This window comes from Burkholderia sp. Ac-20344 (assembly GCF_017104975.1).
GTDB lineage: Bacteria > Pseudomonadota > Gammaproteobacteria > Burkholderiales > Burkholderiaceae > Burkholderia.
The window spans coordinates 1-40,712 of sequence record NZ_JAAGPP010000081.1 but is presented as its reverse complement, the minus strand read 5'-3'; the positions used below and the strand labels follow the sequence as shown (position 1 = coordinate 40,712).

General features: G+C 67.2%; 32 protein-coding genes and 1 pseudogene. 17 read left to right on the top strand and 16 right to left on the bottom strand.

Going from position 1 to position 40,712, the window contains the following annotated elements:
- Window positions 1-214: 214 nt before the first annotated feature.
- Window positions 215-865, bottom strand: coding sequence for a GntR family transcriptional regulator (locus tag G3N64_RS23570; RefSeq protein WP_241021167.1), 651 nt, complete (start codon window positions 863-865; stop codon window positions 215-217).
- Window positions 866-918: 53 nt separating this feature from the next.
- Between G3N64_RS23570 and G3N64_RS23565 the strand changes: the two genes are divergently transcribed.
- On the top strand, window positions 919-2,085 hold the full coding sequence (locus G3N64_RS23565; RefSeq protein WP_205786062.1) for a pyridoxal phosphate-dependent aminotransferase: 1,167 nt from the start codon (window positions 919-921) through the stop codon (window positions 2,083-2,085).
- A gap of 174 nt (window positions 2,086-2,259) precedes the next feature.
- Here the strand turns inward: G3N64_RS23565 and G3N64_RS23560 are convergent, their stop codons facing one another.
- Window positions 2,260-3,606, bottom strand: a complete 1,347-nt coding sequence (locus G3N64_RS23560) for an MFS transporter (RefSeq protein ID WP_205786061.1) — start codon at window positions 3,604-3,606, stop codon at window positions 2,260-2,262.
- A gap of 295 nt (window positions 3,607-3,901) precedes the next feature.
- Between G3N64_RS23560 and G3N64_RS23555 the strand changes: the two genes are divergently transcribed.
- The 6 genes from G3N64_RS23555 (at window position 3,902) to dctA (ending at window position 10,760) form a co-directional block, all read left to right on the top strand.
- Window positions 3,902-4,939, top strand: a complete 1,038-nt coding sequence (locus G3N64_RS23555) for a LacI family DNA-binding transcriptional regulator (protein ID WP_205786060.1) — start codon at window positions 3,902-3,904, stop codon at window positions 4,937-4,939.
- Window positions 4,940-5,301: 362 nt separating this feature from the next.
- Window positions 5,302-7,083, top strand: coding sequence for an IlvD/Edd family dehydratase (locus G3N64_RS23550; protein ID WP_205786059.1), 1,782 nt, complete (start codon window positions 5,302-5,304; stop codon window positions 7,081-7,083).
- A 32-nt stretch (window positions 7,084-7,115) separates the two neighbouring features.
- Complete coding sequence (locus G3N64_RS23545; RefSeq protein WP_205786058.1) at window positions 7,116-8,297, top strand: fumarylacetoacetate hydrolase family protein; 1,182 nt, start codon at window positions 7,116-7,118, stop codon at window positions 8,295-8,297.
- Window positions 8,260-8,400 carry a hypothetical protein gene (locus tag G3N64_RS23540; RefSeq protein WP_205786057.1) on the top strand — a complete coding sequence of 47 codons (141 nt, stop codon included), beginning with the start codon at window positions 8,260-8,262 and terminating at the stop codon, window positions 8,398-8,400. The genes G3N64_RS23545 and G3N64_RS23540 overlap by 38 nt, the downstream gene beginning before the upstream one ends.
- 94 nt (window positions 8,401-8,494) lie before the next feature.
- Entirely contained in the window at window positions 8,495-9,418 is a 924-nt protein-coding gene (locus G3N64_RS23535) for a LysR family transcriptional regulator (protein WP_205786056.1), read from the top strand.
- A gap of 34 nt (window positions 9,419-9,452) precedes the next feature.
- Window positions 9,453-10,760 (top strand): C4-dicarboxylate transporter DctA, encoded by a 1,308-nt coding sequence (dctA, locus tag G3N64_RS23530; protein ID WP_205786055.1) that lies wholly within the window; start codon window positions 9,453-9,455, stop codon window positions 10,758-10,760.
- Window positions 10,761-10,785: 25 nt separating this feature from the next.
- On the opposite strand, the gene G3N64_RS23525 is transcribed toward dctA, so the two are convergent.
- The 4 genes from G3N64_RS23525 to G3N64_RS23510 all read right to left on the bottom strand — a co-directional run bounded on the left by G3N64_RS23525 (window position 10,786) and on the right by G3N64_RS23510 (window position 16,067).
- Window positions 10,786-11,568: a substrate-binding domain-containing protein gene (locus G3N64_RS23525; protein WP_205786054.1), complete on the bottom strand. Its 783-nt coding sequence runs from the start codon at window positions 11,566-11,568 to the stop codon at window positions 10,786-10,788.
- A gap of 65 nt (window positions 11,569-11,633) precedes the next feature.
- Window positions 11,634-12,929, bottom strand: coding sequence for an MFS transporter (locus tag G3N64_RS23520; RefSeq protein ID WP_205786053.1), 1,296 nt, complete (start codon window positions 12,927-12,929; stop codon window positions 11,634-11,636).
- 510 nt (window positions 12,930-13,439) lie between these two features.
- Window positions 13,440-15,257 carry a methyl-accepting chemotaxis protein gene (locus G3N64_RS23515; RefSeq protein ID WP_205786052.1) on the bottom strand — a complete coding sequence of 606 codons (1,818 nt, stop codon included), beginning with the start codon at window positions 15,255-15,257 and terminating at the stop codon, window positions 13,440-13,442.
- A 411-nt stretch (window positions 15,258-15,668) separates the two neighbouring features.
- Window positions 15,669-16,067, bottom strand: coding sequence for a nuclear transport factor 2 family protein (locus G3N64_RS23510; protein WP_205786051.1), 399 nt, complete (start codon window positions 16,065-16,067; stop codon window positions 15,669-15,671).
- A 78-nt stretch (window positions 16,068-16,145) separates the two neighbouring features.
- On the opposite strand from G3N64_RS23510, the gene G3N64_RS23505 reads away from it, so the two are divergent.
- The 9 genes from G3N64_RS23505 (at window position 16,146) to G3N64_RS23465 (ending at window position 29,870) form a co-directional block, all read left to right on the top strand.
- Window positions 16,146-17,102 carry a LysR substrate-binding domain-containing protein gene (locus G3N64_RS23505; protein ID WP_205786050.1) on the top strand — a complete coding sequence of 319 codons (957 nt, stop codon included), beginning with the start codon at window positions 16,146-16,148 and terminating at the stop codon, window positions 17,100-17,102.
- 275 nt (window positions 17,103-17,377) lie between these two features.
- The gene (locus G3N64_RS23500) at window positions 17,378-18,898 is read left to right on the top strand and encodes a sensor domain-containing diguanylate cyclase (RefSeq protein ID WP_205786049.1); all 1,521 of its coding nucleotides are present in this window, start codon (window positions 17,378-17,380) and stop codon (window positions 18,896-18,898) included.
- Window positions 18,899-19,355: 457 nt separating this feature from the next.
- Window positions 19,356-21,314: a phosphatase PAP2 family protein gene (locus G3N64_RS23495; RefSeq protein ID WP_205786048.1), complete on the top strand. Its 1,959-nt coding sequence runs from the start codon at window positions 19,356-19,358 to the stop codon at window positions 21,312-21,314.
- Between the two features lie 700 nt (window positions 21,315-22,014).
- Complete coding sequence (locus tag G3N64_RS23490; RefSeq protein ID WP_205786047.1) at window positions 22,015-22,959, top strand: helix-turn-helix domain-containing protein; 945 nt, start codon at window positions 22,015-22,017, stop codon at window positions 22,957-22,959.
- 285 nt (window positions 22,960-23,244) lie between these two features.
- Complete coding sequence (locus tag G3N64_RS23485) at window positions 23,245-24,684, top strand: APC family permease (RefSeq protein WP_205786046.1); 1,440 nt, start codon at window positions 23,245-23,247, stop codon at window positions 24,682-24,684.
- 243 nt (window positions 24,685-24,927) lie between these two features.
- Window positions 24,928-26,388 carry an aldehyde dehydrogenase family protein gene (locus G3N64_RS23480; protein ID WP_205786045.1) on the top strand — a complete coding sequence of 487 codons (1,461 nt, stop codon included), beginning with the start codon at window positions 24,928-24,930 and terminating at the stop codon, window positions 26,386-26,388.
- A 55-nt stretch (window positions 26,389-26,443) separates the two neighbouring features.
- Window positions 26,444-27,808: an aspartate aminotransferase family protein gene (locus G3N64_RS23475; protein WP_205786044.1), complete on the top strand. Its 1,365-nt coding sequence runs from the start codon at window positions 26,444-26,446 to the stop codon at window positions 27,806-27,808.
- 150 nt (window positions 27,809-27,958) lie between these two features.
- Window positions 27,959-28,522: a cytochrome b/b6 domain-containing protein gene (locus tag G3N64_RS23470; RefSeq protein ID WP_205786043.1), complete on the top strand. Its 564-nt coding sequence runs from the start codon at window positions 27,959-27,961 to the stop codon at window positions 28,520-28,522.
- 193 nt (window positions 28,523-28,715) lie between these two features.
- Window positions 28,716-29,870: a porin gene (locus G3N64_RS23465; RefSeq protein ID WP_205786042.1), complete on the top strand. Its 1,155-nt coding sequence runs from the start codon at window positions 28,716-28,718 to the stop codon at window positions 29,868-29,870.
- A gap of 63 nt (window positions 29,871-29,933) precedes the next feature.
- Here the strand turns inward: G3N64_RS23465 and G3N64_RS23460 are convergent, their stop codons facing one another.
- Window positions 29,934-30,989, bottom strand: coding sequence for a porin (locus G3N64_RS23460; protein ID WP_205786041.1), 1,056 nt, complete (start codon window positions 30,987-30,989; stop codon window positions 29,934-29,936).
- A gap of 314 nt (window positions 30,990-31,303) precedes the next feature.
- On the opposite strand from G3N64_RS23460, the gene G3N64_RS23455 reads away from it, so the two are divergent.
- Window positions 31,304-32,032: an IclR family transcriptional regulator gene (locus G3N64_RS23455; protein WP_205786040.1), complete on the top strand. Its 729-nt coding sequence runs from the start codon at window positions 31,304-31,306 to the stop codon at window positions 32,030-32,032.
- A gap of 54 nt (window positions 32,033-32,086) precedes the next feature.
- Here the strand turns inward: G3N64_RS23455 and G3N64_RS23450 are convergent, their stop codons facing one another.
- The 9 genes and pseudogenes from G3N64_RS23450 to G3N64_RS23410 all read right to left on the bottom strand — a co-directional run.
- Window positions 32,087-33,538: an NAD-dependent succinate-semialdehyde dehydrogenase gene (locus G3N64_RS23450; protein ID WP_205786039.1), complete on the bottom strand. Its 1,452-nt coding sequence runs from the start codon at window positions 33,536-33,538 to the stop codon at window positions 32,087-32,089.
- An 84-nt stretch (window positions 33,539-33,622) separates the two neighbouring features.
- Window positions 33,623-33,955 (bottom strand): NIPSNAP family protein, encoded by a 333-nt coding sequence (locus tag G3N64_RS23445; RefSeq protein ID WP_205786038.1) that lies wholly within the window; start codon window positions 33,953-33,955, stop codon window positions 33,623-33,625.
- Window positions 33,945-35,576: a bifunctional 3-(3-hydroxy-phenyl)propionate/3-hydroxycinnamic acid hydroxylase gene (locus G3N64_RS23440; protein WP_205786037.1), complete on the bottom strand. Its 1,632-nt coding sequence runs from the start codon at window positions 35,574-35,576 to the stop codon at window positions 33,945-33,947. Before G3N64_RS23440 ends, G3N64_RS23445 begins: the two co-directional genes overlap by 11 nt.
- A gap of 3 nt (window positions 35,577-35,579) precedes the next feature.
- Window positions 35,580-36,458: an alpha/beta hydrolase gene (locus G3N64_RS23435; RefSeq protein WP_205786036.1), complete on the bottom strand. Its 879-nt coding sequence runs from the start codon at window positions 36,456-36,458 to the stop codon at window positions 35,580-35,582.
- Window positions 36,459-36,484: 26 nt separating this feature from the next.
- Complete coding sequence (locus G3N64_RS23430; protein WP_205786035.1) at window positions 36,485-37,090, bottom strand: amino acid synthesis family protein; 606 nt, start codon at window positions 37,088-37,090, stop codon at window positions 36,485-36,487.
- A gap of 51 nt (window positions 37,091-37,141) precedes the next feature.
- Window positions 37,142-37,657 carry a VOC family protein gene (locus tag G3N64_RS23425; protein WP_205786034.1) on the bottom strand — a complete coding sequence of 172 codons (516 nt, stop codon included), beginning with the start codon at window positions 37,655-37,657 and terminating at the stop codon, window positions 37,142-37,144.
- A 12-nt stretch (window positions 37,658-37,669) separates the two neighbouring features.
- Window positions 37,670-38,707, bottom strand: coding sequence for a sialidase family protein (locus G3N64_RS23420; RefSeq protein ID WP_205786033.1), 1,038 nt, complete (start codon window positions 38,705-38,707; stop codon window positions 37,670-37,672).
- A 15-nt stretch (window positions 38,708-38,722) separates the two neighbouring features.
- Entirely contained in the window at window positions 38,723-39,535 is an 813-nt protein-coding gene (locus tag G3N64_RS23415) for an SDR family oxidoreductase (RefSeq protein WP_205786032.1), read from the bottom strand.
- 49 nt (window positions 39,536-39,584) lie between these two features.
- A pseudogene (locus tag G3N64_RS23410) lies at window positions 39,585-40,421 on the bottom strand (thiamine pyrophosphate-dependent enzyme); the annotation flags it as partial.
- Between the last annotated feature and the right edge of the window lie 291 nt (window positions 40,422-40,712).

The window sequence follows — 40,712 nt, the reverse complement described above, 5'->3', positions numbered from 1 at the left end:
TGCGGGCCGCTGGTAAACTCGGGCAATCCAGAGGCGCGCGGATGACGCTAGCCAACCTTGTGCATTGGCCGTCTTGCAAGCGTAAGGGGCCCATTCGTGAGCGCGGTCGACTGTCGCCTCATGGCCGGATGCCGCCCGACGCGTTTAGAAGACACCAGCCATTCCCAAAACCAGTCCTTTGAACCGCTTGATAACTGCGGCTCGGCCCACATCCCTACCGGCTCCGCAACGCCTGAGCCAGCGCGTCCCCCGCAGCCAGAATATGCGCAGACAAGGCCGCACACGCTGCGTCCACATCGCCGCCCCGTATCGCCCGAACGATGTTCCGATGCTCGTCGTTCGAGCGATCCTGCCAGTCAAGTTGCTGCCACGTCGCGTACAGATGCCGTGAGCTGGCCCGATGCATGTCGCCGATTGCGTCGATGAGCCGCGGCATCCCGCACCGCGCGGTCAATGCGCGATGAAACCGCAGGTTCAGCGTGCCGAGCACGGCTATGCCATGCGCCGCCGACTCCTGATCGAGGATCGCATCGAGTTCCTCCAGCGCACGTGCGTCGAGAGCGGGAATCGCCTCGCGCAGCGCCAGCGCCTCGAAAGCAGCACGCATCTTTGCCATTTCAAGCACGTCCGCCGGCTCGAGCGGCGCCGCCCGCACGCCCCTTCGCGGTTCCACCACGGCCAACCCTTGCGCTTCCAGCCGTCTGAACGCCTCGCGTACCGGCACATGGCTCGCGCCGAACTCTGCCGCGATGTGGTCCTGACGCAACCACTCTCCCGGCGCGATAGCGCCCGAGACGATGCGGTCCCCCAGCGCGACGGCGATCCGATCGGCCAGCGAGCGATCTTCCTTGACTTCAAAGTTCATGCCGACCACCATGCATATATTATCTATTAAATTGTAACAAAATCGGAGGCTCGATGCGCCACCACCGTCCTGTGCGTCTGCAGCACATTGCCGGCATCGGCGTCGATCGCATGGGTTCGATCGCCGATCATGCCGACGTCGATCTTTTGCGACTCGAAAATCTCGATACCGACATCCTGCCTACTTCGGAGGCGCTTGCCTTCACCCGAGAGGCCATCCAGCGAGACTCGGCCAACTCCTATTTGCCATTCGTCGGTCAGGATCGGCTACGCGCGAGCGCTGCCGCCCACGTGTCGGCGCTGTCGGGGCAGCGCTTCACGGCCGACCAGGTGGTGGTGTCGGCGGGCGGACTCTCCGGCATTCTGAATACGCTGCTCGCCACCGTCGAGACCGGCGACGAAGTCATCGTCACCGATCCGACGTACGCAGGCCTGCTGAACCGCGTCCGCCTTGCGGGCGGCGTGCCCCGGCAAGTACCGTTCGCCTTCACGCCGGGCGGCGAATGGAAGCTGGACCAGGCCGCGCTGCGGGCAGCAATTGGTCCGCAAACGCGGGCCATGCTGCTGATGTCTCCCTCGATGCCTTCGGGCGGGTTCTTCGATGCGTCCGACTGGCAACTGATCGCGAACCTATGTGTGCAGAACGATCTGCTGCTGATCCTCGACAGCGCGATGGAACGGCTGCTCTTCGATGGACGCATGGTCATCCATCCCGCCGGCCTGCCCGGCATGGCCGAGCGTACGGTCACGGTCGGCGCAGCGTCGAAAGAGCTGCGCATGATTGGCTGGCGGGTAGGCTGGATCGTCGCGCCGGAATGGCTGATTCCGGATCTTGTGGCCGTGTCGCTCGCCAATGTCGTGGTGCCGGTCGGCATTGCCCAGGAGGCTGCGGCGGTTGCGCTCGACCATTCCGCATCCGATCTGCCTGGCTACGTGAACGCACTCGAGAGGCGGCGGGACACGGTCGCCGCCGAACTGTCGGGGCTTCCGTTCGGCATGCCGGCGGGCGGCTGGTCGATGCTGCTGCGCGTCTCCGATTTCGGCCTGACCGGATCGCAGATGTCGGAGCGGTTGCTGCGCCGCGGCGTATGTGCGACGGCTATGACCGGATGGGGCGTCGCACACGGCGAGCAGTACGTCCGTTTCGTGTTCTCGAACGAACCGGTCGAGCGGTTGCGCACGCTCGGGGACAAGGTGCGCTTCGCACTGGAGGACGCATGACGGCCGCTCACGAGAAAGCGGCGTCGCGCGCAGGGTGTCGCTGGTTGGAATCCGGAATTCCGTCCATGATGGTCGAGCGAATTCACACGAGATCAATCCACATGACGTGATGCATCCGGCGCCGGGGCGGCGCGATGTCCCGGCCCCGGCCGAACGTAACGTCGCGCGAACGCCCTACCGCCCCACCGGCGGCCGCAGAATATCGCGCGGAATCGACGCGATCAGCACGCAGCTGACCAGCAGACACGCGCCTAACGCATAGGTCCCGTTGTTGATGTTGCCGGTCATTTCCTTGGCAATGCCGGTGATCATCGAGCCCGTGAAGCCGGACAGGTTGCCCACCGAGTTGATCAGCGCAATGCCGGCGGCCGCGGCCGTGCCGGACAGGATCTGCCCCGGAAAGGTCCAGTAGATCGGCATCAGCGCGAGGATGCCGCAGGTCGCGATGGTCAGGAATACGATCGACAGCGCCACGTTGTGCGCGAACGCCGCGCTCAGGATCAGGAAGACGCCACCGATCAGCGCGGGAATCGCCGCGTGCAGGCGGCGCTCGCCGGTCTTGCGCGAGTGCGACGCGTTCCACACCATCGCGAAGATGGCCGTCAGGTACGGAATGGCCGTCAGCACACCGATATGCAGCGGGCTGTGCACGCCCGACGCACGGATGATCGACGGCAGCCAGAAGGCCAGCCCGTAGAAGCCGGTATTGAAGGTGAGCAGGATGAAGGTGAGCAACCAGACACGCGGGCTGCGCAGCGCGGCCCCGATACTGTGCGACTTGTGCGTTGCCTCGGATTCGAGATTGCGCGACAGCAGCGCCTTTTCGTCCGCGGACAGCCACTTCGCAGACTGCGGGCCGTCGCCGAGGCAGGCCAGCACGATGAACGCCACCACGATCGACGGCAGCCCTTCGAGCAGCAGCATCCATTGCCAGCCGCTCATGCCCGACAGGCCGTGCGTCTGCTCCATCAGCCAGCCGGACACCACGCTGCCCAGCGTCAGGCTCAGCGGGATCGCCACCAGAAAGCCCGACATCGCCACGCTCTGGCGGCGCGCCGGGAACCAGTAGTTCATGTACAGGATGACGCCCGGGAAAAAACCCGCTTCGCACAGCCCCAGCAGGAAGCGCAACGTGTAGAACATGGTGGTCGTCTGCACGTGGAAGAACTGCGCGAGCGGCACGATGAACGCCATCGACGACGACACGATGCCCCACGTGATCATGATCCGCGCGATCCAGAAGCGCGCGCCGTAGCGATGCAGCAGCAGGTTGCTGGGCATCTCGAACAGGAAATAGCCCCAGAAGAAGACGCTGGCGCCGAGCGCATAGACGCTGTCGCTCAGGCTCAGGTCGTCGAGCATCTGCAGCTTCGCGAAGCCTACGTTGACGCGGTCCAGGTAGGCCACGACGTAGCAGAGCAGCAGCAACGGCAGGATGCGCCGCATGACCTTGCGATAGAGCGCATCTTCGGATGAGTCGGCCGCGGCCGGCGCGGCAGCGGTCTGCGTGATGGACGGCATCGGCTTGTTTCCTGATTGTGTAGGTCTTCTTCGTACCGGCGGGTTCTCTGATGCATCGATGTTACCGATAACATCGGGTGACCAAAAAAACGTCGACGAGGCGACGGGAGAAACGGACGCGCTGATACCGGTAACAAACAACACGGTAGCATGTCGCGACAAGCGAGTTCAAGCCCGGCCGGACGCGTGGTTTCCCTAGTGCGGACAGTGGCGCGACGGGCGCGCCGCGGGCGGTCTGCCCGGTACGCCGCACCGGTATGATGTAGCCTTTCCAGGTTTTCCCGATCGCGATCCGATGCCCAGCCCCACCGCCGTCCGGCCTGCCGGACCGCCCCGCATGTCCGACGTCGCGCGCCTCGCCGGCGTATCGAAGATGACCGTGTCGCGCGTGCTTGCCGGCCACAGCGTGGCCGCCGAGACGCGCGCGCGGGTCTGCCAGGCCATCGACCAGCTCGGCTACGTGGCCGACGCGGCCGCGGGTGCGCTGTCGTCGGGGCGGTCGGAATTCGTCGCGGTGCTGGTGCCGTCGCTGTCGAGCTCCAACTTCTCCGACACCGTGCGCGGCCTGACCGATGCGCTCGAACCGCATGGCCTGCAACTGCTGCTCGGCGACACCGATTACGACCTGGAACGCGAAGAACGGCTGGTTCGTTCCATGCTGCGTCACCAGCCGCGCTGCATCGCGCTGACGGGTGCGCAGCACACCGATGCGACACGCAAGGTGCTGGCGCGCTCGGCCATTCCCGTGGTCGAGATGTGGGACCTGCCCACGCATCCCATCGACACCGCCGTGGGCTTCTCGAACGTGCGCGCCGCCCGTGCGATGGTGCGGCACCTGGCCGAGCGCGGTTACCGGCGCATCGGCTTTCTCGGCGGCGCCAGCGAACTGGATCGCCGCGGCCTGGACCGGCTCAAGGGATACCAGGCCGAGATCAAGGCGCTGCGGTTGTGCGAGCCGCGCGTCGTGCGGCTCGGCGAATCGCCAATCACCATGAGCCACGGCGGGCCCGCGATGGCGGCCCTGCTGGCGCAGTGGCCGGACACCGATGCCGTGATGTGCGTCAGCGACATGTCGGCATTCGGCGCGATCATGGAATGCCACCGGCGCGGCCTGTCCGTGCCCGCGGATATCGCAGTGGCCGGCTTCGGGAACTTCGAAGTGGCGGCGTGGTGCCACCCGGCCATCACCACCGTATCGGTCGACGCATACGGCATCGGCCTGCGCACGGGCGAGGCGTTGCTGGCGGCACTGCAGGCGCGTGACGGCGGCGAGCGGGTCGACTCGCAAAGCATCCGGATCGACTACACGATCGTCGCGCGGGAAAGCGCGTGACACGCCGGCGGTAAGGCCGGTCGCGCGTTGCGAGAACCGGCGCGCCCTCGACGTACGCGCAACGTACGCGACTGCGTACCGCCCCCCTGCCCCACGCCGCCCGTCCATCGCATGAAGGAAAGGCCGGGTTGAAGGTCGATGCGGGTCGATGCGGGTCGATGCGGGTCGATGCGGGTCGATACGGCGCCGTTCGACCGGATGGAAACCGGTGCATCCTGCGCAGCGCTTGCTCCATCCCCGCCGCCACGCGCACGCAAAATTCCCTTCCGCCACGCAAAAACCCCGTGCTAACATCCGCTCGATGTTACCGGTAACTATCCGGCACGCAACAATGAACGAGGCCCCTTCGGAGACAGCCCGCCATGTCACAGACCCCGCGCCGTCTGCGCAGCCAGGAGTGGTTCGACGACCCCGCCCACGCGGACATGACTGCGCTTTATGTCGAGCGTTTCATGAACTACGGGTTGACGCGCGAGGAACTGCAGTCGGGCCGCCCCATCATCGGCATCGCGCAAACGGGCAGCGACCTTGCGCCGTGCAACCGCCATCACATCGAACTGGCCGAGCGCACCAAGGCGGGCATTCGCGACGCGGGCGGCATTCCGATGGAGTTCCCCGTGCATCCGCTGGCCGAACAAAGCCGCCGGCCCACCGCCGCGCTCGACCGCAACCTGGCCTACCTCGGGCTGGTGGAAGTGCTGCATGGCTTTCCGCTCGACGGTGTGGTGCTGACGACCGGCTGCGACAAGACCACGCCGGCCTGCCTGATGGCGGCCGCTACCGTCGACCTGCCCGCCATCGTGCTGTCGGGCGGCCCGATGCTCGACGGCTGGCACGAAGGCAAGCGGGTCGGCTCGGGCACCGTGATCTGGCATGCCCGCAACCTGCTCGCGGCCGGCAAGATCGACTACGAAGGCTTCATGCAGTTGACGACGGCATCGTCGCCGTCGATCGGCCACTGCAACACCATGGGCACGGCGCTGTCGATGAACAGCCTGGCCGAGGCGCTGGGCATGTCGCTGCCGGGGTGCGCGAGCATTCCCGCGGCCTACCGCGAGCGCGGCCAGATGGCTTACGCGACCGGCAAGCGCGCGGTCGAACTCGTTCGCGAAGACTTGCGCCCGTCGAGGATCATGACGCGCGCGGCGTTCGAGAATGCGATCGTCGTCGCTTCCGCGCTCGGCGCGTCGACCAACTGCCCGCCGCACCTGATCGCCATTGCGCGCCACATGGGCGTCGAACTGAGCCTGGACGACTGGCAGCGCTTCGGCGAAGCCGTGCCGCTGCTCGTCAACTGCATGCCGGCCGGCGAATACCTCGGGGAGAGCTTCCACCGCGCCGGCGGCGTGCCCGCCGTGCTGCGCCAGCTCGATGCGGCCGGCCTGCTGCGGCGCGACTGCCTGACCGTGTCGGGCCGCGCGATCGGCGAGATCGCCGACACCGCGCAGGACGCCGACCGCGACGTGATCCGTACGCCCGACGCGCCGCTCAAGCACGGCGCCGGCTTCGTGGTGCTGTCGGGCAACTTCTTCGACAGTGCGATCATGAAGATGTCGGTGGTGGGCGACGCCTTCCGCCGGACCTACCTGGCCGAGCCGGGCGCGGAGAATACGTTCGAGGCGCGCGCGATCGTGTTCGACGGCCCCGAGGACTACCACGCCCGCATCAACGATCCCGCGCTGAACATCGACGAACGCTGCATCCTGGTGATCCGCGGCTGCGGCACGGTCGGCTATCCGGGCAGCTCGGAAGTCGTCAACATGGCGCCGCCCGCCGATCTGGTGAAGCGCGGCGTGATGTCGCTGCCCTGCCTGGGAGACGGCCGCCAGAGCGGCACGTCGGCCAGCCCGTCGATCCTGAACGTGTCGCCGGAGGCGGCGGTCGGCGGCGGCCTGGCCCTGCTGCGCACGAACGACCGCATTCGCGTGGACCTGAATCGCCGCAGCGTCGACGTGCTCGTCGACGAAGACGAACTCGCGCGCCGCCGCGAGACTGCAAGCTTCACCGTGCCGCAGGCGCAAACGCCCTGGCAGGCGCTCTACCGGCAGTTCGTGGGCCAGTTGTCCACCGGCGGCTGCCTCGAACCGGCCACGCTGTACCTGAAGGTGATCGAGCAGCGCGGCAACCCGCGCCATTCGCACTGATCCCACCGTCCACGACTCCTGCCGAGCTGACCATGCGTACTCCTTCCGTTTCCGACTGCCTGCCGCACGACCTCGCACACGCACTGCTGATCGGCCGCGTCTGGCGGCACGACGGTGCCTGCGCGGGCCCGAGCGTCGTCGCCGTGCGCGGCGGCGAAGTGTTCGACATCACGCGCACCGTGCCGACCACCGCCGACCTGTTCGACCGCCCGGATGCAGTCGCCGTCGCGCGCACCGCGTCCGGCGAATCGCTCGGCCGCATCGAGCCGTTGTTGCAGGCGACGCTGGACGGCACGCCCGGCGCTACACGCCTGCTCGCGCCGTGCGACGTGCAGGCCGTCAAAGCGTGCGGCGTCACGTTTGCGGTCAGCCTCATCGAGCGCGTGATCGAGGAACAGGCCGGCGGCGATCCGGCCAGGGCGATGGAGGTACGCGAGACCATCGCCGCGACCATCGGCACCGATCTGTCGAAGCTCGTGCCCGGCTCGGAAGCCGCGCTGCGCCTGAAGGCGGAACTCGAGCGCCGCGGCGCGTGGTCGCAATACATGGAAGTCGGTATCGGCCCGGATGCCGAGGTGTTCTCCAAGGCGCAGCCGATGTCCGCGGTCGGCTTCGGTGCGGACGTCGGCCTGCTGCCCGTGTCGGTGTGGAACAACCCGGAACCGGAGATCGTGCTGGCGGTCGGCAGCGACGGCAGGCCGGTGGGCGCCACGCTCGGCAACGACGTGAACCTGCGCGACATCGAAGGCCGCTCGGCGCTGCTGCTCGGCAAATGCAAGGACAACAACGGCTCGTGCGCGATCGGCCCGTTCGTGCGGCTGTTCGACGACGGCTTCACGCTGGACAGCGTACGGCAGGCCAGCGTGTCGCTGCGCGTCGAAGGCGCAGACGACGGCTTCGTGCTCGACGGCATCAGCCACATGCGCGAGATCAGCCGCGACCCGGCCGACCTCGTCGCGCAGACCTACGGCGCGCATCACCAGTATCCGGACGGCTTCATGCTGTTCCTCGGCACGATGTTCTCGCCGATCCAGGACCGCGACGCGCCCGGCGGCGGATTCACGCATCACCTGGGCGACCGCGTCACGATCTCCACGCCCGCGCTCGGCGCACTCGTCAACACCGTGCGGCTGTGCACGGAGATCGCGCCGTGGACCTTCGGCGTGCGCGCGCTGTATGCGAACCTGGCCGCGCGCGGGCTGCTCGCACCGTAAAGCCCGGCGCCTCGACATCGACATCGACATCGACATCGACATCGACATCGACATCGACGGGCAGCGGATCGACGGCAAGACCACTGCGTCACGCGCGCGGTAACGATCACCGGTTGCGCGGATGCGTGCCACGCCGGCAAGGTACGACGGCGAGAATCATGCACAATACGCCGCATCTGAGATGCGGAGACTAGCCCGTGGGGATCAACTTCGATTTAACCGACTTGCAGGCGTTTCGCGCGGTAGTGGAAATGGGGAGTTTCCGCAAGGCCGCGGAGACGGTCAGCATTTCCCAGCCTGCGTTGAGTCGAAGGATCGACAAGCTCGAGGAAGCGCTCGGCGTGCGCCTCTTCGAGCGCACCACACGCAGCGTCACGCTCACCACCGTCGGCCGCGTGTTCGCCCAGAGTGCCGAGCAGCTGCTCGACGATCTCGACGCCGCGCTGCTCGGCATTCGCGACGTTTCGTCGAGCCGGCTGGGCCATGTGACCATCGCGTGCGTTCCGTCGGTGGCTTACTACTTTCTGCCCGCCGTCATCGCGCGCTATCATCAGCGCTTTCCCCGCATCCGGGTCAAACTGCTGGACGCGAGCGCGAACGAGGTGCTGGGCGCCGTGATCAGCGGCGAGGCCGATTTCGGCGTGAGCTTCATGGGCAGCCAGGAAGCCGAGATCGAGTTCAAGGTGTTGCTGCAGGAGCGGTTCGTTGCTGCCTGCCGCCGCGACCACCCGCTCGCGCGCAAGAAGCGCGTGACCTGGAGCGAACTTTACGAGCACGACTACGTGTCGGTGGACAAGACTTCCGGTAACCGTCTGTTGCTCGACCAGGCGCTGGCCGCCGTGGCGCCGCGCGGGCCGAGCGTGTGCGAAGCACGTCACGTCACGACCCTGCTCGGATTGATCGAGGCGGGGCTCGGCGTCGCCGCGGTGCCCTCGATGGCGATGCCCGGGCACGACCATCCGATTCTCACGAGCGTGCCGCTCGTCGAACCGGTCGTCAAACGACGCGTGGGGATCGTGAAACGACGCGGACGGCCGCTCACCCCGGCCGCCGAAGCGTTTCATCGGATGGTCATCGACGCGAAGCGCGGCGGTATCGCAAGCAGCGATGCACCGGTGTGACAACGACAAAAGAGACACGAAGGAAGACCGTCCCGTGAGGCTGGCCAGGCTGCTTAAATCGCTTTACGTGCAGGTCCTGCTCGCGATGATGCTCGGCGTGACCGTCGGTCACGCATGGCCGGGAGCAGGCGCGATGCTCAAGCCCCTCAGCGATGCGTTCGTCGGCCTGGTGCGGATGACCATCGCGCCGATCGTCTTCTGCACGATCGTCTCGGGCATCACGTCGCTGGCGAACGGGAGGGCCATCGGCCGCACGATCGTTCGGGCGCTGACGCTCTTCTATCTGCTGACCGCCGTCGCGCTCGCAATCGGGCTCGCCGTCGCGTTCGTGCTGCGACCGGGCGCCGGCCTGCACATCGATGTGCACCATCTCGATTCGAGCGTCCTGGCTCAGTACGCGAGGGAGGCGCAGCCACGCGGGCTCGTGGCGTTCGGGCTGAGCGTGATTCCCGATACGATGCTCGGCGCGTTCGAGCAGGGCGAAGTGTTGCCGGTGCTGCTGCTGTCGCTGCTGTTCGGCTTCTCGCTGAATGCGCACCGGGAGGCCGGCCGGCCCGTTCTTGCCCTGATCGACGGCATCGGCCAGGTCGTCTTTCGCGTGCTCGCGATGATCATGCGGCTCGCGCCGCTCGGCGCATTCGGCGCGATGGGGTTCACGGTCGGCCGCTTCGGGATCGGCTCGGTCGGCTCGCTTGCGAAGCTGGTGCTGTCCTTCTATGTGGCATGCGCGCTGTTCGTCGCGCTGGTGCTCGCACCGCTCGCACGGCTGCACGGCTTCGCGCTGTGGCGGCTCTTGCGCTACCTGCGCGAAGAGTTGCTCATCGTCCTGGCGACGTCCTCTTCGGAGCCCGTTCTGCCGCGCCTGATCGTCAAGCTGGAGGCGCTCGGTTGCGACCGGGGCGTCGTGGGGCTCGTGCTGCCGGCGGGCTATTCCTTCAACCTGGACGGCACCGCGATCTATCTGACGCTCGCCGCGTTGTTCATCGCGCAGGCGTGCGACGTGCCCCTTTCCGCATCGCAGATCGCGATGATGCTCGCCGTCATGCTGCTCACGTCCAAGGGCGCGGCCGGCGTTTCCGGTAGCGGGCTGGTCGCGCTGGTCGCCACGCTCGCCGTCATGCCCGACCTGCCCGTTGCCGGGGTGGCGCTGCTGGTCGGCATCGATCGCTTCATGTCCGAGGCGCGCGCGCTGACGAGCGTGATCAGCAATGCCTGCGCGGTGATCTTCGTTTCGATGTGGGAAGGTGCGTGCGATCGTGCGCGTCTTGCGCAGCGGCTCGCCGTGGCCGGTTCGGCATCCCCGAACGGGGCCGATGAAGACGGTAACGGGAAGGCCGTCTGACGCAAGCCTTCCCGCCGATCGACGCTCAGTGAGCGGAAACGGAATCCAGTCCGGTCGATTTCACGTCGGCCTGCACGTCGGGCGACACGAGATAGTCGAGCAGCGCCTTCGCTTCCTGCGGATGCTGCGCGCCGACGGGGATGCCGGCGGCGAAGCGCGTGACCGACTGCAGCGGTTCGGGAATCTTGCCGACGAAGATCGCCCCCTTGACGGGCAGCAGCTCGCTGACCTGCTGGAAGCCGATTTCGTAGTCGCCGCTCGCGACGACCGACGCCACCGGAATCCGCGGAATCATCTTCGCCTTCGACTTCACCTGCTCCTCGATGCCGAGCTTCTTGAACAGCTCGCGCTCGATATACACACCGCTCGCGCTATCCGAGTAGGCGATCGACTTCGCGTGCAGCAGCACCTGCTTGAGGCCTTCGGCGGTGCTGATGTCGGGCTTTGCCGCGCCGTCGCGCACGACCATGCCGATGCGCGAGTCGGCCAGCTCGACGCGCGAGCCGGGGATGACCTTGCCTTGCTTGATCAAATCGTCCAGCGCGTAGCCGACCATGATCACGGCGTCGGCGGGCTCGCCGCGCGCGAGCCGGTTCGGAATCGCTTCGGGCGACTTGCCCATCGACGGGCCGAGCGCGGTATCGAGCGTATTGCCCGTCGTCGACGCAAAACGGGGGCCGAGCAGTTTGTACGCGGCGGTGAAGCCGCCCGAGCTCATCACGTGCAGTTCGGCGGCCTGCACGTTGGCCGCAACCGCCGTGGTGACGACGAGCGCGGTTGCGCAACATTTCAGGAGAATATTTCTCATGGTCGTGGTCGTACGGATTCGCATGGGTTCGTGTGGGTTCCTGAACATTCCGGGTGGGCCGGGCGTCAATGCGCCGGCGTCAGCGTCGCGGTACGGTGCCGATAGAGCGCGAACGTCGCAAGAAGCGCGCACACCGCGGCGAAGCTCATCCAGTAGCCCGGGGCGGCCTTGTCGCCCGTCATGTGAATGAGCGCGGTCGAGATGGCCGGCGTGAAGCCGCCGAACACGGCCGTCGCGAGGCTGTAGGCGAGCGAGAAGCCCGCGACACGCACCTGCTCCGGCATCACTTCCGTGAGCGCGACGACCATCGCACCGTTATAGATCCCGTACATGAACGAGAGCCAGAGGAGGACGAGCAGCATGTTGACGAACGACGGCGCGTGCGCGAGCAACGACAGCGCCGGGTAGGCGGTCACGACGGCGAGCACCGTCATGCCGACCAGCAGCGGCCGGCGGCCGATCCTGTCGGACAGCGCACCGCCGATCGGCAGCCACACGAAGTTCGACACGCCGACGCAGAGCGTCACGAGCAGGCTGTCGGCAGTGCTCAGATGCAGCACCGTCTTGCCGAAGGTCGGCGCGTAGACCGTGATCAGATAGAAGCTCGTGGTGGTCATCGCGACCAGCATCATGCCGGCAACCACGACACCCCAGTTCTGCACCAGCGTACCGAACACTTCCTTCATGCTCGGACGATGCTTGCGCGCCTTGAACGCCTGGGTTTCCTCCAGGTTGCGGCGCAGCATGAAGATGAACGGCACGATCATGCAGCCGACGAAGAACGGCACGCGCCATCCCCATGCGGCGATGGCCGACGCGCTCAGCCATTGATTGAGCGCAAAGCCGAGGCCCGCGGCGACGACGATCGCGACCTGCTGGCTGGCGGACTGCCAGCTCGTGAAGAAACCCTTGCGGCCGGGCGTCGCCAGCTCGGCGAGATAGACCGATACGCCGCCCAGTTCGGCCCCGGCGGAGAAGCCCTGCAGCAGCCGGCCGAGCAGCACGAGCGCGGGCGCCAGCAGGCCGATCGTCGCATAGCCCGGCACGAACGCGATCAGGATGGTGCCGCTCGCCATGATGGACAGCGTGACGATCAGGCCCTTGCGGCGGCCGACGTCGTCGATGTACGCGCCCAGCACGATTGCACCCAGCGGCCGCATCAGGAAGCCGGCGCCGAACACGGCGAAGGTCATCATCAACGAGGCGAACTCGCTTTGCGCGGGAAAGAAGACGTTGGCGATCTGCGTGGCGTAGAAGCCGAACAGGAAGAAGTCGAACTGCTCGAGAAAATTCCCGGCTGTGACGCGGAAGACCGCAGCGGCCTTCGAACGTTCGGTCGGAAGGCTGGACGAGGGGTGCATCGGGGTGTCTCCTGAAAATCCTGAAATACGCGGGAGGGGCGGGTCGATTGTTGTTTTCCGGCATGTTCGCCCGGCGCCGGTCAAACGATAAGTGCAATTTTTGGAAGAATTGATGCCGATTCGTTATCAATCGACGCGTCGGCGGCGCGCGCCCGATGCAAGGCTTTGCGGGGCGGGCCGGCGGGGGCGCTGTTCACACACTGGACGGCGGGCGCGTGACCACCAACTGGCATATGGACGACTGGTTCGGCCTGTTCCTTCAGCTGGGCCGGTTCCCGGCCCGATCCTGAGCACAGCGCGTAGGCACGCCATGAAATCGTGCCTGTATTGCGACGTTCGGCGGGCCGGACGCCGTCAGTATCGGCAGTTCCTCACCGCGCCATCCGCAACCCGGCGAGGTCGCCGTGCACGTCGAGGCGGCAAGCATCCATGACGCCCGCCGTCAACCGCGACGTTGCATCGCGGTTCCAAGGTTGAGGCCGGGCCGCCAACGCCCCCTCCGGCGCACCGTCACGCCGGCACCCGCCTCTCCGCGAGCTTGAACTCGCCGACCGTCTGCGCGAGTCGGGCGGCCTGTTCGCGCAGCAGCGTCGCGGCCGCCGCCGACTCCTCGACGAGTGCCGCATTCTGCTGCGTCGCATCGTCGAGATGCGACACCGCCTGATTGACCTGTTCGAGCCCGGTGCTCTGCTCCTTGGCGGCGACGGTCATTTCCGCGATCACGCCCGTGATGCTGCGCACGCCCTGGACGATTTCGTCCATCGTCGCGCCGGCCGTCTGAACGAGCCCGGAGCCCCCTTCGATCTTCTCGACCGACGAGTGAATCAACTGCTTGATCTCCTTGGCCGCCTGCGCGCTGCGCTGGGCGAGCGCGCGCACCTCGCCCGCGACGACCGCGAAGCCGCGGCCGTGCTCGTTCGCGCGCGCCGCCTCGACGGCCGCGTTCAACGCGAGAATGTTGGTCTGGAAGGCGATGCCGTCGATCACACCGACGATGTTGGCGATCTCGCCCGACGCCTGCGTGATGTCGTTCATCGTCGAGACGACCTCGCTCACGACCGAGCCGCCGCGCACCGCGACGTCCGACGCCGATTCCGCCAGACGGCTCACCTGGGTCGCGGCATCGGCCGAGTTGCGGGCCGTGCCGGCGATTTCCTCGAGCGCCGCGGCCGTTTCCTGCAAGCTCGACGCCGCGTGCTCGGTGCGGCTGGACAGATCCTGGTTGCCCTGCGCGATCTCGGCGCTCGCGAGGTTGACCGATTCGCTGAACTCGCGGATCTGCAACAGGATCGTGCTGATCTTTTCGGCGAACACGTTGAACGCCCGCGCGATCTGCGCGGCTTCGTCCGCGCCGTCGGCGGGCAGGCGCTTCGTCAGGTCGCCGCTGCCGCTCGAGACGTCCGTGAGCGCGTCGCGCACCAGCAGAATGCGCTTGAACGCCGCGTTCGTCATCGCGCCGACGAGCGCCGCGGCGATGACGGCGACGATCAGGATGGCCGCCAGCGTCGTCGTCGCGACCGCGCGCATGCCGGCCGTCACGTCGGCCTTGTCGAGCGCGAGCACCAGGGACCAGTCGGTACCGTCGATCGGCTGGGCGCGCATCAGCTTGGTTGCCCCGTCGATGTCGACCTCGACCGGCGCGGACGCCGTTTGCAGCGCGCCGAGGTGATCGGCATCGAGCGCAGGCGAGAGACCGGTCGCCGGCTTCATGATCAGGTCGGTCTTGGCCGACGCGATCACCCGCCCGCTCTTGTCCACCAGGAATGCGAAGCTCGCCGGCGTCGGGTGAACGGAGGTCACGATCGCGCTCACGCTCTCCATGAACAGGCTGGCCGCCAGCACGCCCTTCACCGCGCCGTCGCGCACCAAGGGCACCGCGAAGGCAACCGCCGGCTTGCCGCTCGTCGCATCGCGGTAGAGTGCCGTCACGACCAGGTGGCCCGCGCCGACGGCCTGCTTGTACCAGGGGCGTGCGGTCGGGTCGTATCCGGGTGCGAGCGGGACGTTCGAGAACGCAGTCTTGTCCGGCAGGCCCAGCGTCAGCACCTCGAAGCCGCCCGACTTGCCGAGCAGCTTCAGCGCCGGCACCGGGTCGCCTTCGCCGATCGCCAGCGTATCCGCGAGTGCCTGGGTTTCCCGCCCTCTGCTGGCCACCCATTCGTTGATCGCCAGCGCGTGCCCGGCGAGGATCGCCTTGTGATTCTGGTCGATGGCCTCGTCGTTATGGTTCTTGACGACGTAATAGACCAGCCCCCCGGTAACGGCCAGCGCCGTGACCACAATGGCGACGCAGGTCGCAAGTATCCGAGCACGAATGGATGACAGCATGATGACTTCAATCTCCGTTGCCGCGTTATGTGAACTGGATCGATGAACAGGCCGACCCTGCTCTGCTTAACGGCACCGGCGGGAGGAAATTGAGTCGTGCAGAATGGCTGGCACGTCTTCGATCGGTTCGGAATACAGCTGCGTGGCATGCATTCGCGTGGCGGTCGGCTCGACATGGGGGCGACACCCGCTTTCGACACGCACGGGAGCAGCAACCCGCCACGAGGTCGGCCATTTTCTGCCGCCGTCTCGATGGCCGGCCCCGAGGTCGGCGGCCGGAACACGATGTTCGCCCGAGTTTCGGCGTGGTCGTATCGACGCCATGCGCGGGCGCTTCGCTCGGCAGCCGCTCGCCCGAGCGAAGCTGCACGCGATGAGCCGGATCGCCCGGCGCATACCAGCCATTTGCGGCTACGCGTATTTGTCGCCCACCGTACTGCGAATCGGATGCGTGTCGTAAACGATGATCATCCGCTCGACGAGCCCGCTTTCATCGAACTCGAACACGTCGACGCACTCGAAGCGCACGGTGGAACCATCCTTGAGGCCCCAGTCATAGATGAAATAGCCCGTCGCGCGCCGCGCGCCCATCGTGCTGACGCAAATGTCGATCGGGGTGATCTTGCTCGACGCCGATGCGGCGTCGACTTTCGCAAAGAACGGGGCCGGCGTCATCCAGCCGAGAAACGGCGAGAATATTTGCGCGTCGGGTTTGAACACGGAGCAGATTGCGGCCACGTCGCCGCGCTCCAGCGCCTGGAGATAGGACAGAATCTGGCGCGTGTATAGTGTTTCAGGCGATGTGCTCATCCGCTTCCTCCGATCATGCGTTGCACGCCCGCGCTTGCACGAACGGGCATTCAGTACCGCCACGATAACGACGCCCCGATGACCGAACAATCGAATCATTCGCAACCCGGGTATGCGGCATCTGCATACCCGTTGGCGGATTTGACACGCCCGCTGCCTTCGATCCTGGCACTGCAGTCGTTTGTCGCGGCAGCGCACCTCGGCAGCGTCAGCAAGGCTGCGGATCATCTGTGCCGGACCCAGGGCGCGGTCAGCCGCCAGCTCCAGCACCTGGAAGCGCACTACCGATGCCAGCTTTTCGTGCGCCACGCGTCGGGACTGACGCCGACGGCGGAAGGAAACGCCCTGCTGCCCGTGGCAATCGATGTGCTCACGCGGCTGGCACAACATGCGGACCATGACGGACGCACGATTCCGCTCCTCACCATCCGGTTACCGTCGACGTTTGCGATCCGATGGCTGCTGCCGCGGCTTCCCGATATCAGCCGCGCGTTGAATGGGGTCGAACTTCGGATCTCGACCTCTGCCGACGATCATCCGGATTTCACCTCGCCCGATATCGACGCGATCGTCGTGCGCGGCACAGGCCGGTGGGCCGGTCTGGTCGCCATACCGCTGTTTGCAGAGACGCTGACTCCGATGTGCACCGCCGGTCAATCCGCATCGCTGAAATCGCCCGCTGACCTCGGGCACGCCGTGTTGCTCCATCCGGGATCGAGTCGACAGGAGTGGCAATGCTGGCTCGACGGCGTCGACGCCCCACAGGTCGATGCGGGCAGCGGACTGGTTTTCGACACGCTCGAGCTGACGCTCACGGCCGCCGCGCTGGGGCACGGTGTCGCGATCGGCGATCCTCGACTGGCAACCGACCGCCTCGAGACGGGCGCGCTGGTCACCCCCTTCGACCACGTCGCCCACAACGGCCTGGGTTACTTCCTCGTTTATCCGCATCAACGTGCAGCGCAGGACAAGATTCGTGCGCTTGCCGACGTCCTCGCGAAGATCGCGCAAGACGATCCGTCGACACGCCCGTAAGGCCCATCGATTCCGCACTCGAATCGGCCGCCTGGCCGGCCCAGGGCGAGCAGTCCGGCACGCTGCACGCCGTGAGCGGACGCCACGCCGTCGAGCGTCCGGATTGCCTGGCTTGCGCTCGCCGGGGTTCGGTCGCACACGTTTGCGCGCCGGAGCGCGATCGCACGCATCCGGCTGGCCGCCATGCCGGCCTTGATTTTTTGTTAACCGTGCCGTTAACCGGGATTTGACCCGCGCCGGCGCCATTGCAGCCGGCTTCCCATACGAGCGCGAGCATGCCCGCATTCACCTCGATCGAGAACATTGCCGACTGGGCCGGACGCAACCCGTTTATCGTCGGGGCGTTGGGTACGCTGATGTCGCTGGCCGCGCTCGGGATCAGCGTGGCGACACTGTGGGCCGGGCGAAGCGAAGCCGTCGAGCATGCGCATGAAACGTCGCGCAACGTCGCAGCCGTGCTGGTGAGCCAGATCGCACGCACGGTCGAAACGTCGAACAATGCGCTGGTCGCACTCGCATCCGATCTCGGCAAGCCCGCGGTGCGGCGCATGGATGCCGGGCTGCGGCACGATCTGCTGTTCGAGCGCACCGCGGCCCAGTATGTCACCGGCATGGGCGTGACCGACAAGCGCGGCCAGCTGATCGACGGATGCTGCAGCGCGACCCACCATTGGGATTTCGGCGATCGCGACTACTTCAAAGTCCATCGCGATGCGGACAACGTCGGCCTCTACGTGTCCGAGGCCTATCGCGCGCGCTCGCGCGCCGGCAAGGAATCCATCGCGCTGTCGCGGCGCATCGACCGGCCGGACCATACCTTCAACGGGATCGCGGTGGTCGCCATCGACCTCGCCTATTTCGATCAGCTCCTGTCCGGCCTCGATGTCGGGCCGAACGGGGTCAGCGCGATCCTGCGCGCGGACGGCACGATCCTCGCGAGAAATCCGCCGTTGAACGACAACCAGATGAACCACCTGCGTCGCTCGAAAGCATTCGAGCGGATGGTGAACAGCGAATCGGGCTTCTATCCCGCGCGTTCGAGCATCGACGGCACCATGCGGCTGTATACCTACCAGCGGGTGCCGGGCACGCCGCTGATCGCAGTCGTCGCGCCGGCGGAGCGCGACGTGCTGGCGAGCATCAGGCGCCTGTCGTGGACGGCCGGCGTATTGGCGACCGTAATCAGCGCACTGTTTTGCGCGGTGGTATGGCTGCTTGCGTTTGCGTTGCGGGACAACCTGCGCAAGCAGACGCTGCTCACGGATCTCACGCGGACCGATCCGCTGACCGGCCTGTGCAACCGCCGCGCGCTCGATATCGCGCTGGCCGACGAATGGGAACGGCTGCAGCGGGGCAGCAACGGCAGCCTGTCGATACTGTTCATCGACGCCGACCACTTCAAGCAGTACAACGACCGGCATGGGCACGCGGAAGGCGATACGGCGCTGCGCTTTCTCGCCGAATGCATCCGCACGCACACGCGCCGGCGCGGCGATCTCGCCGCGCGCTACGGCGGCGAGGAGTTCGTCGCGGTGTTGCCGGATACGGACGAAAGCGGCGCCGCGCAGGTCGCGGAGGCGATTCGCCGCGAAGTCGAACGCAACCGGCTCGACGGGTTTGCGGAAGCCGTTCCGGCCTTCACCGTCAGCATCGGCTGCGCGACCGGCCATCGCGCGCGCCCCGCGTCCGTGCATGCGCTGTCGCATCAGGCAGACATGGCGCTCTATCGTGCGAAGCGCGAAGGCAGGAACCGCGTGAGTTGCGCGGAAACGGAGCCGCTCGCGCACTCGGCGTGACCGGCCACGGGTCGTGATCTGCATTTTTTTGGGGCAGCAGGTGAATCGCAAACGATTGCCTGGGCGGCCGTACCGGATTGTTCTTTCACCTTCCAGATAATCAGGAAAGCTATCCGACATCAACGAAGCCGGGCTTTCCACATGAACGATCAACGGCTGACCGTTCGCACGAAGCTGCCCCTCGCTGCCTGGCTCATCACGTGCGTGGTTCGGCTCGTCTCCAGGCAGCCGCCGCATCGAATTCGCTCGAAGAACCGGGAAGCCGGCGCGTAGTCGCCCGCCGCCGCATATCTGCAACGGACGCACCGAACTCGTCATCCGTCACGTTCAGCACCGGGAATTAACCAGATAGTGGGAATTCGCGCGCACTGAATGCAATGCGAAACAAATCCTTAACGGCCACGTAACGATCCATCACCACAATTCGCCCTCTTCGACCATCAGGATGGAGTCTTGCATGTTTGCGTCACGAAGCCGTTTCCCGCTGCACGTTGCAGCATTGTCGAGTGCGATTGTCCTGGCCGCCTGCGGCGGCGGCGACGATGTCGCGTCGACCGGCACGATCGCCGCGGCCGTTCCGGCGCCGCCCGCCGACCCCGGCTTCGTCGACAGCGCCCCCGTGCCGAGCGTGCCCGCTTTCGTCGACAACATCGCGACCAACCAGCGCGGCGACGCGCGCTACGCGACGCTGTCGACCAACGCCGCGGTGCGCGTGGTGAGCCGTTTTCTCGATCTCTGGCAACCGTCGACGATGCTGGTCGACGCGGGCGTGAGCGCGCCGGCGTTCGGCGCGTTTCCGGCCATCTCGCCGTCCACCTGTTCCGGACTGCCCGGCAGCGGCGCACCGTGCGGCACGATCCTGAACGACACCGTGCTGTCGGCCAACGTGCAGTACGTGATCAACGCGACGACCGCCCGCACGCCGCAGCAGGCCGATGCCGCTTACTACGACGACCGGCGCGGCAAGGGCTTCAGCGTGACCGACGGCATGGGCCCGCTCACCGCCGCGTGGCGCACCGCGGCCCAGCAGACGACCAGCATCACCAGCATTCCGCCAGACGCGACGTCGGTGCTGTACAACGACTCGGGTAACAACGTCGGCGTCGGCAGCAGCACGAACGCGAGCTTCGGCAAAGTCGTCGACCTGCTCAACGAAATGGGCAGCAACGCATCGACCGAACCCTCGAAGCGCTTCTTCAAATATGCGCGCCCGTACCGCTGGAGCACGAGCGTGGTGGTCGCGCCGACGCTCGTTCCGGCGGAAAGCACGACGCCCGCGACCGACGGCGGCTTCATCAGCGGCCACGAGGCCGAAGCGATGCGCGATGCGACGACGATGGCATGGCTCGTGCCGGAGCGCTTCCAGGAAATGGTCGGCCGCGGCCTCGAACTCGGCGAGAACCGGATCCTCGCCGGCATGCACTCGCCGCTCGACGTGATCGGCGGCCGCATGCTCGCGCTGGCCGTCAGCACGGCGAACCTGACCGCCTACGCCGGCGACGCGCAGGCCGCGTACACGCAAGCCCACCAGGTGCTGCAGCAACTGACGGGGACGACCGCCGCGACGTTCTCCGCATTCGCGCACACCGGCACGGCGGCAACCGACCGGTTCGCCGACTACGCGACGAACAAGGCCGCGTTCCTGCGCCGCATGACGTTCGGCTTCGGCGCGATCGAATCGACGGACGCGCCGCCGGTCGTGCCGAAGGGCGCGGAGATCCTGCTGCTAACGCGCTTCCCGTACCTGAGCGCCGACCAGCGGCGCGTCGTGCTGAAGACGACCGAACTGCCGTCCGGCTATCCGGTCATGGACGACGCGGAAGGCTGGGGCCGCCTGAACCTGTTCGCGGCAGCCGACGGCTACGGCGCGTTCAACGGCAACGTGATCGTATCGATGGACGCGTCGCAGGGCGGCTTCAATGCGGCCGACCTGTGGCGCAACGACGTCGCGGGCGCGGGCAAGCTGACGCTGCAGGGCAGCGGCACGCTGACGCTGGCGGGCAACAACAGCTACACGGGCGGCACGCAGGTGAGCGGCGGCACGCTTGCGGCCGCGTCGACGACGGCGTTCGGCAAGGGCGACGTCTATGTCGGCGCCGGCGGCAGCGTGAGGATCGCGGCCGGTGCGCCGGTGACGATCGCGACCCGCTACACGCAGCTCGACAACACGACGCTCGAACTCGACCTCGACGGCAACGGCGGCGGACGCCTGCGCGTGGGCGGCCCGCTCACCGTCGCAGGCGGCACGCTGCACGTGAAGTTCGTGAACGGTTACGCGCCGAAGGCCGGCGACACCCTCGCGCTGATCGACGGCGCGGCGGCTGCCGCGAAGTTCTCGACGGTGACGGTCGACGGGTTCAAGGCAACGCCCGTTTATACCGCGACGGGCGTGTCGATCACGCTGTCGGCCGCGTAGCCGGCATCGGGCGTCGATTCTTGCAGCGAAGCCGCCCGCGGGCGGCTTCGGCTCAGGCGGAGCGGGCGGAAGCCGCCGCGCCCCGATCGCGACAGCCCCGCGCGGCCGCGCGGGGAATCCTCCGACCTGAACCGGCGCCGTGCGCGAGCACGCGGATGTCCTCCTCGCGTTGCCGGCCGGCGAACCGGTTGCGGGCCGGGCGGCCATTCGCGCGCATCTTCGCGCGTCCGAAGCGCGATGGATCGACTCCGGCCCGAAAGCCGACCCGGATTGACCGGCGCACGAGCGCCTGCCCGCGTCTGCGCGCTCGACGCGGCGCATCATGCGGCACCCTGTGTAAACCCCATCTCAGCTAAAACCGAAATCCCTTATAATGGGATTCATGTTTACAAACACACGTAATTTACAAGAAAACAACAATAATTGTCCCGAATTTCGGGTTTCCTTTCGTTTTCGTTGCGGTCGGCCATCGCCATGCGCGACGCGCTGGCTCGGCGAGTGGCAACAAGGTGTTTCCGCCGTGTCACCCGGTGTTTTTTTCTGGATATGATCGTCGGCAGGACGGGGGTGTCACACGGCACCTTCCGGAAGCAATCCAGGCAAATCGCGCAGGGCGCGATCGTACTGCCCACGCCTGGGCAGCATGAGCCGGCCGGTTTCGATCGGCATCGAATTTGAGACGGGATGCATTAGCCACACCATGAACCTGCACGCTGAAACACTGTGCTTCTCGGATGTGTTCCTCCATTCCCAGGCGATCGTGAACTGGTCGCAGCACTATGACCAGATCAGTCCGGGCACGGCCACGACCACGTTGCGCCAGGTCGCCGGCCAGCGCTTTCACGTCTTTCGCGAACGCATCAACCAACGCGTGATGCAGCACGGCCTGGCGCCGCGCGACCGCCTCTGCTTCGCGCTGCCGATCGCCAGTACCGTTGCGCCGGTGGTCCAGGGGCGCACCGTCGAGCGTCCGAGCCTGCTGACCTTGCGCGGCGGCGAGGAGTTCGTCGCCCACCTGCCGTGCGACACCGAAGTGCTCGCCTTCACGATCGATCGCACGCTCACGGCCGATCGCGAACTGGACGAACTCTCGAACCTGCCCGCACGCATCCTGAAGCAGCCGGTGCTGCCGATCTCGCCCGCACGCTACCGCCATGCGCTGGATGGCCTCGAGCGCGTGCTCTGCCAGGCGCTCGACAGCGGTTCGCTCACGGCACGCAACGCGTTCGACGAACGCGTGCTCGCGCACAGTGTCGTCGGCATCCTGCTCGACCTCGTGCAGTCCGACGACCCGGATGCCGGTGCGATGCCGTCGGCATCGACGCAAAGCTATATCGTGCGCCGCAGCCAGGAGATCGCACTGGAAAGCGACGACGTGCCGACGGTCATCGATCTCTGTCATCACCTTCGAATCAGCCGCCGCACGCTGCAATACAGCTTCCAGAACGTCGTCGGCACCACGCCGACGGCCTACCTCCGCTCGATCCGGCTGAACGCCGTGCGACGCTTCCTGATGACGACGCCCGAGACGATGCGGATCGGGGACGCGGCCGCGCAATTCGGCTTTTGCCACTTTGGACGCTTTTCCGCGTACTACCAGCAACATTTCCACGAGCTGCCGTCGCACACGCCGCGCCTGAGCTGAGACCCGGGACGTGCCGCGCGGCGCATCCGGGTAATCCCCTGCCGCCCGGCGCATGCGGATTGCCGATACCGGACAACGCCCGCTTTTTCGGCACCGTAAATTTTGTCGTCGGCCTGTTCCGCATCGCACTGCACCGCGCCGGGCGGCCGTCCAAGCGCACACCTGTGACGTCGGCGGACGTCAGCATCCATTGCCGGTTCGTCAGGATCGGCCCGCGGCACAGGGATATTGATCAGGCATGCCGGTGTCGATTCCTGACGGACGATCCGGTCAGCGGGACTACTCATGAGCGAATTGTCATCCCGGTCCGAAGCGGGCCTCAGCAAGAACGCCGTCGGACTTTCACACATCGTCTTCTTCGTCGTCGCCGCGGCCGCGCCGCTCACCGCGATGGTCGGCGCGACACCCGCGGCGTTCTCGCTCGGCAACGGCCCCGGCGTGCCCGGCGTATTCGTGCTGGCGGGCATCATGTACCTGATCTTCAGCATCGGCTACGCCGCGATGAGCCGCCACATCTCCAATGCGGGCGCGTTCTATGCGTATATCGCGAACGGGCTCGGACGTCCGGCCGGCGTGGGCGGCGCGTTCGTCGCGATCGTCGCGTACAACGCCGTGCAGATCGCGATCTACTGCATGTTCGGCTTCTTCCTGAACGACAGCATCCAGCGGCACTACGGCGTCGACGTGCCGTGGTGGGCGTTCGCGCTTGCGTGCGTCGTCGCCGTGCATTTCTGCGGCGCGCGGCACATCGAGTTCAGCGGCCGGCTGCTCGGCATGCTGATGATCGGCGAGATCGCGATCGTGATGCTGCTCGATCTCGCGATCGTCGCGCACGGCGCGAGCGCTGGCGGCTTCAGCGCGAAACCGTTCAGCCCCGCGATGGTGTTCGCACCCGGGCTCGGCACCGCGCTCGTGTTCGTGCTCGGCTCGTACATGGGCTTCGAGGCAACGGCCATCTTCTCCGAGGAGGCCCGCGACCCGAAACGCACGATCCCGCGCGCCACGTACGTGGCCGTGATCCTCATCATGGCGTTCTACGCGCTGTCGTCGTGGGCGATCGTCGAGGCATGGGGCGAAGGCCGGATTGCCGCGCAGGCAGCCCGCGATCCGGCCAACCTGTGGCTTGCCGTCAGCGGCCGGCTGCTCGGCGGCATCGCGACGGATGCGATGAACGTGCTGCTCGTCACGAGCCTCTTCGCGGCGATCCTGTCGTTCCACAATACGATCACGCGCTATTTCTACGCGATGGGCCGCGAACGTGTGCTGTGGCGCAAACTCGGCCATACGTGCCCCGTGCATCGCTGTCCCGACGTCGCCGGAAAAGTGCAGACGCTGATCGCACTCGCGGCCATCGCCGGCTCCGCCGCCTTTCGCCTCGATCCGTTCGCGGTCGTGTTCTCGTGGATGAGCGCGCTGGCCACGATCGGCATCATCGCGGTGCAGATCCTCGTGGCAGCCTCGGTGATCGTGTTCTTCGCGCGCGACCATCGGGATGCCGGCCTCGTACACCGCCTGATCGCACCGCTCGTCAGCGTGATCGCGCTCGGCGCCTGCCTCGTGCTGGTCGTGCGCAACCTGTCCGTGCTGAGCGGATCGGATTCGACCTTCGTCGCGATGTTTCCGTATTTCCTGCTTGCCGTCGGCGCGCTCGGCGTCCGCGCCGCGTTGCGATTGAAGCGCTCCGATCCCGACCTGTATCGCGAACTCGGACGCGCCACCCCGTAACCGCCGCCCGGCCGGCGCCGCGCGCGGCTCCGGCATCGTCTTGCCCCACCCCTGACACTTTCCCGCCGTCGGCACGCGCACGGGTATTCCCTATCCCGATCACGCGGCAACGATTGCCGATAGCGGACAAGGCCCGCCATTTCATCGACATACAGTGGATCCGACGTTGAAGCCGTGCCGTGGCAGCCCTCACCGCCACGACCGGCGCGGCTCGACGACACGCCCCTGTGAAACACGGACACCATGATGAAAATTCAGAACCTGATCGGCGGCCGGCATTGCGACGCAGCTGCCGGCCGTACCTTCGAAAAGCTGGCGCCGGCGACCGGCGACTACGTCGCCGCCGTGCCGGCGTCGAGCGCCGAAGACGTCGACCGTGCGGTGCGCGCCGCGCACGGCGCGCTGCACGACGACGCCTGGGCGCGCGCGGGCGGGTCGGCCCGGGCGCGCTGGCTGCTTCGGCTGGCCGACCTGATCGAGCGCGACCGTGACGCGCTGGCGGAATGCCTGGCCGTCGAACAAGGCCGTCCGCTTGCCGAGATGCGCATGATGGACATCCCGATGAGCATCGACACGCTGCGCTACTTCGCCGGCTGGGCCGACAAGCTCGAGGGCCGCACGATTCCGACCGACGGCTTCATGGGCCGCCCGACACTCAACTACACCCGGCGCGCGCCGGTCGGCGTCGCCGGGCAGATCATCCCGTGGAACGCGCCGCTCATGATCGCCGTGTGGAAACTCGCACCGGCGCTCGCGGCCGGCTGCCCGGTGGTCATCAAGCCGTCCGAGGACACGCCGCTCGCGCTCGCCCGTCTCGGCGAACTCGTCTGCGAAGCCGGCCTGCCCGCCGGCGTCGTCAACATCGTCCACGGCGTCGGTTCGGAAGTCGGCGCCGCGCTCGTCGCACACCCGCTCGTGAGCAAGATCAGCTTCACCGGCAGCACCGAAGTCGGCCGTGCGATCGCCGCCGAAGCGGCCCGAACCTTCAAGCGCGTCACGCTCGAGCTCGGCGGCAAGGCTGCGCAAATCGTCTTCGCGGATGCCGATCTCGACCGTGCGATCCCGTCGCTGATGGCCGGCATGTTCGCGAACCAGGGCCAGACGTGCGCGGCCGGCTCGCGCGTGCTCGCGCACCGCTCGATCGCGCCCACGCTCGAAGCGCGCCTCGCCGACGCCGCCCGCGCCATTCGCGTCGGCCCGCCGTCGGAGCCCGGCGTGCAGATGGGCGCGCTCATCAACCCGCGTCACCTCGCGCGCGTGCGCGCGCACGTCGAAAGCGCGCACGTCGAAAGCGCGCTCGCCGAAGGCGCGGTGATGCTCGCGGGCGACGAACAGGTGCCGCCGCGCGGCTGCTTCATGCGTCCGACGATTCTGGGCGGCGTGCATCCCGACATGCGGATCGCCCGCGACGAAGTGTTCGGCCCGGTCGGCATGGTCATGCCGTTCGACACCGAGGACGAGGCCATTCGCATCGCCAACGACACGCCGTTCGGCCTGTCGGCCTCGGTCTGGACGCAGGACGTCGGCACCGCGCACCGTGTCGCCGAGCGGCTCGACGTCGGCGCGGTCGCCATCAATGCATGGAGCCCGATCGACGCGCGCCTGCCGTGGGGCGGCACCAAGCAGAGCGGCATCGGGCGCGACCTGTCGAAGGCCGCGCTCGACTCGTACCTCGAGGAAAAGATCATCAGCGCAGCCCTGTGACCCCGCGGCGCACGCTGTGCCGCACCGTATTCAAGCACTTCACGAGAGAAAGACCATGGACTATCAAAAGCGACAAAAGCGATTCTGGCACCCGATGAGCTCGGCAGCCGCCGGGCACACGACCCCCACCGTGATCATCGAGCGCGGCGACGGCAACTACGTGTACGACGTCGAGGGCCACCGCATGCTCGACGGCGTCGGCGGACTCTGGAACGTCAACGTCGGCCACAACCGGCCGGAAGTGAAGGCCGCGATCGCCCGCCAGATGGACGAGCTGTCCTACTACCAGACCTTCGACGGCGTCGCCCATCCGCGCGTGTACGACCTGGCCGACCGCCTGTGCGCGATGTTCGCGCAGGAGGACATGCAGCGGGTAATGTTCGGCAGCGGCGGCTCCGACGCGATCGAGACCGCGCTCAAGATGGCGCGCCAGTACTGGGTTGCCGCGGGGGAACCGTCGCGCACGAAATTCCTGTCGCTGCGCAACGGTTACCACGGCGTGCACGTCGGCGGCACATCGCTCGGCGGCAACGGCGTCTACCATTACAATCACGGTCCGCTGCTGCCCGGCTGCGTGCTGCTCGACACGCCGTGGCTCTATCGCAACCCGTGGAACTGCGAAGATCCGCAGCAACTCGTCGAGCATTGCATCCGGCAACTCGAGGAAACGATCGCGTTCCATGGCCCGCAGACCATCGCCGCGTTCGTCGCGGAACCGGTCCAGGGCGCCGGCGGCCTGATCGTCCCGCCCGCCGACTACTGGGCGCGCGTGCGGGCCGTCTGCGACCGGAACGGCATCCTGCTGATCGCCGACGAGGTGGTCACCGGTTTCGGCCGCACCGGCAGCATGCTGGGCAGCCGCGGATGGGGGGTCGCCGCCGATATCCTGTGCGTCGCCAAGGGCATCTCCGCCGGCTACGTCCCGCTCGGCGCGACGCTGTACAACGGGCGCATCGCGCAGGCGATCGAACACGGCGCGGGTTTCTCGCACGTGGTCATGCACGGCTATACGTACAGCGGGCATCCGCTTGCGTGCGCCGCGTCGCTCGCGGTGCTCGACATCGTCGAAGCCGAGGATCTGCCGGGCAATGCGGCACGGGTCGGCCAGCGCCTGCTCGAACACCTGCAGCCGCTGAAGGCCGACTTCGAGACCGTCGGCGACGTCCGCGGCAAGGGGCTGATGCTGGCGCTCGATCTCGTGACCGACAAGGCCAGCCGCACGCCGCTCGATCCGGGCAAGGGGTTCGCGGCGCGCGTGGCCGACGCCGCGCGCCGGCGCGGGGTCCTGGTCCGGGCGATCGCCAACAAGGTCGTGATGTCGCCGCCGTTGACGCTGCAGCAGGACGAGGCCGACTTCATCGCGCTGACGCTGCGCGAGGCGCTGCAGGAGTGCTGCGCGGATTCGCGATCGATCGCCTGACCGCACGGACAGCCCGGCGCACGGATTGTTCGTCGAAGGTCCGTGCGCATCGCCATCCGGCTCGGGTTCGACGAAGATCGTCGCGGGACGTCGAAGTCGACGATCGGCGTCCCGCCCGTTGCAATTTTGTTTTCAAGGAAGACTAGTCAAATGGAAAACCAGGCCATTGCATTCACGGTCGAGAAATATCCGCTCGCGCTTCGGCTGCTGCACTGGGTCAGGGCGATCCTGATCGGCGCGCAGCTCTGGACCGGATGGACGATGGTCCGGCTCGACGACAACCTGCCGGCCAAGTTCGACTGGTACTACCCGACCCACAAGGAGTTCGGCGTGCTCACGCTGCTGGTGGTCCTGACGCAACTGGCGATTCGCTCGATGAAGCCGCTGCCGCCGCTGCCATCGAGCCTGCCGAAGCTGGATCGCAAGCTCGCCAAGATCGCGCACTACCTGCTGTATGCGCTCGCGATCATCGTGCCGCTGATGGGCTATTCGATGTCCAGCACGTATACGCAGAGCGACGGCGTGCCGTTCTTCTTCTTCCGCGTGCCCGAGCTGCTGCCGAAGAACGACCACTGGTTCGAGGCATTCCAGTGGCTGCACCGGACACTGGCCTACACGCTGCTCGTGCTCGTCATGCTGCATATCGTCGCCGCGCTCAAGCACCGGTTCTTCGACTCGAACCGCGAAAACGACGTACTGCGGCGCATGCTGTAACGCCGCGCCGATGCGTTGCCGGGACCCCGGCAACGTTCGGGATTCGGGTCGCCCGATCGCGGCGCCCGATCTCATTTGATCCAATCATTTCGTTTTACTAACTACAAGCGGACCATCCCGGGCGTCCGGGGCACCGGCACGCCTTCGGGAACGGTACCGCATCGCCCTACCGGCACTCACCTGGAGATCCACGATGAAGAAGATGATTGCGGTCGTTTCGACCGCCGGCGCCATGGGATTCGGATTCAGCCTGACGGCACACGCGCAGAGTACCGTGACGCTTTACGGACTGATCGACGAAGGCATCAATTTCACGAGCAACGCGGGCGGCAGCAAGGCCTACCAGATGGTCAGCGGCGACACCGTCGGCAGCAACTGGGGGCTGAAAGGCACGGAAGACTTCGGCGGCGGACTGAGGGCGCTCTTCCAGCTCGAGAACGGCTTCAACGCGAGCACGGGGGCGCTCGGCGTCGCGTCGCGGATGTTCGGCAGGCAGGCGTACGTCGGGCTCGATTCCGACCGGTTCGGCACGCTCACGTTCGGCCGCCAGTACGATCCCACGCTCGACATGTGGAGCCCGTTCACGGCCACCGGCAACTGGCTCGGCGACTTCGGCGCCCACCCGTACGACAACGACAATGCCGACTGGGACTACCGCATCCAGAACAGCGTCAAGTACGTGTCGCCCGCGTACGCCGGCTTCAAGGGCGAAGTGCTCTACGGGCTCTCGAACCAGGCGGGCGGCTTTGCCCGGAACCGAGTCTACAGTGCCGCGGTGCAGTACCAGGCGGGCGCATTCTCCGCTGCCGTCGCGTACCTGAAGGCCAACAACGGCGGTGCGACCGCGGGCGGCGCGTTGTCGAGCGACGATACGGTCTTCAGCGGCCGCTCGCAGCAGAACATCGATGCCGGCGCGTCGTACAAGTTCAGCGACAGGCTGACGCTGTCCGCCGCGTATTCGCACGTCGACGTATACAACCCCGAGTCGAATCTCTACTTCGCGAACCAGCCGGCGGCAGGCTCGCAGAATGCGTGGAAATTCGACAACTTCGAGGTCAACGGCCAGTATTTCTTCCGGCCGGATGTCTGGCTCGGCGCGGCGTATACCTACACGCACGCCCATGTGACGACGGCGGCCGGCGATGCATCGCCGAGCTGGCACCAGTTGTCGATGATGCTCGACTACGACCTCAGCAAGCGGACCTCGACCTACATCCAGGGCGCGTACCAGCACGCAACCGGCAACACCGGCACCGACTTCGACTACGCGCACGTGCTCGGCGCCGCCGGGCAGTCGTCGGGCCGCAACCAGCTGGCCTTGCGCGTCGGGATGATGCATCGCTTCTGAGCCCGGCGGGCGGCGCACGGGCGCGCGCGTGGCATACGCGGCAGCCCGTGCTTCCCCGTGCCGTCAGAACTGATGCCGCACCCCGACGCGCACCGCGGTCTGCGTCGAGCCGGCCGCCGCGCCGCCGAGCGCGGCCTCGACCTGGGCACCGTAAGCGCTGTCGTGGCCGCGTGCGAACACCGCGTACAGGCCGGTACGCTTCGACAGCGAATAATCGGCACTCAGCGTGACCTGATTGGCCGAGCCGATGTCGCCGCCGCGCTGCTGGAACTGGAAACCGCCGCCCAACTGCAACGACGGCGTGAGCGCATAGGTCAGCCCGGCGTCGTAAGTCGTTGCCCGCAGCGGCGCGGCGGCGCTGATCCGCACATCCGACACCATGCCGAAGACGCGCAACCGGTCGAAGTTGTAGCCGGCCCCGCCCGAGAAGTTGCGAAGATTGCCGCCGCCGGTCACGTCGTGCTGGCCGAAATAAGCGAGCGCGGCGCTGAACGCGCCCTGCGTGTACGACAGCATCGCGCTTTGGACGCTGCTGCGCGCGACCGTGCCGGGCACGTTGCCGAACCCCCACATGCCGCCGAACGCGATACCGCCGAACGTCGGACTCACGTACTTCACCGCATTGTTCACCTGGACGCCCCACACGCGGTTGTCGAGCGCGCCGCCTGCCGACGCATTCGCCGGCAACCCCCATGCGAGCAGGCCCGCCGGCGTGTTCGCACCGACCGCGAAGGACGGCAAGAGATCGCCGACGAAATCGAACTGGCGCCCGAGCGTCACGGTGCCCCAGTCGCCGCCGAGCCCGACGTACGCTTGCGAACTGAATGCGGAACCCGGCACGGTCAGCGCACCGTCCGACGTCTGGAACTGGCTTTCAAGCCGGAACACGGCGAAGTTGGCGCCGCCGAGATCCTCCCTGCCCGTCAGGCCCCAGACGTCGTTGCGCGACACGCCCGCCTGCAACGCGAGCTGGCGCCCGCCGCGCGCGGCAGACACCACATCGCTCGTATAGGTCACGCCCGTGTCCAGCGAACCGTAGAGCGTCACGCTCGACTGGGCGAACGCCGGTGCAGCCGCACCGCAACTGCACAATGCCACCATCCGGAACCACGCTTTCATCTTCTTCTCCTTATCGAATTTTCCCGGTCGATGCGCCCGTGAACCGACCGGCACGGCAACGGCATTGATCCGGCATGATTTTCACGATTAAAATAGGATTCCCCATCAATAGACGGCGAGGCGATCCACTGCATTGCAGTTGGCCCGCTTCCTGAGCATTCGTCGACGCGGCTCGGGTTGCCGCCTGCGCGACTTAAGTTAGACTACGGCCCTGTCGCCCCCGGAGCCGCACGCCGTGCCGCAGCCCGGCAGCCCGAACCGCGTTCGACCTTCCCGTTCCATTGCCGCAAGCCGTCTGAATCCCGGATCACGTCATGTCGAGCCTCACCAAAATGCTGTCCATCCTCGACGTATTCTCTTCGTCCGCGACGTCGATGACGGCCGAGGAAATCGCCGAACACATGGGCTTTTCGCGGACCACGTGCTACCGCTACGTGAAGGAACTGGCCTCGGTCGGCCTGCTCGTCGGCAGCAACGGCCGCTATACGCTGGGCCCGCGCATCATCCATCTCGACTACAACATGCGGCAGTCGGACCCGACGCTCACCGCCGCGAAGCCCGTCATCCAGAAGCTGGTTCAGGTCACCGGCGGCGATGCGCTCGTATCGACGCTGTTCGACGAGCAGATCATCAACGTCATGCACGAAACCGGCGCCGAGAACCTGCAGCTGGGTTTCGGCCGCGGCCGCATCATGCCGTTGTTCCAGGGCGCTTCGTCGAAAGTGATCGTGGCCGCGATGTCGCGTGCGCGCCTCAAGCGCCTGCACGAACGGCACAACGCCGAGCTTGGCGAACTCGCGGCCGACTGGACGCAGTTCTGGCGCGCCTGCCAGCAGATTGTCGACGCGGGATACTGGATCTCGCGCGGCGAGCTCGACGCAGGGTTCGTCGGTATCGCTGCGCCGATCCGCACCGCCAGCAGCGGCGAAATCAACAGCAGCCTGTCGCTGGTCTTTCGCGCCGAACACTTCGCCCTGTTCGACGAGCACGTGCTCGGCAAGCTCCTGGTCGACGCCACCGCGCAGATCGGCGACGCCACCTGACCATTCGCACGTCGTCGCGCACGACCGCACGCATGAAGGCCGACGTGCACGCGATCAATTCATCTGCGTGACGAATTTGGTGACCAGGTAGCCGTCGAACGTCTCCGTTCCGCCCTCGCTGCCGAAGCCGCTGTCCTTCACGCCGCCGAACGGAATCTCCGCCGGCCCCATCCCGAAGTGATTGATGTTGACCATGCCGGCTTCGAGCGAGCGGCTGATCCGGTGCGCGTTGCGCGCCGACTCGGTGAATGCATACGACGCGAGGCCGAACGGCAAGCGGTTGGCCTCGGCGAGTGCATCGTCGAGCGCGTCGAACGGCACGATCCCGACGATCGGGCCGAACGGCTCCTCGTTCATCAGGCGCGTATTGCGCGCCGGAGCCAGCACGACCGTCGGCGCGAAATAGTGCCCCGGCCCCGGCAGGACCGTTCCGCCCGCGGCGATATCCGCCCCTTTCGCCTTTGCATCGGCGACGAACGCGTCGATCTCGGCTACGCGTCGCGCATGCGCGAGCGGCCCCATCGTGGTCCCGTCTTCCAGACCGTAGCCGACGCGAATCCGGCCGACCGCGTCGAGATACGTGGCGACGAACCGCTCGAACACCGGGCGTTGCACGAAAAACCGGGTCGGCGAAACGCAAACCTGCCCGGCGTTGCGAAACTTGTACGCGGCCAGCATCGTCGCGGCGCGCTCGATGTCCGCATCCGCGCAGACGAGCACCGGCGCATGCCCGCCCAGCTCCATGGTCATGCGCTTCATGTGCGACGCGGCGAGCGCCGCCAGTTGCTTGCCGACCGGCACCGAGCCGGTAAATGAAATCTTGCGTACCAGCGGCGACTCGATCAGTTGCGTCGACACGTCGCCCGGTACGCCCCAGACGATGTTCAGGCAGCCCGCGGGCAATCCGGCATCGTGAAAGATGCGCGCAAGCGCGACGATCGCGCTCGGCGATTCCTCGGGCCCTTTCAGCACCAGCGTGCAACCCGACGCAAGCGCGGCCGCAATCTTGTGCATCGCCTGGCTGAACGGGAAATTCCACGGCGAGAACGCCGCGCACACGCCGATCGGTTCCCGCAATACGGTCTGCGCAACATCGGGGGAACGCGACGGTACGACGCGGCCGTAGGTACGACGCCCCTCCTCCGCATGCCATTCGAGCTGTTCGGCGGACGACATGACCTCGGCGATCGCCTCGCGAAGCGGCTTGCCCTGGTCCATCGTGATGTGGCGGCCAATCGTTTCGGCACGCTCTCGCACGAGCGCAGCGGCGCGGCGCAGGATATCCGAGCGCGCGAGCGGCGACTCGCGCCGCCACGTCGCGAACGCCCGATGCGCGGCGTGCACCGCGGCGTCGATATCGTCCGGTGTCGCATGCGGCAGTTCGCCGAGCACGCGGCCGGTTCCCGGATCGAGAACGGGTTGCGTGCGCCGGCCGTCGGCCTGCAGGAACCGGCCATCGACATACAGATGGAGCGGAGCGTAATCGCGTGGCGCGTCAGGCGTCATGCGCGAGGTCAGCGGTGTAAACGGAATCAAGACGGATACCTCGGTAGAAACTGCACGATGAGCGCGGACGGTGCGACGTTCGCATCACGCGGCCAGGCTCGGCGCACGCAACAGGCCGCCGATTTCCTGCCGGAGAATCTGGTTTTCCTGCGTGACGAGCAGATGCCGGACCTTCCCGCGAAACGTCCTGAACGCGGGATCGGCCATCAGCACGGCGCGCCGCCGCGCGCGATCGTCCAGCGAATCGAATGCCCACAGATAGACGAGCTGGTTCAGCGGCCCGACTTCCGTCGCGAAACAGCCGATCATCGTGCCGAGCGCCTGCTCCTGCGCCGCGCGCCCGCATTCCGCGTAGAGGCGCAGATATTCGGCGACGCCGCCCGGCACCAGCGTATAGGTGCGTTGCTCAACAAACATGGGCTTCCTCCCGTTGTCGCGGCGCGAACGCCTGAAAGGCCGTGGTCACGCGGGCCATCCCCACCGCATCCGTCTGTGCGGCGACATAGCGATCGGGACGCACCACCACGAGCGGGCCGGCATGCCGATCGAACCAGTCGGCCAGTGCGTTGTCGACGTCTTCGACGCATGTGCTGCCGTGGCCGCTGGCCAGCCGCCCCGCGCGGCCGGTGCCGCTGCGCGAGCGGTTGACCTGAACGAATGTCGCGCCCAGCGCCGCCCAGTACGCACGATCGTCGTCGCTCAGGCAGGCCTGCGGATCGCATTGCCAGCCGACGATCGAGAACCACGGGCCCAGCACGTCGTCGAGCTTGCGGCGCACGCCGTCGGCCGTCTCGACGTCGGGCTGCGCGATCATCCTGCCGACCGCAGTGTCCGGCGCTTCCGGCAACACGACGCCCCGCGTATAGCTCGGCATCGGCTTGAAACGCATCTGCAGGATGTAGTCCTTCAGGCCCGGCGCGAATCGCGCAAGTCCGAGGACACGATCGCGCAGGAATGCGACGAGCCGGTTGGTCGGCATCAGCATCGCGCCGAACGTGTCCGCCAGGTCGATCATCGCCTTCGCGTGATCGCGCCGCTCCGATTCGTACGTATGGAGCACGCCGGGATGCAACGCGCCGTTGACGACGCCCGCCAGTTTCCACGCGAGATTGCCCACGTCGCGCAAGCCCGCGTTCAGGCCCTGGCCGATCCACGGCGGCGTCAGGTGTGCCGCATCGCCGATGAGCGCCACGCGGCCGACGACGAATCGTTCGGCCACGCGCGAATGGTGCGTGTAGGTCCGGGCGCGCACGATCTCGAGGCGGTCGACATCGTCGACGTACGGCGCGATCAGCGCGCGTATCGATTCCGGTTTCGCGATCGCCTCTTCGTCCTCGTGCGGGAACACGAGAAACTCCCAGCGCCGGAAATTGAACGGCAGGTAGATGCAGACGTTCGGGCGGCGCGGATCGCAGTTCAGCGCCGTGCACGGCTGGTCGAGCCCGGCGTTCTTCACGTCGACCACGACCCACTTCATCGGATGGGTGGTGCCGGCCAGCTTGACGCCCAGCCACTCGCGCATCGGGCTGCGGCCGCCGTCGGCCGCCACCACGTAGTCGGCCTCGAGCGCGTAGTGCTGCCCGTCGGCGCGGCGCACCTGCAGCGTCACGCCTTCGTCGTCCTGGTCGACGCCGACCACTTCTTCGCCGGTCCTCAGCGACACGTGCGGATAGCGTGCCAGCCCGTCGCGCAACGTTCGCTCGGCCAGTTGCTGCATGAAGATGTTGCGCCGCCACCAGCCGAATTCGCGCATCGACGGGCGGATGTCGGCGAAGCATTCGCCGTTCGCCTTGAACATGCGCAGCGGCACGTTCTGGATGATGTCGCGGCTCAGCTCGTCGGCGAGGCCCGCGGTCTGGAACAGCCGCAGCGCCTCGTCGTCGATGCCGACCGCGCGCGGAAACTCGACGATCTCCGGCGTCTTCTCGATGATCACCGTCGCGATGCCATAGAGGCCGAGCAGGTTCGCCATCGCAGCGCCGTTCGGCCCCGCGCCGACGATCGCGACCGACGTCCGGTTCGCATGGTTCGTTTTCATGCGTCAGACTCCCGCCCGCCACGCCGGATCGTCCAGACGATCGAGCCAGGTGCGCAATGCGTGATTGAATGCGGCCGGCTGATCGTCATGGACATAGTGCGTTGCACCGGGTATGTCGATCCGCTCGATTCCCGCGTTGGCGGCCGTCATTTCGGCGGCCACCTCGGCGGACAGGAAATCCGATTCGCCGCCACGCAGCAACAGGGTCGGCACGTGCAGGTTGAGGATCGGCGGCCACAGGTGGACGAGTTGCTCCGGCGTCGCGGCCAGCCGCGCGGCCGCAATCCCGTCCGCGTCGTGACGCCATACGATCCGCCCTTGCTCGTCCTCTTTCAGCGAATGCGCGATGCGCGAATCGAGCGCGGATTCCGTGATGTTCGGCCGCTGGCGGCGCCAGAACGCGCGCGCATCGTCCCACGACGCGAACGCGCGCGGCGTTTCCTTCAGCTCGCGCTTGATGCGCTCCGAACCCTGCGAACCGGCCGACGCGCCCGGGCCCATGTCCTCGATCACGAGGCCGGCGAGCCGTTCCGGCTTCGCCGCGGCATAGACGAACGCATTGGCCCCGCCCATCGAATGCCCGACCAGCACGAATCGTCGCAAGTCGAACGCGCGCACCAACGCGTCGAGATCGCGCACGTAGGCCGCCGCGTAATAGTCCCGCTGCGGATCCCAGTCGCTCCGTCCGCGCCCGCGCTGATCGAGCGCGATGACCCGGTAGCGGTCGACCAGCGCGTCGGCGACGGGTTCCCACGTATGCGCGTAACTGCGCAAGCCGTGCAGCATCACCACCGCCGGTGCATCGGCGCGCCCCCAGCTCACGTAGTGCAGCCGCAGCCCGTCGCTGTCGACCCACCCATCCTCGACGGATGCCGTATTCATCATGTGTTCCCCGCCAGCATCCGCGATCAGACCAAGCCGTCGCGGCCGACGATCTCGCTCGCCTTCAGCCCGCCGAGCCGTGCATGCAGGCGGCCGCGCGTCGCGAATGCGAAGATCACCAGCACTTCGTCGTCGTTGGGCGCATCGGGGAACAGGCACGTCACCGTGTCGTAGTGCGAGCGCACGTAGAGCGCATCCTTGTGCGCGAGCGGCACGTCGATCACCGTGTTGACCGGGCCGCGCTTGCCGCTCGACGGCACCCACGACTTCCCGCCGCCCAGCGCCGCACGGATCGGCTCCGCGAAGATCGACGTCAGGAATGCATTGCCGTGTTCGTACTCGCCGGCCGAGCCGACCAGGCAGGCCTTGCCGTAGCTCTCGATCGCGCGGCCCGCGGCGAGCGACTCGATGCGCCGCGCGAACTCCTTGCCGAGCGCGGGCGACGGGCGCACGAGGTCGTCGAGGTTTTCGCTGAAGCGCCCCGCATACGGGTTGTGAACGGCCGCGGCGATCACGATCTTGCGCAACGGCTCGCCGTCCGCGAGCTGGCCGGTTTCGTTCGCGAGCGAATCCTCGATCTGCGTGTACCACTTGCGGATGTGAAAGCCTTCGAAATTGGCGATCTTGCTCATCAGGAATCCTCTATGAAGTGTTCGGTTATGCGGAAATGAAAGGCCGGCGCGTCAGTCGAACAGCGGCTCGAGCTGCACGGGGTCGCTCGGCGCGTTGTACCGGTGCAGCACGCGCTTGCCCTCTTCGTCGTCGGTGACGGTCTCGCAGAAGAATTCGAGGCGGTTGCCGTCCGGATCCGCGAAATACACGCCGATCCCGACCTTGTGATCGGTGATCTTGACGATCGGCACGTTGCGGCGGATCAGCATGCCGTACAGGCGACGCAGTTCGGTCAAGCCGCCGGCGATCTCGAGCCCGTAGTGCTGCAGGCCGATCGTGCCGAGCTCCGCGTCGGACGCCGCGCGAATCAGCGCGATGTCATGGTGCTTCTGGCCGAAGGACATGAACACCCACTGCTCGCCGCGCGCGGTTTCCGTCATGCCGAGCACCTCGGCGTACCAGGTGCTCGAGCGCACGGGGTCGCGCACGAACAGCGACAGGTGGGTGCGCTGGACGCGCGGCGTCGGCAGCGGCAGCCCGCTCGCATTCGCGCGCTCGGCGTGCCGCTGGATGTCGGACGGTGTCATCGCTCGCTCCACTCAGTTGATCGACTGCGCGTGGGCGACGAGCGGCGCTTCGAACGGCGTCCACGCAACAGCCGTGATCTCGCTGAAATCGCGCCATTCCTTGGTCCAGTTCCGGCCGCCGTCGCGCGAACGGAACAGGTGCCCGTACTTGGTGCCCGCATAGACGAGCGCCGGCCGGGCCGCATGGACCCCGAATGCCCAGAACGTGGAATTCGGCGGCGTCTGCAGATCCGCCTCGTGCCACGCGTAGCCGCGATCGGCCGAGCGGTAGATGCGGCTGCGGGTGCCCGGCGTGCCGTCGCCGATCGCCATCAGCAGATCGCCTTCCGGCTCCGGCAGCTGCACGACCGTACGCGTGTAGTAAAGCCCGTCGAAGCGATCGCGCGACTGTTTGGCGTCCCAGGTCTGCCCGTCGTCCTCGCTCACGTACACCGCGTTGACCGTCAGCAGCACCGTGGTCTTGGGCCGGTCCGCCGTGGCGGACAACACGGCGATCGCATGAATGTCGCTGTTGCGGATCGCCGTGCCGGGGCCGTCCACACGTGTCCAGCTCGCCCCGGCATCGCGGCTGCGCCATGCGCCGCCCTCCTCCACGCCGTACCAGACGTTGCGGCCGTCGTCCGGATCCACGCAGATGGTCAGCAGCCGCGGGCGATTGACGCCCGCGCAAAATTCGGGGAACTCGGGCGCCGTTCTCTCCCACGTCAGGCCCGCGTTGCTCGACTTGTACAGCGCGGCGCGCGACGGTGCGCCGGTGCCCGCATAGAGCACCGCGGGGTTCGACGGATCGATCGCGATGGACCAGACGGTCTGCCCGTTCAGCAGGTTCTCGGGCCGGAACCAGTGCGCGCCGCCATCGTCGCTGATGCACAGCCCCGCATCGGCGCCCGCATAGACGCGCGACGGCGTCGCGGGATCCACCGCGAGCGCGCGCACGATGCCGTCGAATTCGATCGGCTCGGCGAGTCCGAGGCGATGCCAGGTCTTGCCGTCGTCGTTCGAGCGCAGGATGCCTTGCCCGGCCGTGGCGACCAGTACGGTTGCGGTCATGAAATGCTCCTTGTGTCAGAGAAAAATGCCGCGCGTGAGCCCGCCATCGCAGCCGATCGACTCGCCGGTGATCGAGCCGGATTTCGGCGATGCGAGAAACGCGACGATCCACCCCATTTCCTCGGGCTGCAGCACGCGCCGGATCGGCGTGACCTTCACGTAGTTGGCCTCGACCTCCGCGGCCGTGAGCCCCTGCTTCTGCGCCTCTTTCTCGTAGAGTTCGTGGATGTGCGGCGTCTCGACGACGCCCGGGTGAATCGTGTTGACCGTGATGCCGAACGGGCCGAGCTGGTCGGACAGCGTCTTGGTCAGGTGCACGATCGCCACGTTGCGCATGCCGGACAGCTGCTTGCTGCCACGGCCCGTCAGGCCGCCGATATTGACGATGCGGCCGAAGCCGTTGCGCCGCATGTACGGCGCGGCCGCCTTCGCGCAGCGCAGGTAGCCGACCACCTTGATGTCGATGTCCTGGAGCAGCCCCTCCGGGCTGGCGTGTTCCAGCTCCGCCCGCACGAGGCCGCCCGGATGCGCGGCGCCGTTCAGCAGGATGTCGAGCCGGCCGAAGCGCTCGACGCTCGCGGCCATCGCCGCTTCGACGGACGCCATGTCGGTGGTGTCCACCGTGACGGGCAGGATCGCGCCCGCCTTGTCGCCCAGCGGCGCGAGCTCGGCGCGAATCTCGGCGGCGGCCGCTTCGAGGTGTTCCATGCGCCGCGCGGCGATCGTGACGTTGACGCCTTCGCGGGCCAGCTCGAGCGCGACTGCCTTGCCGATGCCCATGCTGCCGCCGGTGATGAACGCGGCTTTTCCGTGGAGTTGCAGATCCATAGCGATGAAAGGTGAGAGTCGGGATTGAAGGGGAAAGCGGGTTGCGCGATCAGGACAGGCACATTTCGATCAGCCTCGGCCCGTCGGCATGCGCGAGCGCGTCGTCGAGCGCCTCCATCAGCGCTTGCGTCGTGCTCGCGCGCTCGGCCGGCACGCCGTAGCCGCGCGACAGCGCGAGCCAGTCGATCGGCGGATCGTCCAGCAGCGTCAGGCGGCTGGCGTGCGGCGTGTCGGCCGGCAAGCCGCTGCGCGCGAGTTCGGTCTGCAGGATGCCGTAGCGCCGGTTCGACGCGATCAGCATGACGATCGGCAAACGCTCGCGCGCCATCGTCCACAGCGCCTGGATCGTGTACTGCGCACTGCCGTCGGACTGCAGCGCGAACACGCGGCGTTCCGGGCACGCGACGGCCGCACCGAGCGCCACCGGCAAGCCCTGGCCGATCGCGCCGCCCGTATTCGTGAGGATCGTGTGACGACGGGCGCGCGCCGACGCGGTCACGAACGGATAGCCGCACGTGCCGCCCTCGATCGACACGATCGCGTCGTCGGGTAATGCATTCGCCAGCACGCGGCCGACGGCCTGCGGCGTCAGCGGCCCCGCCTCCACGTGCCAGCACTCGACTGGCACGCCGTCGGCGTTCTCCGGTGCGCCGATGCGATCCGCCAGCGCTTCGAGCGCATCGTCGGCCGCGTCGCCCGGTGCGGCCAGCGTCACGATGTCCTCAGGGCGCGCGAGTTCTCCCGGAATGCCTTCGTAGCCGAAGTACGTGACGGGCGCGAGCGCGCCCGCCAGCACCACACGCCGGCCGGCCAGCGCGGCCAGCGCCGGCTCGGGGAAATACGGCAGCCGGTCGATGTCCGGCAGGCCGCCGCCGCGCTCGGCGCGCACAGCAGCGCGGGCGTGGCGCGGTCCGGCAGGCGGGCCGGGGGGCGGCGGCGTTGGGGGCGGACGGGGGCGGCGGGGGGGGGGGCACGGGCGGGCTCCGCGCGGGGGGGGGCGTCGGGGGGGAGCGACGGGGCGGGCGGGGGTCGGCCGCGGGCGGGGAGGGGCGCGGCACCGCCGTGGTCGAGCGCGAGGATGCCGAACAGGTGGATGTCCTGCACGGCATTCTTGTCGAGCTGGCCGCCGAAGAGCGCCGCGGCGTCCTCGGTACGGATCGGCAGCCGCGCGGCGGCG

Excerpts from the sequence above, each read along its gene's own strand:
- G3N64_RS23415 (WP_205786032.1), bottom strand. The coding sequence starts at position 39,535 with ATGGATCTGCAACTCCACGGAAAAGCCGCGTTCATCACCGGCGGCAGC.
- G3N64_RS23560 (WP_205786061.1), bottom strand. The coding sequence starts at position 3,606 with ATGCCGTCCATCACGCAGACCGCTGCCGCGCCGGCCGCGGCCGACTCA.
- G3N64_RS23480 (WP_205786045.1), top strand. The coding sequence starts at position 24,928 with ATGATGAAAATTCAGAACCTGATCGGCGGCCGGCATTGCGACGCAGCT.
- G3N64_RS23510 (WP_205786051.1), bottom strand. The coding sequence starts at position 16,067 with ATGAGCACATCGCCTGAAACACTATACACGCGCCAGATTCTGTCCTAT.
- G3N64_RS23520 (WP_205786053.1), bottom strand. The coding sequence starts at position 12,929 with ATGCACCCCTCGTCCAGCCTTCCGACCGAACGTTCGAAGGCCGCTGCG.
- G3N64_RS23455 (WP_205786040.1), top strand. The coding sequence starts at position 31,304 with ATGTCGAGCCTCACCAAAATGCTGTCCATCCTCGACGTATTCTCTTCG.
- G3N64_RS23500 (WP_205786049.1), top strand. The coding sequence starts at position 17,378 with ATGCCCGCATTCACCTCGATCGAGAACATTGCCGACTGGGCCGGACGC.
- G3N64_RS23490 (WP_205786047.1), top strand. The coding sequence starts at position 22,015 with ATGAACCTGCACGCTGAAACACTGTGCTTCTCGGATGTGTTCCTCCAT.
- G3N64_RS23435 (WP_205786036.1), bottom strand. The coding sequence starts at position 36,458 with ATGAATACGGCATCCGTCGAGGATGGGTGGGTCGACAGCGACGGGCTG.
- G3N64_RS23425 (WP_205786034.1), bottom strand. The coding sequence starts at position 37,657 with ATGACACCGTCCGACATCCAGCGGCACGCCGAGCGCGCGAATGCGAGC.
- G3N64_RS23485 (WP_205786046.1), top strand. The coding sequence starts at position 23,245 with ATGAGCGAATTGTCATCCCGGTCCGAAGCGGGCCTCAGCAAGAACGCC.
- G3N64_RS23550 (WP_205786059.1), top strand. The coding sequence starts at position 5,302 with ATGTCACAGACCCCGCGCCGTCTGCGCAGCCAGGAGTGGTTCGACGAC.
- G3N64_RS23450 (WP_205786039.1), bottom strand. The coding sequence starts at position 33,538 with ATGACGCCTGACGCGCCACGCGATTACGCTCCGCTCCATCTGTATGTC.
- G3N64_RS23470 (WP_205786043.1), top strand. The coding sequence starts at position 27,959 with ATGGAAAACCAGGCCATTGCATTCACGGTCGAGAAATATCCGCTCGCG.
- G3N64_RS23440 (WP_205786037.1), bottom strand. The coding sequence starts at position 35,576 with ATGAAAACGAACCATGCGAACCGGACGTCGGTCGCGATCGTCGGCGCG.
- G3N64_RS23495 (WP_205786048.1), top strand. The coding sequence starts at position 19,356 with ATGTTTGCGTCACGAAGCCGTTTCCCGCTGCACGTTGCAGCATTGTCG.
- G3N64_RS23540 (WP_205786057.1), top strand. The coding sequence starts at position 8,260 with ATGCGAACCTGGCCGCGCGCGGGCTGCTCGCACCGTAAAGCCCGGCGC.
- G3N64_RS23475 (WP_205786044.1), top strand. The coding sequence starts at position 26,444 with ATGGACTATCAAAAGCGACAAAAGCGATTCTGGCACCCGATGAGCTCG.
- G3N64_RS23445 (WP_205786038.1), bottom strand. The coding sequence starts at position 33,955 with ATGTTTGTTGAGCAACGCACCTATACGCTGGTGCCGGGCGGCGTCGCC.
- G3N64_RS23420 (WP_205786033.1), bottom strand. The coding sequence starts at position 38,707 with ATGACCGCAACCGTACTGGTCGCCACGGCCGGGCAAGGCATCCTGCGC.
- G3N64_RS23545 (WP_205786058.1), top strand. The coding sequence starts at position 7,116 with ATGCGTACTCCTTCCGTTTCCGACTGCCTGCCGCACGACCTCGCACAC.
- G3N64_RS23565 (WP_205786062.1), top strand. The coding sequence starts at position 919 with ATGCGCCACCACCGTCCTGTGCGTCTGCAGCACATTGCCGGCATCGGC.
- G3N64_RS23430 (WP_205786035.1), bottom strand. The coding sequence starts at position 37,090 with ATGAGCAAGATCGCCAATTTCGAAGGCTTTCACATCCGCAAGTGGTAC.
- G3N64_RS23525 (WP_205786054.1), bottom strand. The coding sequence starts at position 11,568 with ATGAGAAATATTCTCCTGAAATGTTGCGCAACCGCGCTCGTCGTCACC.
- G3N64_RS23555 (WP_205786060.1), top strand. The coding sequence starts at position 3,902 with ATGCCCAGCCCCACCGCCGTCCGGCCTGCCGGACCGCCCCGCATGTCC.
- G3N64_RS23465 (WP_205786042.1), top strand. The coding sequence starts at position 28,716 with ATGAAGAAGATGATTGCGGTCGTTTCGACCGCCGGCGCCATGGGATTC.
- G3N64_RS23460 (WP_205786041.1), bottom strand. The coding sequence starts at position 30,989 with ATGAAAGCGTGGTTCCGGATGGTGGCATTGTGCAGTTGCGGTGCGGCT.
- G3N64_RS23515 (WP_205786052.1), bottom strand. The coding sequence starts at position 15,257 with ATGCTGTCATCCATTCGTGCTCGGATACTTGCGACCTGCGTCGCCATT.
- G3N64_RS23505 (WP_205786050.1), top strand. The coding sequence starts at position 16,146 with ATGACCGAACAATCGAATCATTCGCAACCCGGGTATGCGGCATCTGCA.
- G3N64_RS23570 (WP_241021167.1), bottom strand. The coding sequence starts at position 865 with ATGAACTTTGAAGTCAAGGAAGATCGCTCGCTGGCCGATCGGATCGCC.